The 55,945-nt window shown below is 71.3% G+C and carries 53 protein-coding genes and 1 pseudogene (1 of these 54 cut by a window edge); 35 read left to right on the plus strand and 19 right to left on the minus strand.

Annotated features, from left to right (window positions below):
• The 4 genes from mftF to HLK59_RS02460 form a co-directional block, all read left to right on the plus strand.
• The coding region (mftF, locus tag HLK59_RS02445) for a mycofactocin biosynthesis glycosyltransferase MftF (RefSeq protein WP_171139491.1) at positions 1-1,144 on the plus strand (1,144 nt) is incomplete at its 5' end.
• A gap of 125 nt (positions 1,145-1,269) precedes the next feature.
• Positions 1,270-2,451: a hydroxylase gene (locus tag HLK59_RS02450; RefSeq protein ID WP_171139492.1), complete on the plus strand. Its 1,182-nt coding sequence runs from the start codon at positions 1,270-1,272 to the stop codon at positions 2,449-2,451.
• Positions 2,448-2,972, plus strand: coding sequence for a flavin reductase family protein (locus HLK59_RS02455; protein WP_171139493.1), 525 nt, complete (start codon positions 2,448-2,450; stop codon positions 2,970-2,972). The genes HLK59_RS02450 and HLK59_RS02455 overlap by 4 nt, the downstream gene beginning before the upstream one ends.
• 17 nt (positions 2,973-2,989) lie before the next feature.
• The gene (locus HLK59_RS02460; RefSeq protein WP_171139494.1) at positions 2,990-3,730 is read left to right on the plus strand and encodes a hypothetical protein; all 741 of its coding nucleotides are present in this window, start codon (positions 2,990-2,992) and stop codon (positions 3,728-3,730) included.
• A 64-nt stretch (positions 3,731-3,794) separates the two neighbouring features.
• On the opposite strand, the gene HLK59_RS02465 is transcribed toward HLK59_RS02460, so the two are convergent.
• Genes HLK59_RS02465 through HLK59_RS02475 form a run of 3 tightly spaced genes read right to left on the minus strand, consistent with a single transcriptional unit; the run spans position 3,795 to position 6,464 of the window.
• Positions 3,795-4,541, minus strand: a complete 747-nt coding sequence (locus HLK59_RS02465; RefSeq protein ID WP_171139495.1) for an SDR family oxidoreductase — start codon at positions 4,539-4,541, stop codon at positions 3,795-3,797.
• A 10-nt stretch (positions 4,542-4,551) separates the two neighbouring features.
• Positions 4,552-5,316 (minus strand): SDR family NAD(P)-dependent oxidoreductase, encoded by a 765-nt coding sequence (locus tag HLK59_RS02470; protein ID WP_171139496.1) that lies wholly within the window; start codon positions 5,314-5,316, stop codon positions 4,552-4,554.
• 23 nt (positions 5,317-5,339) lie between these two features.
• Positions 5,340-6,464: an acyl-CoA dehydrogenase family protein gene (locus HLK59_RS02475; protein ID WP_171139497.1), complete on the minus strand. Its 1,125-nt coding sequence runs from the start codon at positions 6,462-6,464 to the stop codon at positions 5,340-5,342.
• A 96-nt stretch (positions 6,465-6,560) separates the two neighbouring features.
• Here HLK59_RS02475 and HLK59_RS02480 point away from each other — a divergent pair, with 96 nt between their 5' ends.
• Positions 6,561-7,733, plus strand: coding sequence for a thiolase family protein (locus HLK59_RS02480; RefSeq protein WP_171139498.1), 1,173 nt, complete (start codon positions 6,561-6,563; stop codon positions 7,731-7,733).
• Positions 7,734-7,785: 52 nt separating this feature from the next.
• On the opposite strand, the gene HLK59_RS02485 is transcribed toward HLK59_RS02480, so the two are convergent.
• Genes HLK59_RS02485 through HLK59_RS02495 form a run of 3 tightly spaced genes read right to left on the minus strand, consistent with a single transcriptional unit; the run spans position 7,786 to position 11,299 of the window.
• On the minus strand, positions 7,786-8,511 hold the full coding sequence (locus tag HLK59_RS02485) for an ABC transporter ATP-binding protein (RefSeq protein WP_171139499.1): 726 nt from the start codon (positions 8,509-8,511) through the stop codon (positions 7,786-7,788).
• Entirely contained in the window at positions 8,508-9,320 is an 813-nt protein-coding gene (locus HLK59_RS02490; RefSeq protein ID WP_171139500.1) for an ABC transporter ATP-binding protein, read from the minus strand. Before HLK59_RS02490 ends, HLK59_RS02485 begins: the two co-directional genes overlap by 4 nt.
• 44 nt (positions 9,321-9,364) lie before the next feature.
• Entirely contained in the window at positions 9,365-11,299 is a 1,935-nt protein-coding gene (locus tag HLK59_RS02495) for an ABC transporter permease (protein WP_171139501.1), read from the minus strand.
• A 196-nt stretch (positions 11,300-11,495) separates the two neighbouring features.
• Between HLK59_RS02495 and HLK59_RS02500 the strand changes: the two genes are divergently transcribed.
• Positions 11,496-12,749 carry an ABC transporter substrate-binding protein gene (locus tag HLK59_RS02500; RefSeq protein WP_171139502.1) on the plus strand — a complete coding sequence of 418 codons (1,254 nt, stop codon included), beginning with the start codon at positions 11,496-11,498 and terminating at the stop codon, positions 12,747-12,749.
• A gap of 19 nt (positions 12,750-12,768) precedes the next feature.
• Here HLK59_RS02500 and HLK59_RS02505 read toward each other — a convergent pair whose 3' ends face one another.
• A complete protein-coding gene (locus HLK59_RS02505) occupies positions 12,769-14,247 on the minus strand; it encodes an aldehyde dehydrogenase family protein (protein ID WP_171139503.1) in 1,479 nt (492 codons plus the stop codon).
• A 253-nt stretch (positions 14,248-14,500) separates the two neighbouring features.
• Between HLK59_RS02505 and HLK59_RS02510 the strand changes: the two genes are divergently transcribed.
• Positions 14,501-15,760 carry an amidohydrolase family protein gene (locus HLK59_RS02510; protein WP_346779632.1) on the plus strand — a complete coding sequence of 420 codons (1,260 nt, stop codon included), beginning with the start codon at positions 14,501-14,503 and terminating at the stop codon, positions 15,758-15,760.
• Positions 15,761-15,800: 40 nt separating this feature from the next.
• Here HLK59_RS02510 and HLK59_RS02515 read toward each other — a convergent pair whose 3' ends face one another.
• Positions 15,801-16,817, minus strand: coding sequence for an LLM class flavin-dependent oxidoreductase (locus tag HLK59_RS02515; RefSeq protein WP_171139505.1), 1,017 nt, complete (start codon positions 16,815-16,817; stop codon positions 15,801-15,803).
• Positions 16,818-16,886: 69 nt separating this feature from the next.
• Positions 16,887-17,660, minus strand: a complete 774-nt coding sequence (locus HLK59_RS02520) for an enoyl-CoA hydratase/isomerase family protein (RefSeq protein WP_171139506.1) — start codon at positions 17,658-17,660, stop codon at positions 16,887-16,889.
• Between the two features lie 101 nt (positions 17,661-17,761).
• Here HLK59_RS02520 and HLK59_RS02525 point away from each other — a divergent pair, with 101 nt between their 5' ends.
• From HLK59_RS02525 to HLK59_RS02535, 3 genes are read left to right on the plus strand one after another with little or no spacing between them, the layout of a single operon-like run.
• Positions 17,762-18,067 (plus strand): hypothetical protein, encoded by a 306-nt coding sequence (locus HLK59_RS02525; protein WP_171139507.1) that lies wholly within the window; start codon positions 17,762-17,764, stop codon positions 18,065-18,067.
• 14 nt (positions 18,068-18,081) lie between these two features.
• Positions 18,082-19,593 (plus strand): AMP-binding protein, encoded by a 1,512-nt coding sequence (locus HLK59_RS02530; RefSeq protein ID WP_171139508.1) that lies wholly within the window; start codon positions 18,082-18,084, stop codon positions 19,591-19,593.
• A 4-nt stretch (positions 19,594-19,597) separates the two neighbouring features.
• Positions 19,598-20,629 (plus strand): phosphotransferase family protein, encoded by a 1,032-nt coding sequence (locus HLK59_RS02535; protein WP_171139509.1) that lies wholly within the window; start codon positions 19,598-19,600, stop codon positions 20,627-20,629.
• A 68-nt stretch (positions 20,630-20,697) separates the two neighbouring features.
• Here HLK59_RS02535 and HLK59_RS02540 read toward each other — a convergent pair whose 3' ends face one another.
• Together HLK59_RS02540 and HLK59_RS02545 are read right to left on the minus strand one after the other, a co-directional pair.
• A complete protein-coding gene (locus HLK59_RS02540) occupies positions 20,698-21,474 on the minus strand; it encodes a glucose 1-dehydrogenase (protein ID WP_171139510.1) in 777 nt (258 codons plus the stop codon).
• Positions 21,471-22,790, minus strand: a complete 1,320-nt coding sequence (locus tag HLK59_RS02545) for an acyl-CoA dehydrogenase family protein (RefSeq protein ID WP_171139511.1) — start codon at positions 22,788-22,790, stop codon at positions 21,471-21,473. The genes HLK59_RS02540 and HLK59_RS02545 overlap by 4 nt, the downstream gene beginning before the upstream one ends.
• A 104-nt stretch (positions 22,791-22,894) precedes the next feature.
• Here HLK59_RS02545 and HLK59_RS02550 point away from each other — a divergent pair, with 104 nt between their 5' ends.
• Genes HLK59_RS02550 through HLK59_RS02595 form a run of 10 tightly spaced genes read left to right on the plus strand, consistent with a single transcriptional unit; the run spans position 22,895 to position 34,418 of the window.
• Positions 22,895-24,127: a CoA transferase gene (locus tag HLK59_RS02550; RefSeq protein ID WP_171139512.1), complete on the plus strand. Its 1,233-nt coding sequence runs from the start codon at positions 22,895-22,897 to the stop codon at positions 24,125-24,127.
• A 24-nt stretch (positions 24,128-24,151) separates the two neighbouring features.
• Positions 24,152-25,351 carry a cytochrome P450 gene (locus HLK59_RS02555; RefSeq protein ID WP_171139513.1) on the plus strand — a complete coding sequence of 400 codons (1,200 nt, stop codon included), beginning with the start codon at positions 24,152-24,154 and terminating at the stop codon, positions 25,349-25,351.
• A gap of 6 nt (positions 25,352-25,357) precedes the next feature.
• On the plus strand, positions 25,358-25,825 hold the full coding sequence (locus HLK59_RS02560) for a VOC family protein (protein ID WP_171139514.1): 468 nt from the start codon (positions 25,358-25,360) through the stop codon (positions 25,823-25,825).
• Between the two features lie 5 nt (positions 25,826-25,830).
• Positions 25,831-26,958: an acyl-CoA dehydrogenase family protein gene (locus HLK59_RS02565; protein WP_171139614.1), complete on the plus strand. Its 1,128-nt coding sequence runs from the start codon at positions 25,831-25,833 to the stop codon at positions 26,956-26,958.
• Positions 26,959-26,962: 4 nt separating this feature from the next.
• Entirely contained in the window at positions 26,963-28,474 is a 1,512-nt protein-coding gene (locus HLK59_RS02570; RefSeq protein WP_171139515.1) for a fatty acid--CoA ligase family protein, read from the plus strand.
• Positions 28,471-29,748, plus strand: coding sequence for a MaoC family dehydratase N-terminal domain-containing protein (locus HLK59_RS02575; RefSeq protein ID WP_171139516.1), 1,278 nt, complete (start codon positions 28,471-28,473; stop codon positions 29,746-29,748). The genes HLK59_RS02570 and HLK59_RS02575 overlap by 4 nt, the downstream gene beginning before the upstream one ends.
• 2 nt (positions 29,749-29,750) lie before the next feature.
• Positions 29,751-30,515: a crotonase/enoyl-CoA hydratase family protein gene (locus HLK59_RS02580; RefSeq protein WP_171139517.1), complete on the plus strand. Its 765-nt coding sequence runs from the start codon at positions 29,751-29,753 to the stop codon at positions 30,513-30,515.
• A gap of 2 nt (positions 30,516-30,517) precedes the next feature.
• Entirely contained in the window at positions 30,518-31,624 is a 1,107-nt protein-coding gene (locus tag HLK59_RS02585; protein ID WP_171139518.1) for a CaiB/BaiF CoA-transferase family protein, read from the plus strand.
• 8 nt (positions 31,625-31,632) lie between these two features.
• Positions 31,633-32,778, plus strand: a complete 1,146-nt coding sequence (locus HLK59_RS02590; RefSeq protein WP_171139519.1) for a thiolase family protein — start codon at positions 31,633-31,635, stop codon at positions 32,776-32,778.
• The gene (locus HLK59_RS02595; protein WP_171139520.1) at positions 32,775-34,418 is read left to right on the plus strand and encodes an OB-fold domain-containing protein; all 1,644 of its coding nucleotides are present in this window, start codon (positions 32,775-32,777) and stop codon (positions 34,416-34,418) included. The genes HLK59_RS02590 and HLK59_RS02595 overlap by 4 nt, the downstream gene beginning before the upstream one ends.
• A 23-nt stretch (positions 34,419-34,441) precedes the next feature.
• On the opposite strand, the gene HLK59_RS50735 is transcribed toward HLK59_RS02595, so the two are convergent.
• The 4 genes and pseudogenes from HLK59_RS50735 to HLK59_RS02610 form a co-directional block, all read right to left on the minus strand.
• Positions 34,442-34,921 carry a hypothetical protein gene (locus HLK59_RS50735; RefSeq protein WP_240982155.1) on the minus strand — a complete coding sequence of 160 codons (480 nt, stop codon included), beginning with the start codon at positions 34,919-34,921 and terminating at the stop codon, positions 34,442-34,444.
• 325 nt (positions 34,922-35,246) lie between these two features.
• A pseudogene (locus tag HLK59_RS50740) lies at positions 35,247-35,471 on the minus strand (alcohol dehydrogenase catalytic domain-containing protein); the annotation flags it as partial.
• Positions 35,472-35,503: 32 nt separating this feature from the next.
• On the minus strand, positions 35,504-36,739 hold the full coding sequence (locus tag HLK59_RS02605; protein WP_171139521.1) for a cytochrome P450: 1,236 nt from the start codon (positions 36,737-36,739) through the stop codon (positions 35,504-35,506).
• A gap of 97 nt (positions 36,740-36,836) precedes the next feature.
• Positions 36,837-38,036, minus strand: coding sequence for an acyl-CoA dehydrogenase family protein (locus HLK59_RS02610; RefSeq protein ID WP_171139522.1), 1,200 nt, complete (start codon positions 38,034-38,036; stop codon positions 36,837-36,839).
• Between the two features lie 151 nt (positions 38,037-38,187).
• Here HLK59_RS02610 and HLK59_RS02615 point away from each other — a divergent pair, with 151 nt between their 5' ends.
• From HLK59_RS02615 to HLK59_RS02635, 5 genes are all read left to right on the plus strand, one after another.
• Positions 38,188-39,663 (plus strand): FCD domain-containing protein, encoded by a 1,476-nt coding sequence (locus HLK59_RS02615; protein ID WP_171139523.1) that lies wholly within the window; start codon positions 38,188-38,190, stop codon positions 39,661-39,663.
• Positions 39,664-39,736: 73 nt separating this feature from the next.
• Positions 39,737-40,885, plus strand: coding sequence for an acyl-CoA dehydrogenase family protein (locus tag HLK59_RS02620; RefSeq protein WP_171139524.1), 1,149 nt, complete (start codon positions 39,737-39,739; stop codon positions 40,883-40,885).
• A gap of 10 nt (positions 40,886-40,895) precedes the next feature.
• A complete protein-coding gene (locus tag HLK59_RS02625) occupies positions 40,896-41,663 on the plus strand; it encodes an SDR family NAD(P)-dependent oxidoreductase (protein WP_171139525.1) in 768 nt (255 codons plus the stop codon).
• Positions 41,660-42,838: an acyl-CoA dehydrogenase family protein gene (locus HLK59_RS02630; RefSeq protein WP_171139526.1), complete on the plus strand. Its 1,179-nt coding sequence runs from the start codon at positions 41,660-41,662 to the stop codon at positions 42,836-42,838. The genes HLK59_RS02625 and HLK59_RS02630 overlap by 4 nt, the downstream gene beginning before the upstream one ends.
• Positions 42,835-43,818: an NADPH:quinone oxidoreductase family protein gene (locus HLK59_RS02635; RefSeq protein ID WP_171139527.1), complete on the plus strand. Its 984-nt coding sequence runs from the start codon at positions 42,835-42,837 to the stop codon at positions 43,816-43,818. The genes HLK59_RS02630 and HLK59_RS02635 overlap by 4 nt, the downstream gene beginning before the upstream one ends.
• Positions 43,819-43,825: 7 nt before the next feature.
• Here the strand turns inward: HLK59_RS02635 and HLK59_RS02640 are convergent, their stop codons facing one another.
• The gene (locus tag HLK59_RS02640; protein WP_171139528.1) at positions 43,826-44,689 is read right to left on the minus strand and encodes a mycofactocin-coupled SDR family oxidoreductase; all 864 of its coding nucleotides are present in this window, start codon (positions 44,687-44,689) and stop codon (positions 43,826-43,828) included.
• Between the two features lie 132 nt (positions 44,690-44,821).
• Here HLK59_RS02640 and HLK59_RS02645 point away from each other — a divergent pair, with 132 nt between their 5' ends.
• The 4 genes from HLK59_RS02645 to HLK59_RS02660 are packed head-to-tail and all read left to right on the plus strand — an operon-like array spanning position 44,822 to position 47,224.
• Positions 44,822-45,967 carry an amidohydrolase family protein gene (locus HLK59_RS02645; protein ID WP_171139529.1) on the plus strand — a complete coding sequence of 382 codons (1,146 nt, stop codon included), beginning with the start codon at positions 44,822-44,824 and terminating at the stop codon, positions 45,965-45,967.
• Positions 45,964-46,200 (plus strand): hypothetical protein, encoded by a 237-nt coding sequence (locus tag HLK59_RS02650; RefSeq protein ID WP_171139530.1) that lies wholly within the window; start codon positions 45,964-45,966, stop codon positions 46,198-46,200. The genes HLK59_RS02645 and HLK59_RS02650 overlap by 4 nt, the downstream gene beginning before the upstream one ends.
• 7 nt (positions 46,201-46,207) lie before the next feature.
• Positions 46,208-47,020 (plus strand): mycofactocin-coupled SDR family oxidoreductase, encoded by an 813-nt coding sequence (locus tag HLK59_RS02655; RefSeq protein ID WP_171139531.1) that lies wholly within the window; start codon positions 46,208-46,210, stop codon positions 47,018-47,020.
• A 15-nt stretch (positions 47,021-47,035) separates the two neighbouring features.
• Positions 47,036-47,224: a ferredoxin gene (locus HLK59_RS02660; protein ID WP_171139532.1), complete on the plus strand. Its 189-nt coding sequence runs from the start codon at positions 47,036-47,038 to the stop codon at positions 47,222-47,224.
• A gap of 58 nt (positions 47,225-47,282) precedes the next feature.
• Here HLK59_RS02660 and HLK59_RS02665 read toward each other — a convergent pair whose 3' ends face one another.
• Positions 47,283-48,155 (minus strand): VOC family protein, encoded by an 873-nt coding sequence (locus HLK59_RS02665; RefSeq protein WP_171139533.1) that lies wholly within the window; start codon positions 48,153-48,155, stop codon positions 47,283-47,285.
• Positions 48,156-48,323: 168 nt separating this feature from the next.
• On the opposite strand from HLK59_RS02665, the gene HLK59_RS02670 reads away from it, so the two are divergent.
• Positions 48,324-49,184 carry an alpha/beta fold hydrolase gene (locus HLK59_RS02670; RefSeq protein ID WP_171139534.1) on the plus strand — a complete coding sequence of 287 codons (861 nt, stop codon included), beginning with the start codon at positions 48,324-48,326 and terminating at the stop codon, positions 49,182-49,184.
• Between the two features lie 8 nt (positions 49,185-49,192).
• Positions 49,193-49,783: a TetR/AcrR family transcriptional regulator gene (locus HLK59_RS02675; protein ID WP_171139535.1), complete on the plus strand. Its 591-nt coding sequence runs from the start codon at positions 49,193-49,195 to the stop codon at positions 49,781-49,783.
• Between the two features lie 54 nt (positions 49,784-49,837).
• Here the strand turns inward: HLK59_RS02675 and HLK59_RS02680 are convergent, their stop codons facing one another.
• Positions 49,838-51,436 (minus strand): FAD-binding protein, encoded by a 1,599-nt coding sequence (locus HLK59_RS02680; RefSeq protein ID WP_171139536.1) that lies wholly within the window; start codon positions 51,434-51,436, stop codon positions 49,838-49,840.
• A gap of 364 nt (positions 51,437-51,800) precedes the next feature.
• On the opposite strand from HLK59_RS02680, the gene HLK59_RS02685 reads away from it, so the two are divergent.
• The 4 genes from HLK59_RS02685 (at position 51,801) to HLK59_RS02700 (ending at position 55,622) form a co-directional block, all read left to right on the plus strand.
• A complete protein-coding gene (locus HLK59_RS02685; RefSeq protein ID WP_171139537.1) occupies positions 51,801-52,634 on the plus strand; it encodes a fumarylacetoacetate hydrolase family protein in 834 nt (277 codons plus the stop codon).
• A complete protein-coding gene (locus HLK59_RS02690) occupies positions 52,631-53,593 on the plus strand; it encodes an acetaldehyde dehydrogenase (acetylating) (protein WP_171139538.1) in 963 nt (320 codons plus the stop codon). The genes HLK59_RS02685 and HLK59_RS02690 overlap by 4 nt, the downstream gene beginning before the upstream one ends.
• Positions 53,590-54,606, plus strand: coding sequence for a 4-hydroxy-2-oxovalerate aldolase (gene dmpG, locus HLK59_RS02695; protein ID WP_171139539.1), 1,017 nt, complete (start codon positions 53,590-53,592; stop codon positions 54,604-54,606). The genes HLK59_RS02690 and dmpG overlap by 4 nt, the downstream gene beginning before the upstream one ends.
• A gap of 215 nt (positions 54,607-54,821) precedes the next feature.
• Positions 54,822-55,622: an IclR family transcriptional regulator gene (locus HLK59_RS02700; protein WP_240982156.1), complete on the plus strand. Its 801-nt coding sequence runs from the start codon at positions 54,822-54,824 to the stop codon at positions 55,620-55,622.
• 227 nt (positions 55,623-55,849) lie between these two features.
• Here HLK59_RS02700 and HLK59_RS02705 read toward each other — a convergent pair whose 3' ends face one another.
• On the minus strand, positions 55,850-55,945 hold the 3' end of the coding sequence (locus HLK59_RS02705; RefSeq protein WP_171139540.1) for an SDR family oxidoreductase. 675 nt of this gene lie beyond the right edge of the window; the window shows 96 of its 771 coding nt (coding positions 676-771); its start codon lies off the right edge, out of view; the stop codon is at positions 55,850-55,852.

Genomic DNA, 55,945 nt, shown 5'->3' on the forward strand with positions numbered 1-55,945 from the left:
CCGCCACACGGTCGTCGTACCGGTCCGCGACCGCCCGCGCCAACTGGACCGGCTGCTGCGGAGCATCGGCACGGACACCCCCGTGATCGTGGTCGACGACGCCTCGCGCCACCCGGCCGCCGTGGCGGAGGTCGCCGCCCGGCACGGTGCCCGGCTCGTCGCCCTGGCCACCAACGCCGGACCCGCCGGTGCGCGCAACGCCGGGCTCCGCCTGGTCACCACCCCGTACGTCGTCTTCGCCGACTCCGACATCGTGCTGGCCCCCGACACCGTTCCGACCCTGCTGCGGCACTTCGCCGACCCCCGCGTCGTCATGGCCGTACCCCGCATCACCGGCCTGCCCACCCCCGCCGCGAGCTGGATCGAACGCTACGAGAACGCCAGATCCTCACTCGACCTCGGTGGGCATCCCGCTCCGGTACGGCCCGGCACTCCCGTCTCCTGGGCCTCCTCGGCCTGCATGGTGGCGCGCGTGGACGCGCTGGCGAACGGCTTCGACGGGCGCATGCGGGTCGGGGAGGACGTCGACCTGTGCTGGCGGCTGCTCGCGGCGGGCGGCCGGGTACGGTACGAGCCCGCCGTACGGGCCGCCCACGAACACCGCGTCCGCGCCGGGGACTGGCTCCTGCGCAAGGCCGTGTACGGCACCGGGGCCCACCCCCTGGCCCGCCGGCACCCCGAGCACATCGCACCCGCCGTGCTCGCCCCCTGGACCATGGCGTTCGCCGCCGCGCTCCTCGCCCAGCGACGCTGGTCGCTCCCGGTCGCGGGAACCGTCCTCGGCGCCGTCACCGTGCGGATCGCCCGCAGACTCGACGGCACCCGGCACCCCTACCGGCTGGCCGTGCCGCTCGCCGGCAACGGCGCCCTCGCCACCCTGACGCAGACCTCCGCGCTGCTCACCCGCCACTGGTGGCCGCTGACGGCCGTGGGCTGTGTGCTCTCCCGCCGGGTGCGCAGGGCGACGGCGGTCGCCGCCCTGGCCGACATCGCCCTTGAGTACCGGCGAGATCAGGCCACCCTCGACCCCCTGCGCTACGGCCTCGCCCGTCGCCTCGACGACCTCGCCTACGGCGCCGGCGTGTGGTTCTCGGCCCTCAAGGGCCGCTCCACCGCCGCACTGCGCCCGCGCGTCACGCGCTGACGCGGCCGAGTCCCGGTCAGCGGAAACCGTCCAGCGGCCGCTGGTCCCGGGCCCCGACACTGAGGCCGTCTGGCCGCCGGGACGCGCGGCACATGCGAGGGATCAGTCACCAGGAGGTGTGCGGCGTGACGCATGAAGTGGTCGGCCGTGTCGAGGAGCTGGGCGCCGAACTGGCCGGGCTCGCCGACGAGAACGAGTCACTCGGCAAACTGAGCGAGAGGACCGTCGAACTGCTCCGCTCCGCGGGGGTCATACGGCTGCTCCAGCCCAAGGAGTTCGGCGGATTCGGCGCGCACCCACGGGACTTCGCGGAAGCGGTGATGGCGGTCGCCCGGCACGACGGTGCCGCCGGCTGGGTGTGCGGAGTCGTCGGCGTCCACCCGTGGGAGCTGGCCCAGATGGACCCCCGGCTGGCCCACGAGGTGTGGGACGAGGACCCGGACACCTGGATCGCCTCGCCCTACATGCCCAACGGCGTCGCCGACCCGGTGGACGGCGGCTATGTCCTCAGCGGCCGCTGGCCGTTCTCCTCCGGCAGCGACCACTGCCGCTGGGACTTCCTCGGCGCGCTCCTCGGCGACGGCAAGGGGAGGCCCGCCGGACCCATCACCGTGATGCACGTGGTCCTGCCGCGCTCCGACTACGAGATCATCGACGGCACCTGGGACGTCGTGGGACTGGCCGGCACCGGCAGCAAGGACGTCGTCGTCGACAAGGCGTTCATCCCCGAATACCGCACCATCAGGCAGGAAGTGGTCCAGGACGGCGCCGCCGCCGAGGCGATCGGGCTGACCGACACGCTGTACAAACTGCCGTTCGCCTCGATGTTCCCGCTCGGCATCACGGCCGCGGTCATCGGTATCTGCGAGGGCGCCCTCGCCGTCCACCTGGGCCAGCAGAAGGACCGGGTCGCCGTGACCGGCGTCCAGGTCCGCGACGACCCGTACGTCCTCTACGCAGCCGGGGAGGCCGCGGCCGAGATCGCCGCCTCACGGGTCCAACTCATCGACGGCATCAGCCGGTTGTACGACCAGGTCGAAGCCGGCAAACCGATCACGCTCGAAGACCGGGCCGACGTACGGCGCAACCAGGTCCGTTGCGCCTGGCGGGCCGTCTCCGCGCTGGACGAGATCTTCGCGAGGTCCGGCGGCAACGCGATCCGCCGCAACAACCCGATGCAGCGGTTCTGGCGCGACGCCCACGTCGGGCTCCAGCACATGATCCACGTGCCCGGCACCGCGTACCACGCCAACGCCCTGGCCCGGATGGGACTCGAACTGCCCGAGTCGATGCGTGCCCTGATATGAGCCGTCAGTTCCGGGACGTACTGGGCAACTTCCCCACCAGCGTGGTCGCGATCACCGCCACGGACACCGAGGACCAGCCGCACGGCATGATCGTCGGCACCTTCACCTCCGTGTCGCTGGACCCGCCCCTGGTGTCCTTCCTGGCAGACCGCTCCTCCGCGACCCTGCGGACGATCAGGGCCGCCAACCGCTTCTGCGCCAACGCGCTCGCGGGCAACCAGGAACGGCTGTCCCGACGTATGGCGACCGGCCCGGCGCGGGAGCGGTTCACGGACACGACCTGGCAGCCGTCGCCCCTGGGCAATCCCGTCCTCGACGGAATCGTCGCCTGGGTCGACTGCGCGGTGGAGCAGGTCGTCGAGATCGGAGATCACCTGTTGGTCGTCGGGCGGGTCCATGACCTGCGCGCCGAATCGCCGGGCACCCCGCTGCTGTTCTTCCGGGGCGGATACGGCGACTACCTGTCGAGCGCGGGACCGCTGCTCGACAGCCTCGTGGGCTGGCACGAGATCGGTCGGTAGACAAAAGGGAGCCGCAGATGAAGAAAGACCTCTACATCAGACTGCAACGCATATCGGCGTGGTGCGGCGTCATCCTCTTCGTGGGATTCCTCGTCGCGTTCGCCCTGGGCCATCTCACCCCGCCCATGAGCCCGACGGAAAGCCCCGAAGACGTCGTCGCCTTCCTCAAGGACCATCGCACGGGAATCCTCACCTGTGTCGCCCTCATGGTGCTGCTCGTCCCGTTCGAGTACCCGTACGTCATCGTGACGAGCATGCAACTGCGCCGGGTCGAGGGCGGCTGGGGGCTGCTGTCCATGACCCAGCTCACCACAGGCGTGGTGGCCCCGATCGGGTTCTTCTTCCCGCTCGCGATCCTCGCCGCCGCGGCCTACCGGCCGGAGAACCACTCCGTCGACGTCCTGACCGCGATGGTCGACACGTTCTGGCTCATGTTCGTGGGCAACGCCTGCATCTTCGTCCTCCAGGTCTGGTCGATCGGATACGCCGCGTTCATCGACCACACCCGGCAGAAGCCGCTCTTCCCGCGCTGGTACGGCTGGCTCAGCATCGTGCTGGGAGTGACGCTCATCCCGGGCGCCTTCGTCTTCCTCAACCAGGACGGGCCGCTCGCCTGGAACGGACTGCTCGCGAACATCATCCCCTCGGCCGCGTACGCCGTGTGGAAGATCGCCACACCGTACGTACTGCTGAAGGCGATCACCAACGAGGAGAGGGAACTGGCCGACAAGCCGGCGAACGAACCGGTGACCGTGTAGGACAGCGGCGACTGCTGTGGCCCCGCGACGGTTGTCGCGGGGCCACCGGCGTGGGTACGGACTGCTAGACGGAGAGTGCGAACCCGCCCGTCACCCGCAGGGTCTCGCCGGTGACGAAGGACGCCCTCGACGAGACCAGGTAGAGCAGCGCCTCGACGATGTCCTGCTCCCTGCCCTCCCGCTGGAGGATCTGCTCCGCGAGGACACGCTCCGCCTCCTCCGGGGACAGCTGGGCCCGCACGGTGTCCGTGAGGATCAGGCCCGGTGCGATCGCGTTGACGCGGATCCCGTCGGCGGCGAACTCGCGGGCGAAGGACACCGTCAGACCCCGTACGGCGAGCTTGGAGACGCCGTAGACGCTGCGGTTCGCGTAGGCCGCCGACGAGGAGATGTTGACGATGCTCGCACCCGGCCGTCCGCGCATGGCCTCCTGGGCCGCGAGCGAACAGATGATGGTGCCCATGACGTTGACGTCGAGCACCCGCCGTACCCTGGCCAGGCCCAGTTCGGTGAACGGCCTGTTGTAAGCGGCGTGCAGACCGGCGTTGTTGACCAGGATGTCGAGTCCGCCGTGGCGCCCGGTGATCTCGCGTACGACGGCGCCGACCTCCTCCTCGTCGGCCACGTCACAGGCGACTCCGGTCGCGCGCAGGCCCTTCGCGGTGAGTTCCGCCGCCGCCCCGGCCGCCGCCGCGCCGTCGATGTCGGCGAGCACGACATGGGCGCCCGAGGCCGACAGCGCCTCGCCGAACGCCTTGCCGAAGCCGCGGCCGCCGCCGGTGATCAGCGCCACTCTGCCGTGATGTTCCATCAGCACATCCTCACTTCGGGCCGAACCGCTGGCCCGCGTCGAGCCGCAGGCACTGACCGTTCAGCATCGGGTTGTCGACCACGGCGAGCGCGAGCTTCGCGTACTCCTCGGGGCGGCCCAGCCGCCTCGGGAACGCGGCGTCCCTCACCAGCGCCGCCCGCGTCTCGGCGGGGATCTTCTCGGTGGCGCCCGTCTCGAACAGGCTGGGCGCGATGGCGACGACACGGATGCCGAGCGAACCGAGGTCGCGGGCCATGGTGAGGCTCATCCCGGCGATCGCCGCCTTGGCCGCCGCGTAGGCGACCTGGCCGATCTGCCCCTCGAACGCCGCGATCGAGGACGTGTTGACGATGACGCCCCGCTCGCCGTCGGGCTCCTCCGGCTCGTTGCGGCTCATGTGCGCGGCTGCCAGCCGGCTGATGTTGAACGTGGCCACCGCGTTGAGGTCCAGGACCCGCCGGAAGGTCTCCAGGTCGTGCGGACCGCTCCTGCCGAGCGTGCGCCGTACGCTGCCGCCGCCCGCGGTGGTGACCGACACATGCAACCCGCCGAGGGCCTCTACGGCGGCGTCCAGCGCGCTCGCCGTCCCCTCGAAGTCCGTCACGTCGACGGGATGGAAGCGGCCGTCGAACGCCGCGGCGACCTCCGCGCCGGCCGATGTCGGACGGTCCAGTACGGCGACGTCGGCGCCGCGGGCCGCGAGGAGCTCGGCGGTGGCCCGGCCCATCCCGGAGGCGCCGCCGAACACCACGGCCTTCTTGCCCTTGATCTCCATCGGGAACCTTTCGGATCGTTCACTCAGGCGGACGCGCCGGGCCGCCGCAGGAGGGTGCACAGCCGGTCGCGGTGCACGCCGGCGTCGCCGTACAGCACGCTGTCGGCCCGGGCGCGGCGCAGGTGGAGGTGGAGGTCGTGCTCCCACGTGAAGCCGATGCCGCCGTGCAGCTGGAGCGCCCGGGCCGCGACTTCGCCGGTCGCGGACGCGACGTACGAGGCGGCGGAGCAGGCCGCCCGCTCGGTGTCGTCGGCTTCCGCGTCCGCGGCCATCGCCGCGTAGCCGGTGGCCGCCCGGGTCCCGTGCACGAGCAGCGCCATGTCGGCGCACGCGTGCTTGACGGCCTGGAACGTACCGATCGGCCGCCCGAACTGCGCGCGGGACCTGGTGTGTTCGACCGTGAGCTCCAGCATGCGCTCCATCACCCCGAGCGCGTCGGCGCACCGCAGCACCGACGCCTCGTCCAGCAGCCGCTGTATCTCGTCCGGCCCGCCGGCGAGGCGGCGCTCGTGCGAGACGCGTACGCCCTCGAAGCGGACCTCGTAGAACGAGCGGGTCAGGTCGAGGACCCGCTGGCGGCGGACCCTCACACCGGGCGCCGTCCGGTCGGCCAGGAACGACGCCGGGACCCCGTCGTGGAGTGCGGTGACGAGCAGCCAGCGGGCGCCGCCCGCGTCCTGCACGGCGGTCTTGACCCCGTCGAGGACGATCGCGTCCCCGTCGGTCCGCGCGGTGGCGTGGACGCCGTCGAGGGACCAGGGAGCGCGCGGTTCGGCGAAGGCCCAGGCGGCCCAGCCGGACCCGGAGGCGAGCTCGGGCAGCACCTCGGCCCGCAGCCCGGACGATCCCGTCGCGCGGAGCGCCCGGCCGACGAGCGCGGTCGGTGTGAACGGACCCCGCCCGAGCGCCCGCCCGATCTCCTCGGCCACGAGGGCGAGTTCCACCAGTCCCTGGTCGGCGCCGCCGTACCCCTCGGGCAGGCCCAGTCCCGGCCAGCCCAGCTCGGCCATCAGCCGCCACACCTCGGGATCGACGTCCTCGTCACGGTCGGTCCACGCCCGTACGTGCCCGATCGGGGCCCGGTCCGACAGCAGGTCGCGCGAAGCCTCGCGCAACATGCCCTGCTCTTCGCTGAGCTCGAAGTTCACCGAAACAAGGTATCCTCTTTTCTCTGTCTGGTCGAGGAATTGTGCGGTGTGACGCGGCATCTGTTGAATACTCGCTCATTTAAGTACTCTGAATTCATGGTTGATGCCGTTCTTCTCTCCGCGTGCCGCACCGCGATCGGAACCGCCCGCCGAGGAACCCTGCGGGACACCGACGCCTTCGAACTCGCCACGGTCGTCGTCCGGGAGGCCGTGCGGCGCAGTGGACTGCCCGCCGAGGCGATCGACGACGTCGTCCTCGGTGAATCCCTCGCCGGAGGCGGCGACATCGCCCGCTACGCCGCGCTGCGGGCGGGGCTGACGCACGTCCCCGGCCTGGCGCACAACCGCCACTGCGCCTCCGGCCTGGCGAGCGTGGCGACCGCCGCCGCGGGTGTGCGGGCCGGCATGGACCGGGCGGTCGTGGCGGGCGGGACCCACTCGTCCTCGACCGCGCCGCTGGCCCGACGGCGCGTCCCGGGCACCGACGAGTGGCAGGACCCCTGGATGGCGCCGACCCATGTCCCGACGCCCCGGGCGCCCAACGACGACATGGGCGTCCTCGTCGGCTGGAACACGGCCCGGCTGGCCGGCCTCACCCGCGAGGAGATGGACGGCTGGGCACTGCGCTCCCATCAGCGGGCCGTACGGGCCATCGACGAAGGCCGGTTCACCGAGGAGATCGTGCCCGTGGAGGTCACCGGCCGGGACGGAGTGACCTCGGCCTTCGCCACCGACGAGCATCCACGGCGCGACACCAGCGCGGAGAAGCTGGCCGCGTTGAAGGCGCTGCATCCCGAGATCGAGGGGTTCTCCATCACGGCGGGCAACTCCAGCGGGGTCAACGACGGCGCGGCCGCGGTCGTCGTCGCCGGTTCGGACCTGGCCGCCGCGCACGGCCTCGCACCCATCGCGACCGTACGTGCCTGGGCGAGCGTGGGAGTCGACCCCGTCGAGACGGGGCTCGCACCCGTCGCCGCGATCCGCAAGGCACTGGGCCGCGCCGGGCTCGGCATCGACGAGGTCGACCTGTTCGAGGTCAACGAGGCCTTCGCCGCGGTGGCCGTCGCCACCACCCGCGAGCTGGGCCTCGACCCGGAGCGGGTCAACCCGTTCGGCAGCGGATGCAGCCTCGGCCACCCGATCGCGACCACCGGCACCCGCATGCTCGTCACCCTCGCCCACGAGCTGCGCCGCCGGGGCGGTGGGACCGCGGTCGCGGCCATGTGCGCGGGCGGCGGCATGGGTTCGGCGATGGTCCTGACTGTGTGAACGACTGTGTGAACGACGGTGGTTGCGGGCGGAGCCGGGGTACGGGTGGAGGTCAGGCGGCGGTGGCCTCGCCGAGGTAGCGGCGCAGCAGTTCGGGACCGGCCCGGTCGGCCTCCCCGGCCCATGCGATCCGGCCGCGCCGCAGCACCAGACAGTGGTCGGCGAAGTCCAGTGCCCGGCTCGCGAACTGCTCGATCATGAGGACCGCGACACCGGCGGACCGGGCCCGTCGCAGGCTCTCGAACACCACGTCGACCATCTTCGGCGCGAGGCCCAGGGAGAGCTCGTCGGCGATCACCAGGCGCGGGTCGACCATCAGGGCCCGGGCGAGGGACAGCATCTGCTGCTCACCGCCCGACAGGGTCCCCGCCGCCTGGCGCTGCCGCTCCCGCAGCACGGGAAAGATCTCGAAGGCCCGGTCGAGAGCCTCGGCCCTCCCGCGCCGGTCGCAGGCGGTGGCCATCCGGAGGTTCTCCAGAACCGTCAGTGTGGGGAACACCCCACGGCCCTCGGGGAGATGGACGAGCCCGGCCCGGCGGATCGCGTCGGGCGGCCGCCCGGTGAGGTCCCGGCCGTCGAGCCCGAAGGTCCCGGCGGCGGCGGGCACGAGCCCCGAGAGGGTCCGGGCCAGGGTGCTCTTGCCGGCGCCGTTGGGCCCCAGCACCGCGAGCGCGCTGTCGCGCGGCACGTCGAAGGTCACCTCCCGCAGCGCCGGGGCGTTGCCGTAGCGGACGGTCAGATCGCGGACGCGGAGCAGGGGGGAGCCGGTGAGAGTCATGCGGACGCCCTTTCCTCGCCGTGTTCCGCGCCCAGATACGCGGCGCGTACGGCCGGGTCCGCCCGCACCTCCGCGGGGGACCCCTCGCTGATCTTGACGCCGAAGTCGAGGACATGGACCACGTCGCTCATCCCCAGCACCAGTTCGACATCGTGCTCGACCAGGAGCAGCGACACCCCGTGGTCGGCGACGATCCGGGTGAGCGTCGCCGCCAACTCGTCGGTCTCACGCGCGTCGAGCCCCGAGGACGGCTCGTCCAGGAGCAGCACGCCCGGATCGACGGCGAGGGCCCGCGCGATCTCCAGCAGCCGGCTCGTGCCCAACGGCAGCCCGGAGACCGGCCGATGCGCCACCCCGGTCAGCCCCAGCGCGGCGAGCAGCGAGTCCACCCGCCGCTCCTCGTCCACGGGCGGCCGACGGAAACCGCCCCCGGTGACGAGGTCGGTCCAGATCCGGTGCCGGGTGTGCCGCAGCCGGTACGCCAGCACCACGTGCTCGCGGACCGTCAGGCCCGGGAACAGCTCCGGATGCTGGAAGGTACGCGCGAGTCCGCGCCGGGCCCGAGCCTGCGCACTGGCCCGCGAGACGTCCTGCCCGTCCATCAGAACGGCTCCCGCACCAGGCGTCAGCAGCCCGGAGAGGACGGCGAACAGGGTGCTCTTGCCCGCCCCGTTGGGACCCACCAGCCCGACGACCGAGGCCGGCGGCACCGCCAGGTCGACCTCGCTCAGGGCGAGAAGGCCGCCGAAGCGGACGGTGACACCCCTGGCTTCGATGCGGGCCGGGGTCGTGACGGAGGCTGTGCTCATACGCGTTCTCCCTACGGCGCTCAGACCAGTTCTCCCTGCGGCGCTCACACGAGTTCTCCCTGCGGCGTCGAAGGCTGCCCGGCGCGGTCTCTCCGCCGCTCCCGCCAACGGCCCAGGTCGCGCAGTTGCCGGGCGTGCATCGCGATGATGCCCTCGGGGTTTCGGGCGAGCATGACCGCGCCGAAGCCGAACATGATCACCGGGACCTCGGCCCAGCGTGTCGGCAGATACGTCTGGAACACGCTGGGCAGCACGGCGAACGCCACTCCGGCGACCAGCGCGCCGACGACCGGCCGTGCCCCCACGGTGACCAGGACCGCCAGCCACACCAGCCCGGTGAACGGGTTGAACGAGTCCGGCAGCGCCGACTGGTAGGCGAGGGCGAGGAAACCGCCGCCGACCGCGGCGACGAAGGTGGCGACGGCGGAGACGAGCACCTTGACCGGCACGATGCCGAGGCCCAGCGTGCGCGAGCCGGTCTCGCTGTGACGGACCGCCGTGACGGCGAGCCCCGCCGTCGAGCGGCGCAGGTTCACGACGAACAGCCCCAGTGCGGCGAACACCGCCAGTGCCAGCAGGGCGAAGGTGCGGTTGTCCAGGGCCCAGTCGGGGCGCGGCAGGTAGATGCCCTGCCCCGAGTGGTAGAAGCGGTCCCGCATGAAGACCAGGTTCTGGGCGAGGAGTCCGAAGGTCAGCGTCACCAGGGCGACGTACAGATTGCCCAGCCGGATCGTCAGCACACCGAGCACCACCCCCACGGGGACCACGCACACAGCGCTCACCAGGACCGCTGCCAGGGGCGGCCACCCGGAGTTGGTGGTGAGGTCGGCGGCGAGCAGGGCGCCGAGTCCGGCGAAAGTGATCTGGCAGAGCCAGATCATGCCGCCCTCACCCGTGACGAGGGTGCAGGACAGCAGCGCCATGGCCATCGCGACCCCGGTCGCGACCAGTCCCGTCCAGAAGTCGTCGAGGAGCAGCGGAAGGCACGCGACGACGGCAAGGGTCAGCAGCGGGGCGAGGTAGCCGGACGAAGCCGTGGCGGCCGGGGCTCCCGCCTGCTCACTGCGGACCGCGCGGTCCAGCACACCGCTCACCGGAGCGTCGCCCGCCCGTCCGCGCACCGCGTGGGCGAGGAGGAAGACGAGCATGAACAGGAACGGGACGCTGGGCACGATCTGCGCGGCCAGCGCGCTCTGCGGATCGAGGTAGCGCTGGATCACGCTGGTGACGACGCCCATGGCGAGGGCCACCGCGACGGCCGTCGCCAGGCTGCGCAGCCGTGCCGCCACGACGGCCGCGAAGGCGGCCGCCATCAGGAAGGTCATACCGTCCACCGACAGCCCGGCGGTGGGCGCGACGAGGACCCCGGCCAGCCCTGCCAGCAGCGCGCTGAACGCCCACACTCCGACCGACACCCGTGCGGCGCTCACCCCCGACAGCGCGGTGAGCGCCTCGGAGTCGACCAGGGCGCGCACCTTGAGGCCGATGTCGGTGTACCGCAGCAGCGCGGTGCCGACGATCAGGACCACGGCGAGAGCGGCGTACGTGATCAGCTGGTTCATGTCGACCACCGCCCCGAACGGCCGGTGGACCGCGACCGGTTGGGGCGCGAGGCCCGGCGCGGTGACGTTCACCAGCTGCCCGAACACCAGATTGACGAGAGGCGGCAGCGCGACCGACAGACCGATCGTGGCGACGATCTTCACCAGGGGTGAGCGCAGTCGCAGATGCCGGAAGAGCACCGCGTGGAGCAGGACGCCCAGGGCCGGGCCGAACAGTCCGATCGCGACCGGCGCGGCCAGTGGCAGCGGCCAGCCCTGCTCGACGTACAGGAAGTAGTAGAAGCGGGCCACGGTGAACGCCATGGCCCCGAAGGCGAAGTTGAAGACGCCGGACGACACATGGGTGACGACCAGCGATGCCGCGGCGATGGCGTAGACGGCCCCGAGAGCGAGACCGGCGACAACGTAGGAGAGCAACGACGGCCTCCTGGAAGGGCGTGCTGGGGACAGCAACGGGTACGGATTAAAGTGCGCTCATATAGGGTCCGCGTCAACCCTTAGGAGGCATTTCGCCGCACGATCCGATGACAAAGGATACTTAATATGCTCCACTGTGCCTCGCGTACCACCTGTCGGGACCGTCGGGAGACGGGCCGAGGACGGAGGAGAGCACATGAGAAGAGCCGGTGCCATCGCCACCTGGACCAGCGCCGCCGCCCTGCTGCTCGCCGCTTGCGGCAGCGGTGGCTCCGCGGGGGCGGACAACACGGACGGACCGGTCAGGATCGGTGTCCTGACCGCACTGAGCGGTGCCGCCGCCGCGCACTACGCCGACACCGAGAGCGGCGTGAAGGCCCGCCTCGCGGCCTACGAGGCGGCGGGCGGGAAGTGCGCCTCGCGAGGCTTCGACGTGATCATGGGCGACGACCAGTCCACACCGCAGGGCGCGCTCACCGCGGCCCAGCGCCTGGTGCAGCAGAAGCACGTGTACGCGGTGCTCCCGGTGAGCACGTACTTCTACGGCGCCGGACAGTACGCGGGTACCCGGGCGGGCGGAACCCCCTTCCTCGGAGGCGCCTTCGACGGCGGCGAGCAGTGGTTCGACCCGAAGTACGACAACCTCTTCCCGGCGATGTCCGGCACCGACTACGACCGGGCGGCCACGACACTCGGCGTGTACTGGAAGAAGCTCGGCGGGACCAAGGTCGCCGTGGTCGCCTACAACACCCCCAGTTCCGCGAAGGCCGCGGAGGGAGCGGCACTGTCCGCCGAACACGCGGGACTGGGGCGCGGCTACGTCAACGAGCGCATCCCGTTCGGGAGCAGTGACGTCGGAGCCATCGTCCTGGGCATCAAGAAGTCCGGCGCCGACGTGCTCTACGCCCCGGTGATCCCCGAGACCGGCTTCGCGCTCGCCACCGGTCTGCGCCGGGCCGGGGTGGAGATGAAGTCGATCCTGCTGGCCACCGGTTACGGGGCCGACCTGCTCAAGTCGCCGCCGACGCTGAAGGTCGCGCAGGGCGTGGGCTTCATGACGTCGTACGCGCCGGTGGAGACGGACACCGCGGCCACCCGGGCGTGGTCCGCGGCGCTCAAGAAGTACGGCGGTTCGGCCTCCGGTATCCCGTCCTTCTCCCAGGCGGTCGGCTGGATCAGCGCGGACCTGCTGCTGCACGGACTGGAGAAGGCCGGCTGCACCGCGAGCCAGGAGGAGCTGATGTCCGCGCTGCGCGCCGACCGGACCTGGACGGCCGGGGGCCTGTTTCCGAAGCCCGCCGACTTCGCGGACAAGGGCTCCTATTCGGTCGGCGGCCCCGGTGACTGCACGTTCGTCTCGCTCCTGGAGGGCGAGAAGTTCGTGCCGGACCCGGCGGGCGCCCCGGCCTGCGGAGAGCGGATCCCCGGTGTGAAGGTCGCCGTCGAGTAGCGGCCGGGCGGCCCGCTCCTCAGCGTGCCGCCCAGCTCACGGTCTTGGTCTGGAGGTACTCCTCCAGCCCGAACTCGCCCCACTCCCGGCCGAGCCCGCTCTGCTTGTACCCGCCGAACGCGGCCCGCGGGTTCACCCCGGCGCTGCCGCCGTTGATCGCGACACCGCCGGCCCGGATCCGCGACGCCATCTCGTACGCGGCCAGGGTGTCGGCGCTCCAGACGGCACCGGCGAGGCCGTAGGGGCTGTCGTTCGCGATGCGCACCGCCTCCTCGTCGGTGCGGAACGGGATGACGACACCGACCGGTCCGAAGAACTCCGTGCGCGCGACGGTCATGGTGTTGTCGACGTCGGCGAAGAGCGTGGGTTCCACGAAGTAGCCCCGGTCCAGACCCGCCGGGCGCCCGCCCCCGTGGACCAGACGTGCCCCCTCCTTCTCGCCGACCCGGATCAGTTTCTCGACCTTGTCCCGCTGGGCCTCGCTGATCAACGGGCCCATGGTGGTGGCCGGGTCGGCCGGATCGCCGACCCTGACCTCGGCGAGGGCCGCGCTCAGCCGGTCGACCAGTTCGTCGTGGACCGACTCGTGCACCAGCGTCCGGGTCAGCAGGGAACAGCCCTGACCGGCGTGTGTGGTGATGCCGGAGAGCGCCGAGCGGACAGCGCCGTCGAGGTCGCCGTCGGCGCGGACGATGTTCGCCGACTTGCCGCCGAGTTCGAGGACGACCTTCTTCAGGGAGGCCGCGGCCTGGGCGTAGACCGTCCGCCCGACCGTGTCCGAGCCGGTGAAGCTGACGAGGTCGACCATCGGGTGGGTGGTGAGTTCACGGCCGGCCTCGATGTCACCGGTCACGATGTTGAGCACACCCGGCGGCAGTCCGGCGGCGTCGGCGAAGTCGCCGATCAGGAGGGACTCCAGGGGAGTGCTCGGCGCCGGCTTCAGTACGGCGGTGCACCCTGCCGCGAGGGCCGGGATCACCTTCATCATGCTGAGGAAGAAGGGGAAGTTGTAGGCGGAGATCAGGGCGCACACACCGAACGCCTCGCGGCGCAGCACTCCCTGGGAGATGCCGATGCCCGGCGCGATCGTCGGTTCCATGGGCCGTTCCCAGTCGAAGGCCGGCATCACCCGCTCGGCCATGTCGCGCAGATGCGTCACCGGGACCCGGGTCTGGAGGGTTTCGGCCAGCGCCCGGATCGAGCCCGCCTCGGCCATGTTGACCGCCACGAGGTCGGGCAGCCGGCGCTCCATCTCCTGCGCCATGCGCAGCAGTACGGCAGCCCGTTCCGCGGGCTTCATCCGAGGCCACGGGCCTTCGTCGAAGGCGCGCCGGGCGGCCTCGACGGCCGCACGCACATCCGCCGGTGACGAGCCCGGGACTTCGGCCACCGTCTCCTCGGTCGCCGGATTGCGCACGAGTACCGGGGTGTCCGACCGGCCCGGGGTCCGGCGTCCGTCGATGTAGAGCTGCGAAGAGAACGAGTACGCCGTTGTCATCTGCCGTCTCCTGATCGCCTACAGCGTGTTTATTTGAGTGTACTCAATTAAGTCCCTCCGGGAAGGTGCGGTGAGACGTCAGCTTTATGTCAGCGGACCGTCAGCCTTTGGAGCTGCGTTGATCCACTATTCCGTATGCTGAATCATTGACTAGACCGATCGGTACAGCTAACTTCGGCCTCATCCGCGGGGTGGGTTCTGGCACGAACGACGAGGTTCGAAAGAGGTACCGCCTGTGTTCAAGGAATTTGTCGTGTCCGGCGATTCGCACATCATCGAGCCGGTCGATCTCTTCAAGACCCGCTTGCCCAAGCAGCTTCGCGAGCGGGCACTGTGGGAAGAGGAGTTCACCCTGGACGAGCCGATCGTTCCGGGCGGCCACACCGAGTTCAAGAAGCTCCACACCATCGGGTTCGACGGCTGGACCATCTCCAAGTACCGCCAGATCGGCGGGGAGACCCCGGACGGCGACCCGGAGCACATCATCCGGGACATGAACCTCGACGGCGTCGACGCCTCGGTCATGTTCCCCAACCTCTCGCTGTTCGTCCTGTTCACCGACGACCACGAGCTGTCCATGGCCCACGCCCGGGTGTGGAACGACTACCTCGTCGAGCGCTACCTGCCCTACAAGGACCGGCTGCGCCCGACGGCGGCGATCCCGCTCACGGACGTCCCCGAGGCCGTGGCCGAGATCGAGCGCTGTGCGCGCATGGGGCTCGGGGCGATCCTGCTGCCGGAGATCCCGCCGCTGCCCTACTACGCGCGGGAGTACGACCCGGTCTGGGCGGCGGCCCAGGCACACGGGCTGCCGGTGTTCATCCATGTGGCCACCGGCGGAGTGAAGGTCAAGGAGGAGGTGTCCGGGACGGCGCAGACGGTCCGGGGCCTGATGACGGCCATGAACATGGGCAAGGGCAACCTGACCGACGACATGGTGGCGGGCCGGACCATGGGCAGCGCGGTCGGCTCGGCCGTGGCCGGACCGCAGGGCATCATCGCCAGCCTCGTCGGCGGCGGCGTCTGCGAACGCTTCCCGGACCTGCACTTCAACCTGATCGAGTACACGGCGGGCTGGCTGGTCTCCTTCATGGGCTACATGGACAAGGCCTGGAAGACCGGCACGGGTCAGGACCCGGACTGGTGGCTCGGCTTCTGGGACGACAACCGCGGGCCGAGGGAGCAGCCCTCCATGGGGCGGCTGTTCGCCATCAACGACCAGTGGCCCTATCCGCTCAAGCCCACCGAGTACGTCCGCCGCCAGATCCACGTCCAGTTCGCGGACGACCCGACCGCCGTCAAGGCCCGCCACATCACCGGACTGTCGACGGTCATGTGGGGCAACGACTACCCGCACGCCGAGGGCACCTTCCGCAGCAGCGCGGAATGTATCGCCGAGAACTTCGAGGGCGTTCCCGACGAGGACCGCGCGGCCATCCTGGGTGGCACGCTCGCCGACGTCGTGCACTTCGACAAGAGCAGGAAACTGGCGCCGCTTCCGCAGGACGCCTGAGCCGCGGCGGAGGCCGGCCCCGGGGTGCGGGGCCGGCCTCTCAGCCCTCGTCCGCGACGGAGCCGATGAGCCCGAGGGCGGCCAGGCCGTAGGCGGCCCGGCGCCGGGGGCTCACCAGGAAGCTCGGGGGCGCGAAGTAGCCGACGTCACGGGGCAGGGACCCGGCACGCCGGGCGAGGGTGTCCTTGGCGTCGGCGGTCGTCCCGCACACGGCGATCTCGTCGACCATCTCGTCGGTCACCGCCCGCGCCATCGCGTCGGTGTCGCCCGCCCGGAACGCCGCGCGCAGCCGGGCGACGGGTTCCCCCCAGCCGTGGCGCGCCACATAGGGGTCGTACGTCTTGACCGTGAGGTAGAAGGCGATCATCCGCCGGGCGTCGGCGACCGCGCGCTCGGGAGCGGCGTCGTCGACCGCCGTGATGATCCAGCCGTGCTCGACCGGACGTGGCCCGCCGTCGTGGTCGCCGTCGCCCTCGTGGCCGCGGTCGACGGAGGGCCGTACCACCTCGTTCCACCAGGTGTCGGTGAACAGGCCGTGCCCGACGACCCCGTCGGCGACCCGGCCCGCGGTCGTGGCCATCCGGGTGTTGAACGCAGCCAGCAGGACGGGGATGTCGAGCCGGCCGAGCACCGGGGCGCGCACGTCGGCGTCGAGCGAGTGGAACTCGCCCGAGTGGCGGACGCGTTCACCGTTCTCCGCGTGCAGCCAGGCCCGTACGGCGCCGACGGTCTCGGTGATCCGCTCCACGGGGCGGTCCGGGGGCACGCCCAGCCAGTCCCGGTTGATCCGGAACGCCGCGCTGCCCAGCCCGAGGAACAGCCGGCCCGGGGCCTGGGCGTGCAGATGGCGCAGGGCGGTCGCGTGGGCGTAGGGGGTGCGGGCGAAGGCGTAGGCGATGGCGGGGCCGGCCAGGGCGTGTTCGGTGTTCGCCACGATGTCGGCCACGGTGAGATAAGCGTCGTGGTCGGCGAACTCCCCGGCGCAGAACGCGCTCACCCCGGCCCGCTCGGCCTCCCGTCCGACGTCCCGCCCCGGCCATGGCATGCCGAACCGCATGAGAGCCTCCCGCTGGTCACCCTGAAAACCTTAATAAAGGACACTTATTTAGGGGAGGGTAGGGGAGCGTCAGCGCAGTGTCCACTGCCCCCGGGGCACCGCGGAGCGGTCCACCTCGGCCTTCCCGATCGGATTGCCGATCTGGGTGTACGACAGCCCGGTGCGCAGCGCCTGGGTGCGCGTCGCGTCGAGCGACTCCCAGATCGCCCGCACGGTGCCCTGGATCGCGGCGGGCGGTTTCGCGGCGATGATCCGCGCGATCTCGTCGGCCCGCTCCCAGAGCCGATCACGCGGGAGCACCTCGCTGACCAGGCCGATCTGCAGGGCGCGGGCTGCGGAGACCCGCTCGTCGAGGCCGAGCAGGGCGATGCGCAGCGCCTCGCCGAGCGGGATGCGCCGGGCGAGCCCGATGGGCTCCAGGGCCGCGGTGAGTCCGTAGCTGACATGCGGATCGAAGAAGGTGGCGTCCTCCGAACAGATCAGGATGTCGGCCTCGTTGAGCCAGTAGAAGGCGCCGCCGGCGGCCATGCCGTGCACCGCGCACACCAGGGGCTTCCACACCTGGTTGAGCTTGGGCGAGAGGAACTCGCCGGGGTCGGTCCGCGACCAGACGTTGGGGTGGCGGTCGATGCCCTCCTTCACGTCCATCCCCGTGCAGAAGGCCCGGTCGCCCGCGCCGCGCAGCACGACGACCCGCACGTCGTCGTCGGTCTTGACGGTGTGCCAGAGGGCGCTGAACTCCTCCAGCATCCGCTGGTTGAAGCCGTTCATGGCCTCGGGGCGGTTGAGGGTGACCGTGGCGACATGGTCGGTCACCTCGAAGGTGACGGTCTCGAGTTCCATCGGGAAGCTCCGTTCTCGACGCGATCAAGTTAAGTAGTATACTCTTCTCTGGTTACTCGGTACTCGGAATCGGTGCCATGAGAGCCGCGGAGGACACTGCGATGAGGCCACGCGTGGGGCAGATGCTCAGCAGTACGGTCGACACGACGGCGGTGATCGTCGTGCGGTGCCCGGACGGCGACCTGGAGATCACGTGCGGCGGGGCGGCCATGGCCGAGGGCAACGTGCCCGGGCCCACCGGCACGCCCGACCCCGGCCTGATGGGCGGGGCGCTGCTCGGCAAGCGGTACGCCGACGAGGATCTCGGCGTCGAGCTCCTGTGCACGAAACCCGGGCCGGGCACGCTGGCGGCCAACGGCGTCCCCCTGCCCGTGAAGAGCGCCAAGCCGCTCCCCGCCTCGGACTGAAGGACGGGCGGCCGGTGAACATATCGATGCTGTCGGACATGGCCGCCGAGGGATTCGGCGACCGGGTCGTCATCGGGCGTACGGACGACGGGCTGAGCGCTCGCCGACTGCGTGAACTGGCCGCGGGCGGGGCTCGCCTGGTCACTGACGCCGCCGCCGACGCCCTCGTGTACCTCGCGGTGAACGGCCCCGCGCTCCCGGTCGCGCTGTTCGCCGCGGCCCGCGCCGGAGTGCCGCTGATCCCGGTCAACTACCGCCTCGGTGACACGCAACTCGACGCGCTGCTCGCGAACCACCCCCGCGCCCTCGGCATCGCCGACACCGAACACGGCGAGGCCCTGCGCCGTGCCGGACTGCCGGTGCTCAGCCCCGCCGAATGGCTGGCGCGCGCGGCCGGGCACCCGACCGACGGCGACCCGGTGCCCTCCGACGCGCCCGCCGTCCTGATCTACACCAGCGGGACGACGTCAGCGCCCAAAGGCGTGGTCCTGCGCCACCAGAACCTGGTGTCGTACGTGCTCGGCACGGTGGAGTTCGCCGGAGCGGGCCCCGACGAGGCGGCCCTGGTGAGCGTGCCGCCCTACCACATCGCCGCCGTCTCCAACGTGCTGACGAACCTGTACGCGGGGCGCCGCTCACTGACACTGGAGCAGTTCACCCCGGAGGGCTGGCTCGGTCTCGTACGCGAGGAGCGCGTCACCCACGCGATGGTCGTGCCCACGATGCTGGCCCGCCTCATGGACACCGACGGCCCGGACCGCTCCGCACCCTCGCTGCGAGCGCTCGCCTACGGCGGGGCCCGCATGCCGGTGCGGGTCATCGAGACGGCCCTCGGCGCGTGGCCGCACGTCGACTTCGTCAACGCCTACGGACTCACCGAGACCTCGTCCACGATCACCGTCCTGGGGCCGGAGGAACACCGGACGGCCGTGGCGAGCGACGATCCCGTGGTGCGGGCCCGGCTGGGCTCGGCCGGACTGCCCCTGCCGGGTGTCGAACTGGAGGTCCGTGAGGTGTCCGGCGAGGTCCTCGCGGCCGGCGGGACCGGTCAGATCTGGGTGCGCGGGGAGCAGGTGTCGGGCGAGTACGCCGGACAGGGCTCCGTCGTCGACGAGCGGGGCTTCTTCCCCACCCGCGACCAGGGGCACCTCGACGCCGACGGCTATCTCCACATCGAGGGCCGGTCCGACGACACGATCATCCGCGGCGCCGAGAACATCGCGCCGGCCGAGATCGAGGACGTCCTGCTCGGCCACCCGGACGTGCTCGACGCGGTCGTCGTGGGCGTCCCGGACGAGGAGTGGGGGCAGCGGATCGAGGCGGTGGTCGTGCTGCGCGACGGTGTGACGGCCGACGTGGACGCCCTGCGCGCACAGGTACGCGGCACGCTGCGCGGCTCGAAGACACCGGACCGCATCACCCACTGGCGGGAACTGCCCCGGACCCCGACCGGGAAGCTCGTCCGCCGCGACATCGTCAAGGCACTGACCGTCGAACACGGCCGGGTCGCCGGCCGGCAGGGATGAGGGCATGAGCGCCATCACGAACACCGCCGACCCGACCGCGGAGCTGACCGAGCGCACAGCCGCCGTGCTGCGGGGCTGGGCCCCCGATGCCACGGTGGAGTCGGTCGAGCCGCTCACCGGCGGCACGTCGAGCCTGACGTACGTGGCCACGCTGGCGGGTGTGCCGGCCGGGTCCGAGCGGATCGTCCTCAAGACGGCCCCGCCCGGCCTGGAACCGGTCCGCAACCGGGACGTCCTGCGGCAGGCGCGGATCATGCAGGTGCTGGCGGGCGTGCCGGGCGTACGGGTGCCGAGAGTGCTGTTCTGCGACAAGGGGGCCCCGACGGCCCGTCAGCCCTTCGTCGCGATGGAGCTGGTGGCCGGCGACTGCACGGAGCCGGTACTCGTACCCCGGGGGACCGTTCCCGCCGGGCAGGTGCGCGAGCGGGCCCTGGACGCGGTCCGGATGCTCGCCCGTCTGCACCGGGCGAACCCGAAACGCACTCCCCTGGCGGTGGAGCCCGTGGTCACGCCGGGCGCCGAGATCGACCGCTGGACGAGGGCGTTCACGACCGTCCCCGACGACCTGCGCACCGGTTACCGGGCCGTCGCGGACCGGCTGCACGCCACGAAGCCCGCGGCGATGATGCCGGTGTTCACCCACGGCGACTACCGGCTCGGCAACACGCTGTGCGAAGGCGGCTCGGTCACCTCGATCATCGACTGGGAGATCTGGGCGCTCGGCGACCCTCGTTCCGATCTGACCTGGCTGACCTTCTTCACCGACGAGGCCCGGCACCCGGCGTCACCCTCCGACGAGCCGACCGGGATGCCGGGCAAGGCCGAACTGATCGACGCCTACCAGGAGATCAGGGGCGAGGCGCTGCCCGACCTGACCTGGTTCGAGGCACTGACCAAGTACAAGGAGTCCGCCGCGACCGCCCTGCTCATCAAACGCGCCCGGAAGTCGGGGGAGTTGAAGGACATGCACCGGCGCATGCTGCCCGCGCTGCCGGTGCTGCTGGAGGAGGCGACGGAACTCCTTGGAAAGGGCTGAGGTCGACGCGCCCCGAAGGGGCGCGGGGAACTGCGCGACCAGCCACGACGGCGCCGCAGACGAAGCACTCAGTACAGCCCGCCGTCCACCCTGATCAGCGACCCGGTCGTGTAACTGGACGCATCACTCGCCAGGTACAACGCCGTACTGATGATCTCCTCCGGCCGCCCCGGCCGACCCACCGCACTCCGCGTAGTCTGCCGCTTCTCCTCCGGCCAAGCCTTGGAAATGTCCGTCAGAAACGGCCCGGCCGAGATCGTGTTGACCCGCACCGTCGGCCCATACTCCAGAGCGAACACCGTGGTCAGCGTATTGAGCGCAGCCTTCGCACCGGCATACGGCCCGAACCGCGGCTGCGGAAACAGCGCACCCGACGACGAGACGTTGATGATCGAGCCCCCGTCCCCCGAGGCCATCCGCTCCCCGATCAGCGAGGCAAGCCGGAAGGGGCCCTTGAAGTTGACCCCGATCACCTTGTCGAAGAGCTCCTCGCCGGTCTGAGCAGACGAGGGCGCCACCGGCGACATCCCCGCGTTGTTGACGAGGACGTCGACCCTGCCGAACTCCTCATAGGCGGTGTCGGCGAGCCGGCCGAGGTCGTCCCAGTGACCCACATGCGCGGCAACCGGGAGGGCACGCTGGCCCAGGCCGCGGACCTCGGCCGCCAGCGTCGCGCACGCCTCCAGCTTGCGGCTGGCGATGACCACGTCGGCACCCGCCGTGGCGAAGGCCCGCACCATCTCCCGGCCCAGGCCCCGGCTGCCACCGGTGACCAGCGCGACCTTGCCGGAAAGGTCGAACAGGTCGGCCGGAGCGATGGATTTGTCGTCGCGCCCGTTTGTCACGCGTCCACCCGCCCCGCCAGGCTGTCGTCCTCGATGATGTGCGCGTACCGCTTGCGGGCCGCCTCCAGCTTCGGCGGGAGGTGCTCGCTGGGGAACAACCCTTCCGCGGGCCGGTAGTTCCTCAGCAGCTGCTTGGCGATCGTGGTGCGGTGCACCTCGGTCGGCCCGTCCGCGAGGGCGAGGTTGGGCGCGGCCATCCACCACTTGGCGAGCGGGAGTTCACCGGTCGTGCCGAGCGAGCCGTGCAGATGGACCGCCCGCTGGATGATGTCGTGCAGCACCTTGGCCGTCTGGACCTTGCACATGGCGATCTGGGTACGGGCGGCGCCGTGCGGCTGTGTGTCGATGATCCAGGCCGTGTGGAGGACGAGCAGCCGGAACTGCTGCAACGCCACCCAGGAGTCGGCGATGAACTGCTGCACCGCCTGCTTGTCGGCCAGCAGGGTCCCCTGTGTACGGCGGGACAGCGCCCGCTCGCACATCATGTCGAAGGCGCGGGCGCACTTGCCCACCGTGCGCATGGCGTGGTGCACACGGCCGCCGCCGAGCCGGGCCTGGGCGACCTCGAAGCCCTCACCGGGACCGCCGAGCATGGCGTCGAGCGGCACCCGGACCTGGTGGTAGCGGAGGTAGGCGTGGATCCCCTCGTCGAGGTTCTCGCGCTCGTCCATCGTGCCGACGTTGCGCTTGATCTCGATGCCGGGTGTCTCGGCCGGGACGATGAACATCGACATGCGCCGATGCGGCGGCGCGTCGGGATCCGTGACGGCCATGACGATCAGGAAGGCCGCGTACCGGGCGTTGGAGGAGAACCACTTCTCCCCGTCGATCACCCACTCGTCGCCGTCCCGCCGGGCGCGGGTCACGAACTCCTTGGGATCGGCGCCCGCCTGCGGCTCGGTCATCGAGAAGGTGGAGACGATCTCCCCGTCCAACAGGGGCCGCAGGTACCGCGCCTTCTGCTCGTCCGTGCCGAACATGGCCAGGATCTCGGCGTTCCCGGTGTCGGGTGCGGCGGTGCCGAACACCGTCGGGGCCCAGTAGGAGCGGCCGAGGATCTCGTTGAGGAGGGCGAGCCGCACCTGCCCGTAGCCGGGGCCGTCCAGTTCGGGGCCGAGATGGCAGGCCCACAGGCCCTGCTCGCGGACCTGTTTCTGGAGCGGCCTCAGGATCGCGCGGGCCTTCTCGTTGCGGGTGTCGTACGGGTCGCCGCCGTGCGGGAAGAGGAGGTCGAGCGGCTCGACCTCCTCACGCACGAAGGCCGCCGCCCAGTCGAGCTTGGCCTGGAAGTCAGGGTCGATCGTGAAATCCAGCATGCCGAAAACAGTATACTTATTGTTGCCCTCGGTCCATACTCTGAGGCAGACTCGGCGCATTGGGTATGCGCAATTGCGATATGAGCCGCGGAGGAGTTGGTCTGATGCAGAGGCCGATGGAGGGCGTGCGGGTGCTTGAGGTCGCCCAGTTCACCTTCGTCCCGGCGGCCGGTGCCGTGCTCGCCGACTGGGGTGCCGACGTGATCAAGATCGAGCACGCCGAACGGGGCGACGCCCAGCGCGGGCTGGTCCGGGTGCTCGGGTACGAGGCCGCCAGCAAGGGATCGTCGTTCTTCCCGATCATGGAGGGCCCCAACCGCGGTAAGCGCAGTGTCGGCCTCGCCCTGGAGAAGCCCTCGGCCCGCCCCGTGCTGGAGGAACTCATCCGCGACAGCGATGTGTTCCTCACGAACTTCCTGACGGAGGCGCGCGCGAAGCTGCGGATCGAGCTGGAGGACGTCCGGGCGATCAACCCCGACATCATCTACGTCCGCGGCAGCGGCTTCGGTGTCCGGGGCGAGGAGGCGGGCAAAGGCGGGTACGACAGCACCGCCTTCTGGGCACGCGGTGGCAGCGCCGCCGGCGTCACCCCGGCCGGCGCGGACCGGATGACCCGCATGCCGGCCGGCGCCTACGGCGACTCGATGGGCGGCATGACCATCGCGGGAGGAATCGCCGCCGCGCTCTACTCCCGCGCCACGACCGGTGAGCCGTCCGTCGTGGACGTGTCGCTGGTCGGGGTCGGCGCCTGGGCGACACAGTTCACGGTCAACCTGGCACTGATGACCGGCGGCCCGCTCCCGGTCAACACCCCGCCCCGGCACGGCTCCGCCACCAACCCGCTGATCGGCGCCTACCGCACCTCGGACGAACGCTGGATCGAGCTGTCGATGCTGCAACCCGGCCGCTACTGGGCGGAGTTCTGCAAGCTCGCCGGTCGGGACGAACTCGGCACCGACGAACGCTTCGACAGCACCGAGAAGCTGATGGCCAACGCCGCCGAGGCCGCCGGCATCGTCGCCGACCTCATCGCCTCCCGCCCCTACGCGGAGTGGGTCGAGATCCTCGCCCGGGGCGACGGTCAGTGGGCGGCCGTCCAGAACGCCTGGGAGGTCGGCCAGGACCCCGCCCTGCGCGCCAACGGTCTCATCGCCCCCGTCGTCGACGCCGACGGCGTCGACCGCGAACTGGTCGCCAATCCCGTCCAGTTCGACGAGACCCCGGCCGACCTCACCCGGGCGCCCCAGTTCGCGGAGCACACCGACGAGGTACTGCGCTCCCTCGGCCTGAGCGACGAGGAGCTCATCGCGCTCAAGATCGACGGCGCGGCGACCTGACCGACGTACGAGCAAGGAGCCGTGATGAGTACGACGCTCGAACCCGAGGGGACCCACGAGGGTCTGCCCGCCTACCACTTCGACAACCGGCTCGGCGGCCCGGTCCTCAGCCACCAGGAGCGCTGGGACACGATGGCCGGCGCCCACTCCGGTTTCCGCAGCACCATCGCCCGCGGCTACTGGGTGGTCACGGACGGCCCGGAGGTGCAGAAGGCACTTCAGGACTGGCGGACGTTCTCCAACAAGTCCGTGACGGCACTGGAACCCGACCCGAAGTTCCTCTGGATCCCCGAGATGCTGGACCCGCCCACCCACAGCGTGTGGCGACGCCTGCTCGGCCGGTACTTCTCCCCGGGCAGCGTCGCCGCCCGGGAGCCCGAGGTCCGGCAGGTCGCGGGGGAGATGATCGACGGGCTGAAGGGCCGTGAAGGCGCCGACGTGCTCGACGAGTTCGCACGCCGCTTCCCCACCCTGATCTTCATGCGGCTGATGGGCCTGCCGGAGGAGGACCTGCCCGTCTTCCTCGCGTGGACCCACGAGTTGCTGCACCTTTCCCATAGCGAGGACCCGGACGGCGCCCGGCAGATGACCGCCATGCGCGAGGTGTCGGCCTACTTCGAGGAACAGATCGCCCTGCGCCGCAGGACGCCGCGCGACGACCTGCTCTCCCACGCCATGGCCTGGCGGATCGACGGCGAACCCATCGACGACCGGGACATGCACGCCTTCTGCGTCCTGATGTTCCAGGCCGGCTTCGACACCGTCCCGATCTCCATCGGCTGGGCGCTCTACCACTTCGCCACACACCCCGGGCAGCGGGCGGAGATCCTCGCCGACCCCTCCCTCATCCCCACCGGGGTCGAGGAGATCCTCCGCGTCTACTCGTTCGTCGTACCGGCACGCAAGGCGACCAAGGACGTAGAGATCGGCGGCTGCCCCGTCAAGGCCGGGGAGATGGTGATGCTCCCGCTGGCCGTCACCAACCGCGACCCCGGCAGGTACGACAGGCCGCTGGAGGTGGACCTGCACCGCGAGGCCACCAACCACATCGCCTTCGGCTCAGGACCGCACCGCTGTCTCGGCTCCCACCTGGCCCGGCTCGAACTCAACGTGGCGGTCGAGGAATGGCACCGGCGGATACCCGAGTACCGGATCACCCCGGGCCAGGAGCTGTGGCAGCACGGCAACATGTACGGCATCAAGTCGCTGCGTCTGGAGTGGTGACCGGTCATGACCGCTCCCCTCGACGCGACGGATCTGTACCACACCGGGATCGTGGTCCCGGACATCGAGATCTGGAAGTCCCGGATGACCGAGGTCGCGGGCCACCGGTGGACCGAGACCCTGTCCGCGCGATTGCCGGTCCGGCTGGCGGACGGCGACCGGACCCTGGACCTGCGCTACACGTACTCGCTGGACGCCCCGCACATCGAACTCGTGGAGGAGATCCCCGGCACACCGTGGACCGCGACCGCACACCTCGCGACCCACCACCTCGGCTACTTCTGCGACGACCTCACGACGACGTCGAAACGGCTGAGCGAGTCGGGCTTCGCCCTGGAGGCCTGCGCGCTGATCGACGGCGCCCCGTCGGTCTTCGCCTACCACCTCGCCCCGTCCGGCGTCCGGATCGAGATCGTGGACCGCGCGAGGATCCCCGACCTAGCCGCCTATCTGAGGGCGAAGGCGTCGCCGTGACCGTGATGTTCACCGAGGAACACGAAGAACTCCGCGCCACCCTGCGCCGCTTCCTCTCGGACAAGGCGCCCAGCGAGGCGGTGCGCCGGTCGATGGAGTCCGAGGAGGGACACGACCCGCGCGTCTGGCGGCAGATGGCGGACCAACTCGGCCTGCACGGACTGGCGGTGCCACAGGAGTACGGCGGATTCGGCGGCGGCCCCGTCGAGTTGGGCATCGTCCTGGAGGAGCTGGGCCGGGCCCTGCTGCCCTCGCCGTACTTCGCCACCGTGGCCCTCGCCGCACAGGCCCTCGCGGTGTCCGGCGACGACACCGCGAAGGCCCGCTGGCTCCCGTCGATCGCCGACGGCACCCTGACCGGCACGCTCGCGCTCACCGAGGAGAGCGGCTCCTGGGACGTCGGGGACGTGGCGACCGAAGCCGTCCGCGGCGACGCGGACTGGCGGGTGTCGGGCACGAAGATGTTCGTCGTCGACGGTCACACCGCCGACCTGCTCCTCGTCGTGGCCCGCGCCGACACCGGACCCGCGCTGTTCGCCGTCGACGGCGGGGCGGCCGGCGTGACCCGCAGCCGCCTGGAGACGCTCGACCCCACACGACGACTGGCGCGCGTCGACCTCGACGGGGCTCCGGCGCTGCGCGTCGGCCCCGAGGACGCCGGAGCGTATCTGCGTACGGTCCTCGACCTGGCGATCGTGGCGCTGGCGACGGAACAGGTCGGCGGGGCACAGGCCTGTCTGGACGCGGCCGTGGCGTACGCGAAGGCGCGGGTGCAGTTCGGCCGGCCCATCGGGTCGTTCCAGGCGGTCAAGCACAAGTGCGCCGACACTCTCCTGAAGGTCGAGGCCGCCCGGTCGGCGGCCCACCACGCGATGTCCGCGGCGCACGAGAGGGCGGGCGAACTGCCCGTGGCCGCCGCCCTCGCCGCCGCGTACTGCGCGGACGCCTTCACCCACGCGGCCAAGGAGAACATCCAGATCCACGGCGGCCTCGGCTGCACATGGGAGCACGACGCGCACCTCTACCTCAGGCGCGCGAAGTCGTCCGAGCAGCTCCTCGGGAGCCCGGCGACCCACCGGGGACGGCTCGCCGACCTGGTCGGAATCTCCGCATCCACGGCGACGAAGGGCTGAGCACGTGGGAATTCGCGACCGCCTGTCGCGGCTGCTCGCCGAAGCCGCCGCCGACGCCGAGGCGATCGAGCACGAGGGGGACTGGTGGACCTGGGGGCAGGTCCAGCGGACCGCCCGGCAGATCACCGAGGCGCTGGACGCGGCGGGCCTGAAGGCCGGCGCCCGCGTCGGCGTCGTCCTGGAGAACCGGCCGGAGCACGTGGCCGCGGTAGCCGCCGTGATCGCCTCCGGACGCTGCCTGGTGATGCTGAGCCCGCTGCAACCCGCGGCTCGGCTCGCGGCCGACATCGCCGCATGTGAGCTGCCCGTCGTCGTCTCCGGAGCCGAACCCCTGGCCCGCGACGGTGTGGCGCGAGCGGCCACCGCGCACGGCGCGGCCCTGGAGCTGGGCGTCGACGGCACGCTGCGACCCGCGGGCGGCACGGCACCCGCAGCGGCCCCGGCCGACCCCGGCGTCGCTCTGGAGATGCTCACCTCCGGCACCACCGGCCCCCCCAAACGCGTCCACCTGAGCATCGGCCAGCTCGACCAGGCTCTCGTCTCCGGCGGCCAGAGCCCGAAGGCGGAGCGGCTGCTGTCACGGTCGGCGGCTCTCGTGGCCGCACCCCTCGTGCACATCGGCGGCCTGTGGCGGGCGCTCGCCTGTCTGGCCACCGGTCGCCGCATGCTCCTGATGCACAAGTTCGCCGTCGAACCGTGGGTGAGCGCCGTGGAACGGCATCGCCTGCGGGCGGCGAGCCTGGTGCCGGCGGCCATCCGCGCGGTGCTCGACGCGGGTGTGCCGAAGGAGCGGCTGGCGAGCCTCCAGGTCGTCACCTCCGGCACCGCGCCCTGCCCGGCCGAACTCGCCGACGCGTTCTTCCTGACGTACGGCATCCCGGTCCTGATGACGTACGGGGCCACGGAGTTCGCCGGAGCGGTCGTCGGCTGGACCCTGCCGTTGCACGAGCGCTGGTGGCGGCGCAAGGCCGGCAGCGCCGGGCGCGCCTTCGACGGCGTCGAGCTGCGGGTGACCGGCGAGGACGGCGCCGAACTGCCCGTCGGCAGGACCGGCCGGCTGGAGGTGCGCACCGAGCAGAGCACCCGGGGCGGCCGGGACTGGACACGCACCAGCGATCTCGCCCGCATCGACGCCGACCGGTTCGTCTGGATCGAGGGACGCGCGGACGACGCCATCATCCGCGGCGGCTTCAAGGTCCAGCCCGAAACGGTCAAGCGCGTCCTGGAGGCGCACCCGGACGTACGGGAGGCGGCGGTCGCGGGACTGCCGGACACGAGGCTCGGCGAGGTGCCGGTCGCCGTGGTCGAGGCCGAACGGCGGCGGCCCGCCCCGGACCTCGCCGAACTGCTCGCCCTCTGCCGGGCCCGGCTCACCCCCTACGAGGTCCCGGCACACATCGTCGTCGTGGACGCACTGCCCCGGACCCCGTCGAGCAAGGTCAGCCGCGTGGAGCTGCTCGACCTCGTGCGCGCCCGGATCGCACAGCAGGACCGCGTGAAGGAGGACCAGCGATGACCAGGACACAGGAGAAGGGCGCCGGCACGTTCGGCGTGCTGACCGACGAGGCCGTCGAGCGCTCCCGGCGCCGCCTCGGCATCCCCCAGCCCCAGCGCAACCCCCCGCACAACCACGAGGTGACCTGGGACGGCGTACGCCACTTCGCGTACGGCTACGGCGACGACAACCCCCTCTACTGCGACCCCGACCACGCGGCCGCCACCCGCTGGGGCTCGCTCGTCGCACCGCCCACCTTCCTCTACACGATGGGCGAGGACGCCGCCCCGACACCGGACGCCGAGACCAAGGCGCTGCTCAGGGGCGACCCCTTCGCCGGACTCGGCTCGTACCAGGCGGTGATGGAGTTCGAGTGGTGGCGACCCCTGCGACTCGGCGACCGCTGCCGGGTGTTGCAGACCCAGGTGGGCGTCCACCTCAAACCCAGCAGCTTCGGCGGACGCACCGCCCACGTGGTCCGCGACTACCTCTACGCCAACGGGCGCGGTGAGATGCACGCCCTGCGCCGGGGCACCTGGATCAACGCCGAGCGGCACACCTCCCGGAAGCGGGCCAAGGAACAACTCGTCCAGGAACCCTACGAGCCCGGGCAGCTCGCCGAGATCGACGCGGCGTACGCGGCCGAGACCAGACGCGGCGCCGAACCCCGCCACTGGGAGGACGTCGAGATCGGCGAGGAGCTCCAGCCCCGGGTCAAGGGACCGCTGACCACCACCGACGTGGTCGTCTGGCACCTCGGCTGGGGCATGCAGCTCACCCCGCCCGGGGCGTTCGGGATCGCCGCGAGGGTCCGGCGCAAGGCACCCGGCCTCTACCCGCCGAACCCGCTGAACGTCCCCGACACGGTGCAGCGCCTGCACTGGGAGCCCGAGCGGGCCCGGGAGTTGGGGCTCCCCAATCCCTACGACTACGGGGGCATGCGCGAGACCTGGCTGTGCCATCTGCTGACCGACTGGATCGGCGACGACGGCTGGCTGTGGAAACTCCGCTGCGAACACCGCAGGTTCAACTACCTCGGCGACACCACCTGGGTACGCGGCACGGTCGTCGACAAGCGACAGGTGGCCGGACGGGCCGAGGTGCACGTCGAGGTGCGCTGCGAGAACCAGCGGGGCGAGATCACCACCCCCGGCACGGCCGTCGTCCTCCTGCCGACCCGCGACCGAGCCGTCGACCTGCCGGCCCCGCCGGCCGATGACCTGGACGGCATGGTCGCCCATGAACTCGCCCGGTTCGCCGTGACCGGCGATCAATCGCACGATTCGAGGAGGTAGGCGTGTCGGACGAGGTGCTGGTGGAACGCCATGGCGCGATCCAGGTCATCACGATCAACCGCCCGGAGAAGAAGAACGCCCTGGACGCCGGAGTGGCGGCCGGGGTGGCCGCCGCGGTGGACGAGCTCGACGAGTCGGACGAGTTGAGGGTCGGTGTCCTCACCGGGGCGGGCGGCACGTTCTCGGCGGGCATGGATCTCAAGGCATGGCTGCGCGGCGAGACACCCGGCATCGAGGGCCGCGGTCTGTGCGGGATCACCATGACCCCGCCGCGCAAGCCGCTGATCGCCGCGGTCGAGGGCTGGGCCCTGGCCGGCGGCTTCGAACTCCTGCTGGCCTGCGATCTCGTGGTCGCCTCGCGGACCGCACGGCTCGGCGTGCCGGAGGTGAGACGGTCGCTGGTCGCCCGCGCGGGCGCCGCGCTCCATCTGCCGCGCCGCATCCCGTACGCCATCGCCCTGGAACTGCTCCTGACCGGCGAACCGATCGACGCGGAACGAGCCGCCGGGTACGGCCTCGTCAACCGGCTCACCGAGGAGGGCGGCGCCCTAGAAGAGGCACTGAAGCTCGCCGGGAGCATCGCCGGGAACGGCCCCCTCGCCGTCGCCGCGACCAAACGGATCGCCCGCTGCACCGCCGACTGGACGCTGGAGGAGGCGTGGGGGAGGCAGTTCGACATCGCCGAGCCCGTCTTCCGGTCGGAGGACGCCCGGGAAGGCGCCGCCGCGTTCGCCGAGAAGCGGGCCCCTGTCTGGAAGGGCCGCTGACCATGACGACGGGACCGCTCGCCGGGGTCCGGGTGGTCGAGCTCGGCGGCCTCGGCCCCGGGCCGTTCGCCGGGATGCTGCTGGCCGACCTCGGCGCGGAGGTCGTCCGCGTGGACCGGCCCGAACGGGCCGGGGAGTCCGACGCGGGCGGCCCTGCGGACGTCCTCAACCGCGGCAAGCGGTCCGTCGTACTGGACCTGAAGGACCCGTCGGGAGCCGCCGCCCTGCTCGAACTCGTCGAGCGCGCCGACGTGTTGATCGAGGGCTTCCGTCCCTCGGTCACCGAACGCCTCGGCATCGGACCGCACGACTGCCTCGCCCGCAACCCCCGGCTGGTCTACGGCCGTATGACCGGCTGGGGCCAGGACGGACCCCTCTCGGCCACGGCCGGACACGACCTCACCTACATCGCGCTGACCGGTGCGCTCGGCGCCATCGGTGACGCGGACGGCCCGCCCCAGATCCCGCTCAATCTCGTCGGCGACTTCGGGGGCGGCGGCTGCTACCTCGTCATCGGTGTCCTCGCCGCGCTGCACGTCACCGCACGCACCGGCCGGGGGCAGGTCGTGGACGCGGCCATCGTCGACGGCACCGCCCACCTCCTCGCCAGTACCTTCGCCAAGCTCGGGCGGGGGGAGTGGAGCGACGAGCGCGGGGTCAACAGATTCGACGGCGGGTGGCCGTTCTACGCCGTGTACGGGACGAGCGACGGGCGGCATGTGGCCGTAGGGGCGCTGGAGCGCAAGTTCTACCGGCGGCTGGTCGAACTGCTCGACCTGGGTGTGGACCCGGAGAGACAGCACGACCGGTCGGCCTGGCCGGAGTTGCGGGCACTGCTGGCGAAGCGGTTCGCGCAGCGGACACGGGACGAGTGGGCCGCGCTCTTCGAGGGGACCGATGCCTGCGTGGCGCCCGTCCTCAGTCTCACCGAGGCCGCCCGGCACCCCCATCTGGCCGCCCGCGCAAGCCTGTTCACCCGCGACGGAGTGGTCCAGCCGGCCCCCGCGCCCCGCTTCTCGGCGACCCCGGCCGCCGTCGGCCCCGTGGCACCGGCCGTCGGTGCCGACACCCGGGCGGTGTTCCAGGACTGGGGCATCCCGACAACCTAGGAGTTCCCATGCCAGACGCCGTCATCGTCGACGCCGTACGCACCCCGATCGGCAGGCGCAACGGCACCCTCGCCCCGGTGCACGCGGCGGATCTGTCGGCCGAGGTGCTCAAGGCGCTCGTCGCACGCACCGGCATCGACCCCGGCACGGTCGACGACGTGGTCTGGGGCTGTGTCACCCAGATCGGCGACCAGTCCAGCAACGTCGGCCGGTTCGCGGTGCTCGCCGCCGGCTGGCCCGAACACGTCCCGGCGGTCACCGTCAACCGGGCCTGCGGCTCCAGCCAGCAGGCGGTCGACCAGGCCGCGCACGCCGTGCTGTCGGGACAGTACGACATCGTCGTCGCGGGCGGCGTCGAGACCATGAGCCGGGTACCGCTCGGCTCGCACCGGACCACGGGACAGCCCTACGGTCCCGCCGCCATCGCCCGCTACGGCGGATCCGGGTTCAGCCAGGGCATCGGAGCCGAACTCATCGCCGAACGCTGGGGTTTCACCCGCGCCCGCCTCGACGAGTTCGCCGCCGGGTCGCACGCGAAGGCCGCCGCGGCGATCGACGCGGGCGTCTTCGACGACCACACCGTGCCGATCGAGGTGGACGGCACCAAGTTCACGGTGGACGAGGGGCTGCGGCGCGGAACGTCGGTCGAGACGCTGGCCGGCCTCAGGCCGTCCTTCAAGGAGGACGGTGTGATACACGCCGGGAACTCCTCGCAGATCTCCGACGGGGCGGCCGCGCTGCTCATCACCACCCCGCAGCGGGCCCGCGAACTGGGCCTCACTCCCATCGCCCGCTACCACTCGGGGGCGGTCAGCGGCGCGGACCCGATCACGATGCTCCTCGGACCGATCCCCGCGACCGAGAAGGTGCTGCGGCGCTCCGGGGTGTCCCTGGAGGACATCGGTGTGTACGAGGTCAACGAGGCCTTCGCCCCGGTCCCGTTGGCCTGGCTGGCCGAGACCGGCGCCGACCCGGAGCGGCTCAACCCGCTCGGTGGGGCCATCGGGGTCGGCCACCCGCTCGGCGGTTCCGGAGCCATCCTGATGACCCGGATGCTCGCCCGGATGCGGAACGAGAACCTGCGCTACGGCCTCCAGACCATGTGCGAGGGCGGCGGCACCGCCAACGCCACGATCATCGAGCTGCTGCGATGACCGGGATCGACCGGCCGCTGCCCCAACCCACCCTCGCCAGCGCCGAGTTCTGGGCCTCCGGGGCGGACGGCGTGCTGCGCGTCTCCCGCTGCGCGGACTGCGCACGCCACTTCCACCCGCCGCTTCCCGTGTGCCCCTCCTGCCGGGGCCGCGCGGTGGCACTCGCCCCCGTCTCGGGCCGGGCGGTGGTCGTCGGCTTCAGCGTCAACCACCAGATCTGGCACCCGGAGTTCCCGCCACCGTACGTCGTCGCCGTGGTCGCCCTCGCCGAGGACGACCGGGCGCGGCTGACCACCAACATCGTGGGCTGCGATCCCGACGAGGTGCGCGTCGGCATGCGGGTCAAGGTGCGGTTCGAGCGGCTGGAGGACGACATCCACCTCCCGCTGTTCGAGCCCGACCCGGACACCGCCGAAGGGCCCCTGCCGGAACCGCGTGAGGTCCGGGCACGACCCATGGCCTCCCCGCGGAAGTACGAGGACAGGGTCGCGCTGACCGGCGTGGGACAGTCCCGCGTCGGCAGACGGCTCATGGTCGATCCGCTCTCCCTGACCGTCGACGCCTGTCTCGCCGCGGTCGAGGACGCCGGGCTCGATCTGGACGAGATCGACGGTCTCTCCACCTACCCCGGTCCGCGCCCCGACGGCATGAGCGAGGGCGGCGTCACCGCTCTGACCGAGGCCCTGCAACTGCGGCCCACCTGGGTCAACGGGGCATCCGAGGTACCGGGTCAGATCGGCTCGATCACCGCCGGCATGCTCGCGGTCGCCGCCGGGCTGTGCCGTCACGTGCTGTGCTTCCGCACGGTCTGGGAGTCCTCCCACAGCGCCCTGCTGCGCTCGGGCCGCCTGCAGCCGTCCGGCGGCCGGGCCACCGGCATGTTCGAGTTCCGCGCCCCCTTCGGCGCCCTGTCCGCCGCGCAGTGGATCGGCTGCAACGCCTCGCACTACCTGCACCGCTACGGCGTCGGCCGCGAGGCCCTCGGCGCGATCGCCGTCACCGCGCGGGCCGGCGCGGCACGCAATCCCGAGGCCCTGCACCGCGACCCGATGACCCTCGACGACTACTTCGACGCCCGAATGATCACCACCCCGTTCGGCCTCTACGACTGCGACGTCCCCTGCGACGGAGCGGTGGCCGTCGTCGTCTCCGCGATCGAGACGGCGTACGACCGTCCGCGCCCGCCCGTCCTGGTCGAGGCCGTCGGCACGGCGGTGGGGGAGCGGCTCAGCTGGGACCAGGACACCCTGACCCACACCCCCCAGTCGCTCGGCCCGTCCGCCCACCTGTGGACCCGCACCGGTCTCACCCCCGCCGACGTCGACGTCGCCCTGCTCTACGACGGGTTCACCTTCAACGCCCTGTCCTGGATCGAGGGCCTCGGCTTCTGCGGACCGGGGGAGGCGACCGACTTCATCGCCGGCGGCAAGACCATCGCCCTGGACGGCGACCTCCCGCTGAACCCGCACGGCGGCCAGCTCTCGGCGGGCCGCCTGCACGGCTACGGCTTCGTCCGCGAGGCCATGCTGCAACTGCGCGGGGAGGCGCACGGGCGCCAGGTGAGCGACGCCCGGGTGGCTGTGGCCACCGCGGGCGGGGGAGTGCCGTCGGGGGCGATGCTGCTGCGGAAGCCGGCGTAGACGACCTTTCGCGGGCAGCCGCTTCAGAAGGTCACGACGACCTTCTCCGCGGCCCCCGGCGTCAGGGCCAGCTCGAAGGCCCGCTCGACCTCGTCGAACGGCACCCGGTGGCTGATGAGCTTCGCGAACCGGTCCTTGTGCCGGGCGAGTTCGGCGGTGACCTCGAAGATCTCCGTGGGGTAGCCCTGCGAGGCGATCAGCGTCAGCTCGCTGCGCAGCATGCCGCCGAGGTCGATGGCGTCGGACTTCTTCTGTACGGCGACCATGACCAGCTTGGCGTGCCACTTCGCGGAGTCGATCACGGTCTGGAAGACGGCCGGTACTCCGGCGGCGTCGATGTAGACGTCGGTGCCGGGCCGGGGCTGCCCGAGGGCGTTGGCGGCTTGCCCGTGCAGCTCGGTCAGGCGTTCCGGCACGTTCTCCGTGCCCGAGTCGATGACCGTCCGCGCCCACCGCCAGCGCGGTCTCCAGCCGTTCGGGAAGGACGTCGGCGACGACCACATGCTCCACCCCGCGCAGCTTCAGCCAGATCGTCGCACCGAGCCCGATGGGCCCGGCACCGAAGACGACGACCTTGTCGGTGGGCTTCGCCCCGGAGCGGTTCACGCAGTGCCGGGCCACCGCCATCGGTTCGTTCAGCGCGGCCACGTCGAAGGGCAGTTGGTCCGGGAACACCGCCACGCTCTTGCCGAGGACGGCGTTCTCGACGAGCAGGTACTCGTTCATCCCGCCCAGTGGGCCACCGCAGCCGATGATTCCGGACGGCGCCGCCTGCGGGTCCAGGACCACCCGGTCACCGGCCTTCAGATCGGTGACCTCGGCACCGACCTCGACGATCTCACCGGCGGGTTCGTGACCGAGCGGCAGCGGGACGACCGAGCCGTCGGGGGTGTACGGGGTCCCGCCGGACCGGACGAAGAACGTGTCGGTGCCGCAGATGCCGCAGGCGCGGATGCGGACGAGGGCGTCCTTGGGGCCGGGCACGGGGCGCTCGGTCTCCACGATCTCGATCTTGTTCTTCGCGCCGGTCAGGACGGACTTCATGGTGGCCATCGAGGCGGCTCCTTTCGCGGACGGCGGTTCGGTCACCAGGTGACGGGCAGCTCGTAGATGCCGTAGGCCTGCGAGTCCTCCTTGAACTTCAGCTCCGAGACGTCCACGGCGAGCCGCAGCGTAGGAATCCTGTGGAACAGGGTGCTGAACACGACGTGCAGTTCGATGCGGGCCAACTGCTGTCCGACGCACTGGTGCGGACCCCAGCCGAACGCGTGGTGGTGGGCCGCGGAGCGCGTGAGGTCGAGCCTGGCGGGCTCGGGGAAGGCCTCCGGATCCCAGTTGGCGGCCGGGAGCGAGGCGATGACGCCCTCGCCGGCGCGGATGACCTCACCCTCGATCTCGATGTCCTCCACCACCGCCCTCCGCGCCAGCAGATGGGGGATCGTGAGATAGCGCAGCAGTTCCTCGACGGCCTTCGTCACGTACTTCGGGTCGTCCGCGTGCTCCCGCAGCTCCGCCAGCTGGCCGGGGTGCTCCAGCAGCAGCGCGGTGCCCAGAGTGATCATGTTGGCGCTGGTGTCGTGGCCGGCGACGAGCAGGATGTGCCCGAGCGCCGCCGCGTCGGGCATGGAGAGCGCGCCCTCCTCGACCTTGGCGCCGAGGTCGGACAGGACGTCCTCGCCGGGATCCGCCGTCTTGGCCTCGATGAGGCCGGTGATGTAGCGGCGCAGATCCGCCGTCGACCGTGCGGCCTCCTCCGGCGTCTTGAACCGGGCGTTGGTGACGCCGGCGTGCTCCTGGAAGAAGTCGTGGTCCTCGTAGGGCACCCCGAGCAGCGCGCAGATCATGAGCGAGGGCAATGGCAGGGAGAGCGCCTCGTTGAGGTCCACGGGGTTGGGGTCCGCGAGCATCTTGTCGATGAGGTCGTCGGTGATCCGCTGGATCTCCGGGCGGAGCTTCTCCATCCGGTGCCGGGTGAACGAGTTCGTCAGCATCCGGCGCCACCGCGTGTGCTCGGCGCCGTCGGTGTTGTTGATCGACGGCTGCATCTGGGCGGCGTGCGCCTTCATGGCCTCCGTCGTGTGCGGGTAGCCGGGCGCGCCGATGTTCGCGCTGAGCCGCGGGTCGGTGAGCAGTCGGCGCTGGGCCTCGTGGGAGGTGACGAGCCAGGGGGTGGTGCCGTCCCAGGTCCTGGCCCGGCGCAGGGGCTTGCCCGTGTCATGCAGTGCGAGGAGGTCCGGCGGCGGTGCGAACGGGCACCGGCCGGACCGGGGGGAGGGGAACTCCGGCAGTTCCCCGGCGGTTGCGGACACGTTCTCGGTCATGGCTTCCTCGCCTTTCTCGTGGCTGCCGCGAAGATTACGACGACCGGTCGGTACAATCAATAACTCGCACGAGGTGCCGGAGACCGGCGATCAAGGGTCAGCTCGCCGCGCGCGGCATGCCTAGGCCGCGCTCGGCGACCTGGGTGCGCAGGACCTCGTTCGCCCCGCCCGCGATCGTGTAGGCGCGCGAGTACAGGTGGGCGTCCTGCCACCAGCCGTCGGCCACCGCCTCCGGGTCGTCCTCGGTGAGCAGGCCGTCCGCACCCTGGAGCCGCAGACCGAAGTCCACCAGGTCGTGGTTGAGCTCGCTGAAGAAGATCTTGCCGAGGAGGGCGTCGACGGGCCGCTCCGAGCCGTGCAGCATCCGTGACTGGGCGAGGGCGGTCATCGCGGCGTTCACCTGTACCCGCGCGGCGAGTTCACCGACCGCCTGCCGGGTGGCGGAGTCGTCGAGCGCGGGCCGCCCGCCGACCGGCGTCCGCGCGGCGAGCGCCACAAGGTCCTCCAGTACGGCGGACAGTTCGGCACCGCGCGCGGCCACACCGGAGCGCTCACGGCCGAGGCTGCTCATCGCGACCCGCCAGCCGTCGTCGACGCGGCCGATCACGTTCGCGGCCGGGATGCGCACGCCGTCGAGGAAGACCTCGTTGAAGTCCGTGGTCCCGGTGAGCTCGCGCAGTGGCCGCACCTCGACGCCCGGGCTGCGCATGTCGAGTGCGAACGCCGTGATGCCCTTGTGCTTCGGGGCGTCGCCGTCGGTACGGGCGAGCAGATACCCCATGTCGGCGTGCTGGCCGTTGGTCGTCCACACCTTCTGGCCGTCGACCACGAACACCGCGTCGTCGCCCTCGCCCTCACGGACCGCCCGTGTCCGCAGCGCCGCCAGGTCGCTGCCCGCCTCCGGTTCGCTGAACAGCTGACACCACACGTCCTCGCAGGAGCGGATGCGGGGCAGGAAGCGCTCCTGCTGCTCGTCGCTGCCGAACTCGATCAGGGCCGCCGAGGCCAGCGACGCCGCGCCGACCGGCGGCCAGGTGCGGGCGCGGGCGATCTCCTCGGCGACGACGGACGGTTCGAGCGGGTGGGCGTCGGGCCGACCGCCGTACGGGGCGGGCCAGTCGATACCGAGGAAGCCCGCCCCGTACAGCTTCGCGGTCCACTCCCGGATCGCCGGCATCAGCGCCGGCTCGGGTGCCCGCACCCCGGAGTGCCTCTTGACGCCGGGCGAGTGTTGCGCCACGAAGGCACGTACCTTCCTTCGGAACGCCTCCAGTTCGGGCATGGACTCCAGTCGCATCGCGGAAGCTCCTTGTGGTCGAGCGGGTCGCCGTGCGGCTGCTGCCCGAAAATGAGTATACTTTAACCGTGGTGTTGGCCTGTCTGCCAGTGCCTGGCATCTGTGGTGAATAGACTGGGGATCCGCAATATCCCCTCAGAGGAGTTGGCCCATGGCGACTGCCGTCGACCGCGAACCCGCCGACGGCGAGGCCGGCGTCCCGGTGGGCAAGCTCGCCGCGCAGACCGCGCAGCGCATCGAGGCGACCGTGATCCGCCGGGGCTGGCCGGTGGGCGAGTCGCTGGGCTCCGAGGTGGACCTGCGGGAGCAACTCGGCGTCAGCCGGGCGGTGTTGCGTGAGGCGGTACGGCTGGTCGAGCACCATCAGGTGGCCCGGATGCGGCGCGGTCCGGGCGGCGGCCTGATCGTCTGCGCCCCCGACGCGGGACCGGCGACCCGGGCCATGGTGATCTACCTCGAGTACGTCGGGACCAGCGTCACCGACCTGCTCCAGGCCCGTCAGCTCCTCGAACCGATCGCCGCGGGCCTGGCCGCCGAGCGGATCACCGAGGAGGGCATCGCCACGCTGAGGGCCACCCTCGACTCCGAACTCGCCCACAACGACGACCCGTCGGTCCATTCGCAGGACCCGCTGCACCCGGTGCTCGGTCAGTTGTCGGGCAATCCGGTGCTCCACCTGTTCATCGACGTGCTCACCCGCCTCACCGCCCGGTACGCGCACACCTCCCGGCGTATCTCCAAGGCGGAGATGCACGCGGCCAAGGAGGTCTCGCAGCGCGAGCACCGGGCCGTCGTCGACGCGGTCGTCGCGGACGACGGGGCGCGCGCCCAGAGCGAACTCACCGCCCATCTGGAGTCGGTGGCCGCCTGGATCGAGAAGCACCGGGTGCGCCGCGGCGGACAGCGGATCTCCGGGAGCGTGGTCGAGCCGGAACTGGTCGAGGGGCCGCGGGCCAAGCTCGCCGAAGTGGTGGCCGCCCGGATCCACGACGACATCGCCGCGCGAGGCTGGCAGACCGGCATGGTCCTCGGCTCGGAGGCGGACCTGCTGGCCCGCTACGAGATCAGCCGGGCCGTGCTCCGGGAGGCCGTACGGCTGCTGGAGTACCACTCGGTCGCCCGGATGCGCCGCGGTCCCGGTGGCGGCCTGGTCGTCACCGAGCCCGAGCCGCAGGCGAGCATCGACACCATGGCGCTCTTCCTGGAATACCAGGGCGTCACCGCCGACGACCTGCGGATCGTTCGCAACGCCATCGAGCTCGGCGTCGTCGCCAGGGTGACCGCCCGGCAGGCCGAGGGCGACACCGAGGTCGCCGAGCGCCTCGGGAAAGCGGTCCGCTGGGCCACCGAGGGCCCGGCCGACGACCTCCGCAAGGCGGACCTGTTCCACTCCGAACTGGCGGCGCTGGCGAACAACCCGGTGCTCTCGCTCTTCCTCGCCATCATCACCGAGCTGTTCCGTCGCCACGCGTCCGGCCATGACCGGCCGCTGCCCGGGGACACGGCGGCCGACGAGGTCCGACACGTCCACCAGCGGATCCTCGACGCGATCGTGCAGGGCGACGCGGGGGTCGCCCGCCATCGGATGCGGCGGCATTTGGATGCACTCATTCCCTGGTGGCACTGACCCAGGATCCCGATTCTCTGGACCGGGAGGACTAATTACGTATACTCAATAGGGTCCGATCGAAGGAGATTCGATGCGCCGGACCCTGTTCGAGCAGGATCACGAGGACTTCCGCCTCCTGGTCCGCGACTTCCTGGCCCGCGAAGTGCTTCCGGTGTACGAGGACTGGCGACGCGCCGGACTCGTCCCCCGCGACCTGTTCACCGCACTGGGCAAGCTGGGCATCATCAGCACGGCCGTCCCCGAGGAGTACGGCGGAGGAGGCCGGGACGACTACCGCTTCAACGTCGTCCTCCAGGAGGAGTGCGCCCGCGCGGGCGTGACCCTCGGAGGTCTGCGGACCCACCTCGACATCGTCGTCCCGTACTTCACGGGCCTCGCGAACGCGGAACAGCGGGCCCGCTGGTTCCCGGGGCTGGCCTCCGGCGAGCTCTACACCGCCATCGCGATGAGCGAACCGGGCACCGGCTCCGACCTTGCGGGCGTCACGACCCGGGCGGTCCGCGACGGCGACCACTACGTGCTGAGCGGCGCCAAGACCTTCATCACCGGCGGCCACCACGCCGACCTGGTGATCGTCGTGGCCCGCACCGCCACCGACCCCGACGACCGGCGCGCCGGACTGTCCCTCCTCGTGGTGGAGAAGGACATGCCCGGCTTCACCGTGGGGCGCAGACTGGAGAAGCTCGGCCTCGCCGTCCAGGACACCGTGGAACTGTCCTTCGACGACGTCCGGGTCCCCGTCGCGAACCTCCTCGGCGAGGAGGGCGCCGCCTTCACCCTCCTGGGCCGCAACCTGGCCCAGGAACGGCTGGCCATCGCCGTCGGCGCCGTCGCCCAGACCCGCGCCGCGATCGACCTGACCCTCACCTACGTCCGCGACCGCACGGTGTTCGGCCGCCCGGTCGCCCACTTCCAGAACACGAAATTCGAACTCGCCGCCATGTCCACCGAGTCGGAGGCCGCCCAGGCCCTGCTGGACGCGGCGATCACCGCACTCCTCGCCGGCGAACTGACCCCGGCCGACGCGGCCAGGACCAAGCTGTTCTGCACCGAGACACAGGGCCGAGTCGTCGACCGCTGTCTCCAACTGCACGGCGGCTACGGCTACATCCTGGAATCCCCGATCGCCCGGCTGTACGCCGACGCCCGGGTCACCCGCATCTACGGCGGCACCAGCGAGGTCCTGAAGACCATCATCAGCAAGTCCCTCGGCCTGTAAGGAGTTTGGCGTGAACATCGACGGATCGTCGGCGCTGGTCACCGGAGGCGCCTCCGGCCTGGGACTGGCCACCGCACGCCGCCTCATCGACCGCGGCGGCCGTGTCGTCCTCGCCGACATCTCCGAGGAACAAGGCGTCAAGGCGGTCGCCGACCTCGGCGAGGCGGCCCGTTTCGTCCTCGCCGACGTCACCGACGAGGCCGCGGTCGGCGCGGCCCTCGACGAAGCACGGCAACTCGGCCCGTTGCGCTGCGTCGTGCACTGCGCCGGACGCGGCGGCGACCGCACCCGGATCATCGACCGCGACCGCACCCCCGGTGACCTCGACACCTTCGCCGAGGTCATCCGGGTCAACCTGATCGGCACCTACAACGTGCTGCGGCTGGCCGCCGCCCGCCTCTCCGGCAACGACATCGTCGACGGGGACCGCGGAGCCATCGTCCTGACCGCCTCCGTCGCCGCCTTCGACGGCCAGATCGGCCAGACCTCCTACACCGCCGCCAAGGCGGGCGTGCACGGCCTGACCCTCGTCGCCGCCCGCGACCTCGCCAGCTGGCAGATCCGCGTGAACACCATCGCCCCCGGCATCATGGACACCCCCATGCTCGGCCGGCTGCGCGAGGACATCCGCGACGGCCTCGCCGCGACCGTGCCCCACCCCAAACGCCTCGGCGACCCCGACGACTTCGGCCGCCTCGCCGTCGAGATGCTGGAGAACCCCTACCTCAACGGCCAGACGATCCGCCTCGACGGCGCCATCCGCATGGCCCCGCGATGACACCGCCCGAGACCGACGACCGGTTCCGCGCCCGGCTGCGCGCCTTCCTGACGGAGCGGCACCCCGGCCGGCGCCCCAAGGACCCCGCCGAACGCCTCGCCTGGCGGAAGAGGTGGCTGGCCACGCTGTACGACACCGGACACGCCGGCCCGAGCTGGCCGCGCGAGTACGGCGGCATGGACCTCTCCTTCGCCCACCAGGTCGTCTACCAGGAGGAGTACGCCCGCGCGAGGGTCCCAGGGCCGCTGGGCACCGGACTCGGCATCGCCGCCCCCACCCTCATCACGTACGGCACGCGGGAGCAGAAGGACCGCTTCCTGCGCCCCATGCTGCGCGGCGACACGGTCTGGGCACAGGGCTACTCCGAACCGGAGGCCGGCTCGGACCTCCCCGCGCTGCGCACGACGGCACGCCGTGAAGGCGCGGAGTACGTCGTCAACGGGCAGAAGGTGTGGAACAGTTCGGCCGACATCGCCGACATCCTCTTCACCCTCGTCCGCACCGGTCCTTCCGACTCCCGCCAGGACGGCATCAGTTACCTGCTGATCGACGCGCACGCCCCCGGCGTGACCGTGCGCCCGCTGCGGGACCTGACCGGGGACGCGCACTTCTGCGAGATCTTCCTCGACGACGTCCGTGTGCCGGTCGCCGACAGGATCGGCCCGGAGAACGGCGGCTGGCCCCTGGTCCGCACGAGCCTCGGCCACGAACGCGCCGCCGGAGCGATGAACCAGGCCGCCCTGTACCGGCGTGTGCTCGACGAGCTGATCGCGCTCGCCCACGAACGCGGAGCCACCGCCGACCCCCTGATCCGCGACCGGCTGGCGGACTTCGAGATCCGGGTGACCATCATGCGGCTCACCGGGATGCGGACCATCGCCGACATCATGGCGAAGGGGGAGCCGGGCCCCGCCTCCTCGACGGCACGGCTCTTCATCGTCACCTTCGAGCAGGAACTCCACGAGTTCGCCCTGGAGTTGCTCGGCCCCTACGGCGTTCTCGGCCGCCGCGACCCGCACGCCGTCCAGCGCGGACGCTGGGTCTGGGGCTTCCTGCGCACCCGTGCCTCGACGATCGGCGCGGGCACCGCCGAGATCCAGCGAAACACCATCGCCGAACAGGTGCTGGGCCTGCCCCGGGACCCGGCGATGCCGACCACCGGAAGGGCACGATGAGAGCAGCGCGCTGCACGCGGTACGGCCTCCCGGACGCCCTGGAGGTCGTCGACCTGGACGACCCCGAGCCCGGTCCCGGCGAGGTCCTGGTCCGGGTGCACGCCGCCGCGGTCAACTACCCGGACCTCCTGCTCGTCTCGAACCGCTACCAGGTCCCCGCACCGCTGCCGTTCACCCCCGGCAGCGAGTTCGCCGGAGTCGTGGCCGCCCTCGGCCCCGGCGTGACCGGGCCCCCGGTCGGTACGACGGTCGCCGGGGCGGTGCTCACGGGCGCGTTCGCCGAACAGGTCGTCGTGCCCGTCGCCGGTCTGCGCCCCGTCCCCGACGGGCTCGACATGGTCCACGCCGCCGCCTTCCACGTGACGTACGCGACCGCCTACCACTCCCTGGTCACCGTCGGACAGGGCGCGGCGGGGGAGTGGGCCGCGGTGCTCGGGGCCGCGGGCGGCGTCGGCAGCGCGGCCGTCGACATCGCGACCCGGCTCGGGATGCGCGTCGTCGCGGCGGCGTCGAGCGAGGAGCGGCTCCTGGTCGCGCGCAAGCTCGGTGCCGAGGCCGGGATCGACTACGTCCACGAGGACCTCAAGACGCGGATCCGCGAGGTGACCGGCGGCCCGGGCGTCCACCTCGTGGTCGACCCGGTGGGCGGCGACCACGCGGAGGCCGCCCTGCGCGCGCTGCGGCGGGGCGGCCGGTTCGTGACCGTGGGATACGCCGACGGGAGGATCCCCCGGATCCCGCTGAACCTGGTGCTGCTCAAGGACGCGGTCGTCCGGGGCTTCGAGATCCGCATGCTGCGCCAGTACGCCCCGGACGCGGTGGCCGCCGGCGACCGGGCGCTCGCCCGGCTGGTCCGGGACGGGATGCGCCCGCTCGTCTCCCGCGTCCACCCCCTCGCCGAGGTGGCCTCCGCCCTGACCGGCGTGGCGGAACGCCGGACCACCGGCAAGGTGGTCATCGACATGGTGGGCGGGGCGTGAACCCGGATCAGAACGTGGGCAGTTGCGGACGCCGCTTGACGTAGCCGCCGGCGTCCACGCGCATCTGCATCCCGGTCACGTACCTCGACTCGTCCGACACCAGGAACAGCACCATGTCGGCGATGTCCTCCGGCTCGACGTACGGGACACCGAACCCGGTCGTCGCGGGGAAGGAGGGCAGCGCGTCCTCACGGGTCGGGTGCTCCAGGTCGGGCCGGAACGAGCGGTACATGAGGTCGCTGTTGAGCATGTCCGTGTTGACGTTCGTCGGGTGCAGCGCGTTGACCCTGATCCGCCGGGACGCGAGGACCGTCGCCAGGTCGTGCACGAATCCGGCGACCTGGCGCTTGGCGAACGAATAGCCCAGTCCGCCGGGCCCGTTGGCCGGGTTGTCCGTGGTCGCCGGGATCAGCCCCGCGATCGATCCGGTCGCGATGATCGAGGCGCCGTCGGGCAGATGGGGCAGGGCCGCGTCGACCGCGTGGACCACTCCGTTGAAGTCGACGGTGACCGCGTCGAGGAAGGCCTGCGCGCTCTGCCCGGGCCCCAGCGGGCAGATTCCGGCCTGGGCGACGACCGCGTCGAGACGCCCCAGCTCCGCCACCCCCTCGGCCACGGCGGCCTTGAGCGCCGCGGGATCCCGGACGTCGGCCTTGCGGGCCGCGATGCGCCGGCCGAGCTTCTCGACCTGCCGGACCGTCTCCTCCAGGTCCGCCTCGGTGGCCAGCGGGTAGCCGTTGGTGGCGATGTCCTCGCACAGGTCCACGGCGATGATGTCGGCTCCCTCGGTCGCGAGCCGTATCGCCTGGGCCCGGCCCTGGCCGCGCGCGGCCCCGGTGATGAAGACGACCTTGTCCTGCACTCGACCCATGGGGTCTCCTTCCGTCGAATAAAAGAGTAGCCTTAATGGGGGAGTTGGTGGCACGGATCCCGGTCATCGAGACGCGATCAGTACACGCAATCTGCCCGGTGTTAGAGAGTTCCGAGACCGAGGGAGCGCAGAATGCCGTTGCAGCCATGGATGAAGTTGCTGTCGACCGACGATCATCTGATCGAGCCCCCGCGACTGTGGTCGGACCGCCTCCCGGCGAGGTTCCGGGACGTGGGCCCGCGCATCGTGGAGCAGCCGAGGGGGGAGGGGCAGGCGCCGGCCGAGGTGTGGGTCTACGAGGACCGGGTCTACCCCTACATCGGCCTGAACGCCGTCGCGGGCAAGAAGCCCGAGGAGTTCGGCCTGGAGCCGACGCGCTACGACGAGATGATCCCGGGCTGCTACGACCCGAAGGCCCGCATCCGTGACATGGACCTCGACGGAGTATGGGGAGCGCTGTGCTTCCCGTCCTTCCCGGGGTTCGCGGGCACCGTCTTCCTGGAGGGCCAGGACCGTGAACTCGCCCGGCTGTGCGTCCAGGCATGGAACGACTTCGTGCTGGACGAATGGTGTGCCGGCGCACCGGGCCGGCTGATCCCCCTGGTGATCCTGCCGCTGTGGGACGTCGAGGCCTGCGTCGCCGAGATCCACCGGACCGCGGCCAAGGGCGCCAAGGCGATCTCCTTCCCGGAGAACCCGGTCCCGCGAGGCCTGCCGTCCTTCCACACCGACCACTGGGACCCGGTGTTCTCGGCCGCCGAGGAGACCGGGCTCCCGCTCTGCCTCCACTTCGGCACTTCGGGCAAGCCGCCCAGGACCGCCGAGGACGCCCCGTTCGCCGTGACGATCGCGCTGTTCGGCTGCAACGCCATGTACGCCACCGCCGACCTGCTGTTCTCCCCGGTGCTGCACAAGCACCCCAGGCTGAAGATCGGCCTGTCCGAGGGCGGCATCGGCTGGATCCCCTACCTGCTGGAACGCAGCGACGGCACCTGGGAGCGGCACCGCTTCTACCAGAACGTCAACCAGAACGTGCGGCCCTCGGAACTGTTCCACCGGCACTTCCACGGCTGCTTCATCGACGACCGGTTCGGCGTGGAGATACGCCATCACGTCGGCGTCGACAAGATCACCTGGGAGTGCGACTACCCGCACTCCGACTCCTACTGGCCCAAGAGCCGTGCGTACGCGGCGGAGGTCCTGGCCGACGTACCCGACGAAGAGGTGCATCAGATGGTGGAGCTGAACGCCCGCCGCCTCTACAACCTCCCCGCATGAGCCGCCGCCCGGAGTCCGAGCGCTCCGACTGGACCGACCTCGACCTGCTCACCCGGGAGGAGGCCCACGGCCGGCTGCGCACGGAGATCGCCGAGACGGAGGCACGGCTCTCCGCGCTCGGCGACTCCGCGCTCGGCGCGTCCGACGGGGCCGAGCGTGAACTCCTCCGGTCCCGGCTGCGCGCCCTGCGTGAGGCCGCCGAGGACCTGATCGACCACCCGACGAAGGACTGAGGCCGCCATGGGGCGTGTGGAAGGCAAGGTCGCGCTCATCACCGGCGCGGCGCGAGGGCAGGGCCGCTCCCATGCGGTGCGACTGGCCGAGGAAGGCGCGGACGTCGTCGTCACCGACGTCTGCCACGACATCAGTGACGAACTGCCGTACCCGCTGGCCACGAAGGAACAGCTCGAGGAGACAGCGGAGTCGGTCAGGAAAACGGGCCGGCGGTGTCTCGCCGTACAGGCCGATGTCCGGTCGATCGGCGAGACGCGAGCCGCCGTCGACGCGGCGCACGCGGAGTTCGGGCGGCTCGACATCGTCGTCGCCAACGCCGGCGTCATGAGCTCGGGCGCCGCCTGGGAACTGACCGAGGAGGTCTGGGACGTCGTCATCGACGTCAATCTCAAGGGCGCCTGGAACACGGCGCGGGCCGCGATCCCCTCGATGATCGAGGCGGGGGAGGGCGGCTCGATCGTCATCATCAGCTCCGCGGCGGGCATCCGCGGCCATGTGCCGTACGCCCACTACGTGGCAGCCAAACACGGCGTGGTGGGCCTGATGAAGGCCCTCTCCAACGAACTGGCCCCGCACCGTGTCCGGGTGAACACCGTCCACCCCACCGGGGTGAGCGACACGGGCATCAGCGTCGGAGTCCCGGTGGAGGAACTCGCCGCGCGCGAGCCGCTGTTCGCCCTCGCGGCCATGAACCCGCTCGCCCCCTGCGTCGAACCCCGGGACGTGTCCAACGCCGTTCTCTTCCTCGCCTCCGACGAGGCGCGGTACGTCACGGGCCTCCAGTTCACCGTCGACGCGGGATCGACCAACAAGCCGTAGAACGGAGTGGGTTGGATGAAGATCACCATCGACACGTCGTCGTGCTCCGGGCACGCCCGGTGCGCGGCGGCCGCGGCCGGGCTGTTCCGCCTGGACGACGACGGCTACGCGCTGCCGCTCGACGGCGAGGTGCCCGAAGGCCTCGAAGGGGCCGCCCGCGACGGTGAGCGGGCCTGTCCGGAACGGGCGATCACGGTCGGATGACAGGACTGAGCCCCACGGTCCCTGGCCGTGGGGCTCAGTCGTCTCCGCTCGCCGCGGCTCAGCCGGCCGGCTGCGGCGGCGGCGAGAAGTGGTGGCCCCAGAACGCGCCGTCCGTGATCTCGTAGACGGGCACGGGCTCCGGCACCTTCAGACCGTTCCAGCCGAACTCGACGGCGTAGTTCTCCGGCGACCACACATAGAACGACACCATGCGGTCGTTGGTGTGCTTGCCGAGCGAGTGCATCATCGGGATGTCCTGCTTGGCGGCCCGGTCGAGGGCCAGCCCGACGTCGTCCAGGGTCGCCCCCTCCACCATGAAGTGCAGCAGCCGCCCCGGACCCGGCATCGGCGTCACACCGAGCGTGTGGTGCCGCGCGTTGCATCCCATGAACCAGGTCGTGCCGCCCGGCGACTTCATCGTGTTGCGCTCGATGAAGCCCAGCACATTGACATAGAAGTCGAACGTGGCCCGGGCGTCCTCGGCGGAGATGATGGCGTGCCCGAAGCCCATGTCGCCGGTGACGAACCGCGAGACCAGCGGGGTGCGCACCGGTACATGGTCCAGGACGGCCCCGTAGAACAGCTCGACCGGGTTGCCGCCGGGGTCGTTGAACTTGGCGAAGCCCGTGACCTTCCGCTCCGCGGCCTCGGCCTCGGTGCCGGCCGTCACCTTGATCCCGGCCTTCTCGACATCCGCGACCAGCAGTGCCAGCTGCCGCTCGTCGAGAACCTCGAAGCCCAGTGCCGTCATCCCGGGCTGGGCCCCCGGGGAGACCACGATGCGGGCCGGGTAGTCGTCCATCCGGAAGGACAGCGACTCAAAGTCGCCGTCCCCGACCGGCATCAGGCCGAGGAAGTCGGCTCCGAAGGCCTTCCACTTGTCGAGGTCGTTGGACTCCAGACGCAGGTACCCGAGTGAGCGAACACCCATCAGGTCCTCCCCTCACATCACATTCGGTCAGGTCCGGGGCGGCCCGTCGGGGCCCCGGTATCGGTACGTCCGTGACGGTAGACAGCCCGGCCCGCCCGCCGCCGGTGCCGTCCCACTGATCGGGAGACGCACGGCGACCGCCCTCCCGTGGGTGCCACGGTGAGTGTCATGACACTCAGCTACGAGGACACCCTGCGCGAACTCCCCACCGACGACGGCACCCTGCGCTATCACGAGGCGGGTGACGGACCTCCGCTGCTCCTGCTGCACGGGTCGGGGCCGGGCGTCAACGGCTGGCGCAACTACCAGCACAACCTGCCGGTGTTCGCCGAGCACTTCCGTTGCCTGGCGCTGGAGTTCCCCGGCTTCGGAGTGAGCGACCCGACCGCCGAGAACCCGATGGCGGCGGCCCCCAAGGCCGTGCTGCGCTTCCTCGAAGGACTCGGCCTCGACCGCGTCGACGTCATCGGCAACTCCATGGGCGGCTTCGTCGCGGTGGGGCTCGCGGTCGCCCACAAGGACCTCTTCCGCAGGGTGGTGACCATCGGCGGCGTGGGCCGCAACCTCCTCTCCCCGGCGCCCAGCGAAGGCCTCAACCTGCTCGTGGAGTTCGCCGAGAACCCCACCCGGGACAACCTCGTCCAGTGGCTGCGGTCCATGGTCCACGACCCGGCCCTGCTCACCGAGGAGCTCATCGAGCAACGCTGGGCCAGCGCCACCGAGCCGGAGACACTGGAGGCCTCCCGCCGGATCTACGGCCGTCAGGCGATGGCCGCGATCCAGGCCGCCCAGGCCCAGTCCGACCAGCCCGTCTGGGCCGCGCTGCACAAGGTCACCTCGCCCACCCTGCTGACCTGGGGCCGCGACGACCGGGTCACGCCCCTGGAGAACGCACTGCTGCCGCTGCGGACCATTCCCAAGGCCGAACTGCATGTGCTGCCGGACTGCGGGCACTGGGCGATGATCGAACAGAAGCAGGCCTGGGAGAGCGCGGTCCTGGCGTTCCTCACGCGGCCGGAGTCCGGCTGAGGACGGCGGTGCGGCCCCCCGCTGCCCCCGCGTCCGCGCGCCAGGCCGCCCGCCGGGTCCGTATCCTGCGCGCCGCCTCCGACCTCGCTTCGCGCGAGGCGCTCACCGACGTGCAGATGCACGACGTGGCCAAGGAGGCGGGCGTCGCGATCGCGACCCTGTACCGCTACTTCCCGTCCAAGCCGTTTCTCTTCCTGGCGGTCCTCGAATGGCACATCGAGCAGTTCCTCGGGGACCACGACGGGGACGACGACGGGGTGCCGGCCCTGACGCACACGGATCCGGTGACCGAGATCGCCGAGACCCTCGTCGCGCTCAGCGGCAAACTGCTCGGCAACCGCCTGCTGGCCTCGGCGGTGGCGCTGTCGTCGTTCTCGGAGTACGCGAGCGCCGTCCCGACCAAGGTCGACATCGTCGAGCGGGCGCTGGGACAACGCCTCCTGCGCCTGCTCGGGGACCGCGCAGAGGCACGCGGCAGGGTGCGGCTGCTCGTCTACAGCTGGTGGGGCCTGTTCGTGGCCGTGCTGACCGAGGAGATCTCCACCGAGCAGGGGGAGGCGGACCTGCGGCTGGCCGCACGGCTGATCGTGACGTCGTAGCGCACAGCACTCCGGCCCGGGACACCCGTGGGTGTCCCGGGCCGGAGTGTCACGTCAGTCCGTGGTCCCGGCCATGTCCAGCACCGCCAGATACCCGAACGCGAGACTCGAACCGATCGGCGTGCCCGCGCCCGGGTACACGCGCCCCGACATCGCGGCCGCGGTGTTCCCGGTCGCGTAGAGCCCGTCGATCGGCCGCCCGTCCGGACGCAGCACGCGCGCGTGGGTGTCGATCTTCAGGCCGCCCTTGGTACCGATGTCGGACGGGACGATGGTCGCCACGTAGTACGGCGGCTCGTCGATGGGCAGGAGGATCGGGTTCGGCCACTCGGGCGCCGGCTTCGCGGGCAGGTTCTGCCGGGGGTCGGCCGGGAACGGGACGATGTGGTGGAACATCTGGTCCCACGGCGTCTCACCGCGGTGGAACCTCTCGTCGACGCCGGTCACGGCGTACCCGTTGAACTCCTCGACGGTCCGCTTCAGCGCGTCGAGCGGCACGTCGATCAGACGCGCCAGCTCCTCCAGGCTGTCGGCCCTCTTCAACGCCCCCGACGCCAGCCACTCCTCGGGCCCCGGGGTGGCGGGCGGGAAGCCGATGCCGTCCCGGTCCAGCTGCCGCTGGTCGAAGATCCAGTGGGCCGGAATGTGGCGCACGCCGGTGGTGTGGTGCAGCCGTACGATCTCGTGCGCGGCCTGGTCGTACGGCCGTGTCTCGTTGACGAAGCGTTCGCCCGCGCCGTTGACCCAGATGCCGCCCCGGGTGCCGGTGTGGAAGATGGGCAGGCCGTCCGGGTGGACCAGCCCCGGTACGAACCAGGCCTCGTCGAGCAGATCGGTGTCCGCGCCCACGGCGATGCCGGCCCGCAGGGCGTCACCCGTGTTGGCCGGGGCGCCGTCGGACCACTCTCCGGTGAGCGGGGACTGGTGCTTCTCGCGCAGCTCCCGGTCGCGCTCGAAGCCGCCGGCCGCGAGAAGCACGCCCCGCCGGGCCCGGAGCCGCAGTGGTTCGCCGTCGCTGACGACCTCGACGCCGACCACCCTGCCGTCCTCGACGATCAGGCTGTCCAGCGCGGTGTTCAGCCGCAGTTCGCCGTTGCCCGTCTCCAGGAAGGCGGACAGCGCCCGGCCGATCAGCGCACGGCCACCGCTGAGCACCGGCCCCTCGTCGAAGCCGAACCGCTCGGCGGGCAGCGACTCACGCAGGAGCGCCCTGTTCTCCTTGAGCTCCGCGGCCTCGACCGGCGCCGGGAAGATGGTGTGGCCCGTGGGGGACGCCCCCGGAGCAGAGGCGTAGTAGTCCGGAACCGGGCCGTGGACGAAGGACCGGAACCAGGGGTTCTGCTCCAGCTCGTCGATCAGCCGGGGCCCGGCGGCCAGATACGCGTCCTGGAGCGCTTCGCGCGAGGGGTCCTCGACGACACCGCGCAGGTACGTCCGTGCCTCCTCGACGTCGCCTCCGAGGCCGGCCCTGGTCAGCGGAGCGGAACCCGGGAACCACAGGCCCGCGCCGGAGTACGCGACGGTGCCTCCGACCCGGTCGGTCTTCTCGACGACGAGCGTGCGCAGGCCGCGTGACGCCGCCACGTACGCCCCGACCAGTCCTCCGCCCGACCCGACGACGATCACGTCGTAGGCATCCTCGTTGATGCTCATCCGAACCTCCTCATGAGTGCCGACGTTGTTGGTGGGGGGTGTGCGGGACCGCGGCCACAGACGGGCGACGTCGGGCAGAGGCGGACACCGCGGAGCTCGCCCGACACGGCTCCGGCGCGGCACACATCGGCCACGGTGACAGGCCGGCCGGGGTGTCCCGCACTCCCGCCGGCCTCGGCCTCCCGTCACCAGCCGTTCAGCAGTTCGCCGGACGAAGGTAACGAGTCCCGGACACGCGGCTGTTCGGCCATCTCGCTCAGCGAGACCAGCGCGGCGGGCGCCCGGTCCCGGTGAGCGGAACGCCCGCCGCCGTCGTGGCGCGCAGCCGCCCAGGCTGGGGACAGGCACGAACCAGAGGATGCGAATGACAGACGTTTGGGAACCGACGGTCGTCGCGCACCGTGAGACCGCCGTGGCCCGGGCCGCCGCACGGCTCACCCGCGCGGCCCGGGACCACCAGCCCTGTACGCCCGTACGGGACCTGCTCGGCGCGGCCGACATCAGCCTGGCGTACGCCGTGCAGCGACGGGTCGTCGATGAGCGGATCGCCGCCGGAGCACGGGTCGTCGGCCGCAAGATCGGGCTGACGTCCGAGTCGGTGCAGCGTCAAGTGGGCGTCGACCGGCCCGACTTCGGCGTCCTGCTGGACGACATGGACGTCACCGGAGCACCGGCCGTCCCCAGCGGGCGGCTGCTCCAGCCCAAGGTCGAGGCGGAGATCGCGTTCGTCCTCGCCGAGGACCTGGACGAGGACGCTCTCGACGTCGAGCGGGTCAGGTCGGCGGTCGGATACGCGGTGGCCGCGCTGGAGATCGTGGACAGCCGGGTGGCCGGCTGGGACATCGCGATCACGGACACCGTCGCCGACAACGCCTCCAGCGGACTCTTCGTCCTCGGACAACAGCGCGTCCCTCTCGCGGAGTTCACGCCCCGGGACGTGACCATGCGGCTGTTCGCCGACGGTGGGCTCGCCTCCGAGGGCGACGGCGCGGCCTGTCTGGGAGATCCGCTCGCCGCGCTGCTGTGGCTGGCCCGCACCGCCCGGGAGTTCGGCGACCCGTTGCGCGCCGGACAGGTCGTGCTCTCCGGCGCCCTGGGCCCGCTCGTCCCCACCCCGCCAGGCATCACCGTACGGGCCGAGATGTCGGGCCTGGGTTCGGTGACCGCGCACTTCTCACCCGAGGAACAAGCAGGATGACGAAGACCAAGGTGGCCGTTATCGGCTCCGGCAACATCGGCACCGACCTGATGATCAAGGTGTTGCGCCTGTCCGAGACCCTGGAGATGGCCGCGATGGTGGGCATCGACCCGGACTCGGACGGTCTGGCGCGCGCCGCCCGTCTTAAGGTGCCCACCACCCACGAGGGCGTGGACGGACTGATCCGTATGGACGGCTTCGACGACATCGGGATCGTCTTCGACGCCACGTCCGCGAAGGCCCACGTCGAGAACGCCAAGAGGCTCGCCCCCTATGGCAAGCGGCTCGTCGACCTCACCCCGGCGGCGCTCGGCCCGTACGTGGTGCCGACAGTGAACCTGGACGAGTACCTGGCCGACACCGGCCACGCTGTCGGCAACTTCAACATGGTCACATGCGGGGGGCAGGCGACCATTCCGATCGTCCACGCGGTCAGCCGGATCACCGCCGTGCCCTACGCCGAGATCGTCGCCTCGATCTCCTCCCGGTCGGCCGGACCCGGCACCCGGGCCAACATCGACGAGTTCACCGAGACCACCTCCGGTGCCATCGAGAAGGTGGGCGGTGCCCGGCGCGGCAAGGCGATCATCGTCCTCAACCCCGCCGAACCCCCGCTGATCATGCGGGACACGGTGTACTGCCTGATCGGCGACGCCGACCACGAGGCGGTCCGTGACTCCGTCGAGGAGATGGTGGCCTCGGTCGCCGAGTACGTGCCCGGCTACCGGCTCAAGCAGCAGGTGCAGTTCACCCCGGTCCCCGCCACGGACCCGATCCACACCCTGCTGCCCGACGACGTGCGGGAGCGGCCGACCACCAAGGTCTCGGTCTTCCTCGAAGTGGAGGGCGCCGCCCACTACCTGCCCGCCTACGCCGGCAACCTCGACATCATGACCTCGGCCGCACTGCGCGTCGCCGAGCGCATCGCCCGGCAACCGACCACCGAGGTGACCAAGTGACCGCCAACCGCAGGCTCTACGTGCAGGACGTCACCCTCAGGGACGGCATGCACGCCATCCGGCACCGGATCACGCCCGAGTTCGTGTCCAGGATCTCCGCGGCACTGGACCGGGCGGGCGTGGACGCGATCGAGGTCGCCCACGGCGACGGCCTGGCCGGCGGCAGCCTCAACTACGGGCCGGGCAGCAACACCGACTGGGAGTGGATCGAGGCGGCAGCGGACGCCATCGACCGCGCGGTCCTCACCACCCTGCTGCTGCCCGGCATCGGCACCATCGCCGAACTCAAGCGGGCCTACGCCCTCGGCGTCCGCTCGGTACGCATCGCCACCCACTGCACCGAGGCGGACGTGGCCGCCCAGCACATCTCCACCGCGCGCGAACTCGGCATGGACGTCTCGGGGTTCCTGATGATGGCCCACATGGCGCCCCCGGAGGCCCTCGCCCGGCAGGCCGGGCTGATGGAGAGCTACGGCGCGCACTGCGTGTACGTCACCGACTCCGGCGGCCGGCTGACCATGGACGGGGTACGCGACCGTATCCGCGCCTACCGTGACGTGCTGGATCCGGAGACCCAGATCGGCATCCACGCCCACGAGAACCTCTCCCTGTCGGTGGCCAACTCCGTGGTGGCCGTGGAGGAGGGTGTGACGCGGGTCGACGCGTCCTTGGCCGGACAGGGCGCGGGTGCGGGCAACTGCCCCATCGAGCCGTTCGTCGCCGTGGCCAACCTCCACGGCTGGAAGCACGACTGTGATCTGTTCGCCCTCCAGGACGCCGCCGAGGACCTGGTCCGCCCGCTTCAGGACCGCCCGGTGCGCGTCGACCGGGAGACCCTCACGCTGGGCTACGCCGGTGCCTACTCCAGCTTCCTGCGGCACGCGGAGACCGCGGCGGAGCAGTACGGGCTGGACGCCCGCACCATCCTGGAGGAGGTCGGCCGGCGCGGTCTGGTCGGAGGGCAGGAGGACATGATCGTGGACATCGCCCTGGACCTCACCGCCCGCGGCTGACGCCGACAGGATGTACCGCTGCCCGGAATCGTTCTTCCGGGGAGCGGTACATTTTTTTGTGCCCCCAGTCAAATAGACCGATCGTCCCAATTAATCGGTGCACGACTCTATCTCTGCGGCCCGGGGCATTGATACCTTGACGCCGGCGCCGAACTAGAATTGATTTCAGTTTGAGCAGAGAGGCACCGACGATGACGTCTGCCCTTCGCCTGAGCATGCGATCCTCCGAGGTCGACGGGCCCGCGCTGCCGCCGTCGATGATGGAGCGCGTGACGTTGATCATGGACCTTTTCGAAAGTCCGCAGACACACCTGACCCTGGAAACGGTTTCCCGCCGTACCCACCTGCCCCGCTCGACCACCCACCGGATACTCGACCAACTGGTCCGGCTGGACTGGCTGCGCCACACGGTGGCCGGATACACCCTGGGGACCCGTGCGCTGGGTCTCGGAGGCCGGGAGATCGGACACAGCGCGCTGCGCGCCGCCGCCGCACCGCACCTGCTGGATCTGGCGGTGCGGACCAGGATGGTCGTGCACCTGGCCGTGCTCGACGGGCCGGAGGTCTACTACCTGGACAAGGTGGGAGGCCGGGCGGCCGTGGACATACCGTCGCGGGTCGGCGGCAGGGCGGTCGCGCACTGCACGGGGCTCGGCAAGGCCATGCTCGCCTGGCTGAGCCCGGAGGATATCGACGCGCGGTACGCGCAGGCCATCGAGCGCCGTACCCATCACAGCATCGGCAGCCTCGACCAACTGCACCGCGAGCTCGGCCTGGTGCGCCGCCGAGGCGGGTTGGCGATCGAGCGGGGCGAGTGTTTCCCTCATCTCGGCTGCGTCGGGCTCGCACTGCGTGGGCCGGACGGGCCGGTCGGGGCGATCTCCGTGGTCGGGGACGGCCGCTCCTCGCTGGAACTCGTGGCTCCCCTGGTGGTCGGCGCGGTGCGGTCGGTCGCCGAGGACCTCTTCGGCACCTCCGAGACGTACCGCCGGGACACGCCGGACGTCTTCGCCTGAGCGCTCCGCTGGATGAGCGGTGATGTGCCGTCGTTCGGCTGCGGTGCCGTCGTGGCTGGTCGCGCCAGCGCGGCGGTAGCCGCACATCGATACGGCCCCGTGCCCCTTCGGGGCGCGGCCGAACCGCAGCGGACTTCGCCCGACCCGCTCAGCGAGAAGCCGCCCCGGTGCGAACAGGGGCGGCTCCGGTCGGACCCGGCCGTGTCAGTAGGCCGGTGGCGCGGTCGTCACCACGCCGTCCAGCCCCCGTCCACGGTGACGGTCGTGCCCGTCACGAAGCGGGAGGCGTCCGAGGCGAGGAACACCGCGGCGCCGCCCAGCTC

Origin of the sequence: Streptomyces sp. S3(2020) (genome assembly GCF_013044505.1) — a bacterium.
In the GTDB taxonomy this organism is placed as follows: domain Bacteria; phylum Actinomycetota; class Actinomycetes; order Streptomycetales; family Streptomycetaceae; genus Streptomyces.

Bases quoted from the DNA above. Each gene is read 5' to 3' on its own strand.
- HLK59_RS02455 (WP_171139493.1), top strand. From the start codon at position 2,448: ATGAGCCGTCAGTTCCGGGACGTACTGGGCAACTTCCCCACCAGCGTG.
- HLK59_RS02460 (WP_171139494.1), top strand. From the start codon at position 2,990: ATGAAGAAAGACCTCTACATCAGACTGCAACGCATATCGGCGTGGTGC.
- HLK59_RS02465 (WP_171139495.1), bottom strand. From the start codon at position 4,541: ATGGAACATCACGGCAGAGTGGCGCTGATCACCGGCGGCGGCCGCGGC.
- HLK59_RS02470 (WP_171139496.1), bottom strand. From the start codon at position 5,316: ATGGAGATCAAGGGCAAGAAGGCCGTGGTGTTCGGCGGCGCCTCCGGG.
- HLK59_RS02480 (WP_171139498.1), top strand. From the start codon at position 6,561: ATGGTTGATGCCGTTCTTCTCTCCGCGTGCCGCACCGCGATCGGAACC.
- HLK59_RS02485 (WP_171139499.1), bottom strand. From the start codon at position 8,511: ATGACTCTCACCGGCTCCCCCCTGCTCCGCGTCCGCGATCTGACCGTC.
- HLK59_RS02490 (WP_171139500.1), bottom strand. From the start codon at position 9,320: ATGAGCACAGCCTCCGTCACGACCCCGGCCCGCATCGAAGCCAGGGGT.
- HLK59_RS02500 (WP_171139502.1), top strand. From the start codon at position 11,496: ATGAGAAGAGCCGGTGCCATCGCCACCTGGACCAGCGCCGCCGCCCTG.
- HLK59_RS02505 (WP_171139503.1), bottom strand. From the start codon at position 14,247: ATGACAACGGCGTACTCGTTCTCTTCGCAGCTCTACATCGACGGACGC.
- HLK59_RS02515 (WP_171139505.1), bottom strand. From the start codon at position 16,817: ATGCGGTTCGGCATGCCATGGCCGGGGCGGGACGTCGGACGGGAGGCC.
- HLK59_RS02520 (WP_171139506.1), bottom strand. From the start codon at position 17,660: ATGGAACTCGAGACCGTCACCTTCGAGGTGACCGACCATGTCGCCACG.
- HLK59_RS02525 (WP_171139507.1), top strand. From the start codon at position 17,762: ATGAGGCCACGCGTGGGGCAGATGCTCAGCAGTACGGTCGACACGACG.
- HLK59_RS02535 (WP_171139509.1), top strand. From the start codon at position 19,598: ATGAGCGCCATCACGAACACCGCCGACCCGACCGCGGAGCTGACCGAG.
- HLK59_RS02545 (WP_171139511.1), bottom strand. From the start codon at position 22,790: ATGCTGGATTTCACGATCGACCCTGACTTCCAGGCCAAGCTCGACTGG.
- HLK59_RS02550 (WP_171139512.1), top strand. From the start codon at position 22,895: ATGCAGAGGCCGATGGAGGGCGTGCGGGTGCTTGAGGTCGCCCAGTTC.
- HLK59_RS02555 (WP_171139513.1), top strand. From the start codon at position 24,152: ATGAGTACGACGCTCGAACCCGAGGGGACCCACGAGGGTCTGCCCGCC.
- HLK59_RS02560 (WP_171139514.1), top strand. From the start codon at position 25,358: ATGACCGCTCCCCTCGACGCGACGGATCTGTACCACACCGGGATCGTG.
- HLK59_RS02565 (WP_171139614.1), top strand. From the start codon at position 25,831: ATGTTCACCGAGGAACACGAAGAACTCCGCGCCACCCTGCGCCGCTTC.
- HLK59_RS02575 (WP_171139516.1), top strand. From the start codon at position 28,471: ATGACCAGGACACAGGAGAAGGGCGCCGGCACGTTCGGCGTGCTGACC.
- HLK59_RS02585 (WP_171139518.1), top strand. From the start codon at position 30,518: ATGACGACGGGACCGCTCGCCGGGGTCCGGGTGGTCGAGCTCGGCGGC.
- HLK59_RS02590 (WP_171139519.1), top strand. From the start codon at position 31,633: ATGCCAGACGCCGTCATCGTCGACGCCGTACGCACCCCGATCGGCAGG.
- HLK59_RS02595 (WP_171139520.1), top strand. From the start codon at position 32,775: ATGACCGGGATCGACCGGCCGCTGCCCCAACCCACCCTCGCCAGCGCC.
- HLK59_RS50735 (WP_240982155.1), bottom strand. From the start codon at position 34,921: ATGTGGTCGTCGCCGACGTCCTTCCCGAACGGCTGGAGACCGCGCTGG.
- HLK59_RS02605 (WP_171139521.1), bottom strand. From the start codon at position 36,739: ATGACCGAGAACGTGTCCGCAACCGCCGGGGAACTGCCGGAGTTCCCC.
- HLK59_RS02610 (WP_171139522.1), bottom strand. From the start codon at position 38,036: ATGCGACTGGAGTCCATGCCCGAACTGGAGGCGTTCCGAAGGAAGGTA.
- HLK59_RS02615 (WP_171139523.1), top strand. From the start codon at position 38,188: ATGGCGACTGCCGTCGACCGCGAACCCGCCGACGGCGAGGCCGGCGTC.
- HLK59_RS02620 (WP_171139524.1), top strand. From the start codon at position 39,737: ATGCGCCGGACCCTGTTCGAGCAGGATCACGAGGACTTCCGCCTCCTG.
- HLK59_RS02630 (WP_171139526.1), top strand. From the start codon at position 41,660: ATGACACCGCCCGAGACCGACGACCGGTTCCGCGCCCGGCTGCGCGCC.
- HLK59_RS02635 (WP_171139527.1), top strand. From the start codon at position 42,835: ATGAGAGCAGCGCGCTGCACGCGGTACGGCCTCCCGGACGCCCTGGAG.
- HLK59_RS02640 (WP_171139528.1), bottom strand. From the start codon at position 44,689: ATGGGTCGAGTGCAGGACAAGGTCGTCTTCATCACCGGGGCCGCGCGC.
- HLK59_RS02645 (WP_171139529.1), top strand. From the start codon at position 44,822: ATGCCGTTGCAGCCATGGATGAAGTTGCTGTCGACCGACGATCATCTG.
- HLK59_RS02650 (WP_171139530.1), top strand. From the start codon at position 45,964: ATGAGCCGCCGCCCGGAGTCCGAGCGCTCCGACTGGACCGACCTCGAC.
- HLK59_RS02655 (WP_171139531.1), top strand. From the start codon at position 46,208: ATGGGGCGTGTGGAAGGCAAGGTCGCGCTCATCACCGGCGCGGCGCGA.
- HLK59_RS02660 (WP_171139532.1), top strand. From the start codon at position 47,036: ATGAAGATCACCATCGACACGTCGTCGTGCTCCGGGCACGCCCGGTGC.
- HLK59_RS02665 (WP_171139533.1), bottom strand. From the start codon at position 48,155: ATGGGTGTTCGCTCACTCGGGTACCTGCGTCTGGAGTCCAACGACCTC.
- HLK59_RS02670 (WP_171139534.1), top strand. From the start codon at position 48,324: ATGACACTCAGCTACGAGGACACCCTGCGCGAACTCCCCACCGACGAC.
- HLK59_RS02680 (WP_171139536.1), bottom strand. From the start codon at position 51,436: ATGAGCATCAACGAGGATGCCTACGACGTGATCGTCGTCGGGTCGGGC.
- HLK59_RS02685 (WP_171139537.1), top strand. From the start codon at position 51,801: ATGACAGACGTTTGGGAACCGACGGTCGTCGCGCACCGTGAGACCGCC.
- HLK59_RS02690 (WP_171139538.1), top strand. From the start codon at position 52,631: ATGACGAAGACCAAGGTGGCCGTTATCGGCTCCGGCAACATCGGCACC.
- HLK59_RS02700 (WP_240982156.1), top strand. From the start codon at position 54,822: ATGCGATCCTCCGAGGTCGACGGGCCCGCGCTGCCGCCGTCGATGATG.